The 57,671-nt window shown below is 43.8% G+C and carries 53 protein-coding genes, 1 tRNA gene and 2 pseudogenes (1 of these 56 running past the window's edge); 22 read left to right on the forward strand and 34 right to left on the reverse strand.

The annotated features are described in order from the left end of the window. The 7 genes and pseudogenes from ABIO93_RS19215 to ABIO93_RS19245 all read right to left on the reverse strand — a co-directional run. Window positions 1–194 (reverse strand): annotated as a pseudogene (locus tag ABIO93_RS19215) (Uma2 family endonuclease); the annotation flags it as partial. 178 nt (window positions 195–372) lie between these two features. Then, on the reverse strand, window positions 373–1,812 hold the full coding sequence (gene pyk, locus ABIO93_RS19220; RefSeq protein WP_348070585.1) for a pyruvate kinase: 1,440 nt from the start codon (window positions 1,810–1,812) through the stop codon (window positions 373–375). Between the two features lie 29 nt (window positions 1,813–1,841). Further along, window positions 1,842–4,337 carry a primosomal protein N' gene (gene priA, locus ABIO93_RS19225; RefSeq protein WP_348070587.1) on the reverse strand — a complete coding sequence of 832 codons (2,496 nt, stop codon included), beginning with the start codon at window positions 4,335–4,337 and terminating at the stop codon, window positions 1,842–1,844. Between the two features lie 14 nt (window positions 4,338–4,351). Then, a complete protein-coding gene (locus tag ABIO93_RS19230) occupies window positions 4,352–4,816 on the reverse strand; it encodes a type II toxin-antitoxin system VapC family toxin (protein WP_348070589.1) in 465 nt (154 codons plus the stop codon). Further along, on the reverse strand, window positions 4,816–5,037 hold the full coding sequence (locus tag ABIO93_RS19235; RefSeq protein WP_348070591.1) for a hypothetical protein: 222 nt from the start codon (window positions 5,035–5,037) through the stop codon (window positions 4,816–4,818). Before ABIO93_RS19235 ends, ABIO93_RS19230 begins: the two co-directional genes overlap by 1 nt. A 60-nt stretch (window positions 5,038–5,097) precedes the next feature. Continuing rightward, on the reverse strand, window positions 5,098–5,700 hold the full coding sequence (locus ABIO93_RS19240; protein WP_348070593.1) for an aminotransferase class IV: 603 nt from the start codon (window positions 5,698–5,700) through the stop codon (window positions 5,098–5,100). After that, window positions 5,678–6,682, reverse strand: coding sequence for an aminodeoxychorismate synthase component I (locus ABIO93_RS19245; protein WP_348070595.1), 1,005 nt, complete (start codon window positions 6,680–6,682; stop codon window positions 5,678–5,680). Before ABIO93_RS19245 ends, ABIO93_RS19240 begins: the two co-directional genes overlap by 23 nt. 140 nt (window positions 6,683–6,822) lie before the next feature. Between ABIO93_RS19245 and ABIO93_RS19250 the strand changes: the two genes are divergently transcribed. Then, window positions 6,823–7,830 carry a YpdA family putative bacillithiol disulfide reductase gene (locus ABIO93_RS19250; protein ID WP_348070597.1) on the forward strand — a complete coding sequence of 336 codons (1,008 nt, stop codon included), beginning with the start codon at window positions 6,823–6,825 and terminating at the stop codon, window positions 7,828–7,830. 19 nt (window positions 7,831–7,849) lie between these two features. Here ABIO93_RS19250 and ABIO93_RS19255 read toward each other — a convergent pair whose 3' ends face one another. After that, window positions 7,850–9,001: a YCF48-related protein gene (locus ABIO93_RS19255; RefSeq protein WP_348070599.1), complete on the reverse strand. Its 1,152-nt coding sequence runs from the start codon at window positions 8,999–9,001 to the stop codon at window positions 7,850–7,852. Between the two features lie 57 nt (window positions 9,002–9,058). Between ABIO93_RS19255 and ABIO93_RS19260 the strand changes: the two genes are divergently transcribed. Further along, complete coding sequence (locus tag ABIO93_RS19260; protein ID WP_348070601.1) at window positions 9,059–9,361, forward strand: YtxH domain-containing protein; 303 nt, start codon at window positions 9,059–9,061, stop codon at window positions 9,359–9,361. A gap of 68 nt (window positions 9,362–9,429) precedes the next feature. Here ABIO93_RS19260 and ABIO93_RS19265 read toward each other — a convergent pair whose 3' ends face one another. The 13 genes from ABIO93_RS19265 to tgt form a co-directional block, all read right to left on the reverse strand. Then, the gene (locus ABIO93_RS19265) at window positions 9,430–9,978 is read right to left on the reverse strand and encodes a DUF4136 domain-containing protein (RefSeq protein ID WP_348070603.1); all 549 of its coding nucleotides are present in this window, start codon (window positions 9,976–9,978) and stop codon (window positions 9,430–9,432) included. 23 nt (window positions 9,979–10,001) lie between these two features. After that, window positions 10,002–12,020, reverse strand: a complete 2,019-nt coding sequence (gene dnaG, locus ABIO93_RS19270; RefSeq protein ID WP_348070604.1) for a DNA primase — start codon at window positions 12,018–12,020, stop codon at window positions 10,002–10,004. 18 nt (window positions 12,021–12,038) lie between these two features. Then, entirely contained in the window at window positions 12,039–12,791 is a 753-nt protein-coding gene (locus tag ABIO93_RS19275; RefSeq protein ID WP_348070606.1) for a TerC family protein, read from the reverse strand. 347 nt (window positions 12,792–13,138) lie between these two features. After that, the gene (locus ABIO93_RS19280) at window positions 13,139–14,113 is read right to left on the reverse strand and encodes a hypothetical protein (protein ID WP_348070608.1); all 975 of its coding nucleotides are present in this window, start codon (window positions 14,111–14,113) and stop codon (window positions 13,139–13,141) included. Continuing rightward, the gene (locus ABIO93_RS19285; RefSeq protein WP_348070610.1) at window positions 14,106–15,515 is read right to left on the reverse strand and encodes an O-antigen polymerase; all 1,410 of its coding nucleotides are present in this window, start codon (window positions 15,513–15,515) and stop codon (window positions 14,106–14,108) included. The genes ABIO93_RS19280 and ABIO93_RS19285 overlap by 8 nt, the downstream gene beginning before the upstream one ends. Next, window positions 15,503–16,888 (reverse strand): CDP-glycerol glycerophosphotransferase family protein, encoded by a 1,386-nt coding sequence (locus tag ABIO93_RS19290; protein ID WP_348070612.1) that lies wholly within the window; start codon window positions 16,886–16,888, stop codon window positions 15,503–15,505. Before ABIO93_RS19290 ends, ABIO93_RS19285 begins: the two co-directional genes overlap by 13 nt. Continuing rightward, complete coding sequence (locus ABIO93_RS19295; protein WP_348070614.1) at window positions 16,872–17,585, reverse strand: acylneuraminate cytidylyltransferase family protein; 714 nt, start codon at window positions 17,583–17,585, stop codon at window positions 16,872–16,874. Before ABIO93_RS19295 ends, ABIO93_RS19290 begins: the two co-directional genes overlap by 17 nt. Further along, complete coding sequence (gene neuC, locus ABIO93_RS19300) at window positions 17,585–18,739, reverse strand: UDP-N-acetylglucosamine 2-epimerase (protein ID WP_348070616.1); 1,155 nt, start codon at window positions 18,737–18,739, stop codon at window positions 17,585–17,587. Before neuC ends, ABIO93_RS19295 begins: the two co-directional genes overlap by 1 nt. Next, complete coding sequence (locus ABIO93_RS19305; RefSeq protein WP_348070618.1) at window positions 18,736–19,743, reverse strand: N-acetylneuraminate synthase family protein; 1,008 nt, start codon at window positions 19,741–19,743, stop codon at window positions 18,736–18,738. Before ABIO93_RS19305 ends, neuC begins: the two co-directional genes overlap by 4 nt. 11 nt (window positions 19,744–19,754) lie before the next feature. After that, window positions 19,755–22,082 carry a polysaccharide biosynthesis tyrosine autokinase gene (locus tag ABIO93_RS19310; RefSeq protein WP_348070620.1) on the reverse strand — a complete coding sequence of 776 codons (2,328 nt, stop codon included), beginning with the start codon at window positions 22,080–22,082 and terminating at the stop codon, window positions 19,755–19,757. A gap of 147 nt (window positions 22,083–22,229) precedes the next feature. Then, a complete protein-coding gene (gene glf / locus ABIO93_RS19315) occupies window positions 22,230–23,333 on the reverse strand; it encodes a UDP-galactopyranose mutase (RefSeq protein ID WP_348070622.1) in 1,104 nt (367 codons plus the stop codon). Between the two features lie 117 nt (window positions 23,334–23,450). Then, window positions 23,451–24,908 (reverse strand): OmpA family protein, encoded by a 1,458-nt coding sequence (locus tag ABIO93_RS19320; protein ID WP_348070624.1) that lies wholly within the window; start codon window positions 24,906–24,908, stop codon window positions 23,451–23,453. Between the two features lie 223 nt (window positions 24,909–25,131). Beyond that, complete coding sequence (gene tgt / locus ABIO93_RS19325) at window positions 25,132–26,265, reverse strand: tRNA guanosine(34) transglycosylase Tgt (protein ID WP_348070626.1); 1,134 nt, start codon at window positions 26,263–26,265, stop codon at window positions 25,132–25,134. A 76-nt stretch (window positions 26,266–26,341) separates the two neighbouring features. On the opposite strand from tgt, the gene ABIO93_RS19330 reads away from it, so the two are divergent. The 4 genes from ABIO93_RS19330 to ABIO93_RS19345 all read left to right on the forward strand — a co-directional run bounded on the left by ABIO93_RS19330 (window position 26,342) and on the right by ABIO93_RS19345 (window position 28,590). After that, a complete protein-coding gene (locus tag ABIO93_RS19330; RefSeq protein WP_348070628.1) occupies window positions 26,342–27,508 on the forward strand; it encodes a glycosyltransferase in 1,167 nt (388 codons plus the stop codon). After that, window positions 27,499–28,119 (forward strand): 16S rRNA (guanine(527)-N(7))-methyltransferase RsmG, encoded by a 621-nt coding sequence (gene rsmG, locus ABIO93_RS19335; protein WP_348070630.1) that lies wholly within the window; start codon window positions 27,499–27,501, stop codon window positions 28,117–28,119. Before ABIO93_RS19330 ends, rsmG begins: the two co-directional genes overlap by 10 nt. A gap of 30 nt (window positions 28,120–28,149) precedes the next feature. Further along, window positions 28,150–28,431, forward strand: coding sequence for a hypothetical protein (locus ABIO93_RS19340; RefSeq protein WP_348070632.1), 282 nt, complete (start codon window positions 28,150–28,152; stop codon window positions 28,429–28,431). Between the two features lie 85 nt (window positions 28,432–28,516). Next, window positions 28,517–28,590: transfer RNA gene (locus ABIO93_RS19345), tRNA-Asn, on the forward strand. 237 nt (window positions 28,591–28,827) lie between these two features. Here ABIO93_RS19345 and ABIO93_RS19350 read toward each other — a convergent pair. From ABIO93_RS19350 to ABIO93_RS19360, 3 genes are all read right to left on the reverse strand, one after another. Further along, entirely contained in the window at window positions 28,828–29,082 is a 255-nt protein-coding gene (locus ABIO93_RS19350) for a hypothetical protein (protein WP_348070634.1), read from the reverse strand. Between the two features lie 482 nt (window positions 29,083–29,564). After that, a complete protein-coding gene (locus ABIO93_RS19355) occupies window positions 29,565–29,882 on the reverse strand; it encodes an ATP-binding protein (protein ID WP_348070636.1) in 318 nt (105 codons plus the stop codon). A gap of 73 nt (window positions 29,883–29,955) precedes the next feature. Beyond that, complete coding sequence (locus ABIO93_RS19360) at window positions 29,956–30,744, reverse strand: hypothetical protein (protein ID WP_348070638.1); 789 nt, start codon at window positions 30,742–30,744, stop codon at window positions 29,956–29,958. A gap of 667 nt (window positions 30,745–31,411) precedes the next feature. On the opposite strand from ABIO93_RS19360, the gene ABIO93_RS19365 reads away from it, so the two are divergent. Beyond that, window positions 31,412–31,930 (forward strand): hypothetical protein, encoded by a 519-nt coding sequence (locus ABIO93_RS19365; protein ID WP_348070640.1) that lies wholly within the window; start codon window positions 31,412–31,414, stop codon window positions 31,928–31,930. Further along, window positions 31,927–32,169: a hypothetical protein gene (locus ABIO93_RS19370; protein WP_348070642.1), complete on the forward strand. Its 243-nt coding sequence runs from the start codon at window positions 31,927–31,929 to the stop codon at window positions 32,167–32,169. The genes ABIO93_RS19365 and ABIO93_RS19370 overlap by 4 nt, the downstream gene beginning before the upstream one ends. A gap of 1,128 nt (window positions 32,170–33,297) precedes the next feature. Here ABIO93_RS19370 and ABIO93_RS19375 read toward each other — a convergent pair. Continuing rightward, on the reverse strand, window positions 33,298–34,158 hold the full coding sequence (locus ABIO93_RS19375) for a TraB/GumN family protein (protein ID WP_348070644.1): 861 nt from the start codon (window positions 34,156–34,158) through the stop codon (window positions 33,298–33,300). Between the two features lie 22 nt (window positions 34,159–34,180). Beyond that, complete coding sequence (locus ABIO93_RS19380) at window positions 34,181–35,773, reverse strand: M28 family peptidase (protein ID WP_348070646.1); 1,593 nt, start codon at window positions 35,771–35,773, stop codon at window positions 34,181–34,183. Between the two features lie 148 nt (window positions 35,774–35,921). On the opposite strand from ABIO93_RS19380, the pseudogene ABIO93_RS19385 reads away from it, so the two are divergent. The 13 genes and pseudogenes from ABIO93_RS19385 to ABIO93_RS19445 all read left to right on the forward strand — a co-directional run. After that, window positions 35,922–36,027 (forward strand): annotated as a pseudogene (locus ABIO93_RS19385) (DUF4160 domain-containing protein); the annotation flags it as partial. Between the two features lie 96 nt (window positions 36,028–36,123). Beyond that, window positions 36,124–36,396: a DUF2442 domain-containing protein gene (locus ABIO93_RS19390; protein ID WP_348070648.1), complete on the forward strand. Its 273-nt coding sequence runs from the start codon at window positions 36,124–36,126 to the stop codon at window positions 36,394–36,396. Window positions 36,397–36,604: 208 nt separating this feature from the next. Further along, window positions 36,605–38,419, forward strand: coding sequence for a translational GTPase TypA (typA, locus tag ABIO93_RS19395; protein WP_348070650.1), 1,815 nt, complete (start codon window positions 36,605–36,607; stop codon window positions 38,417–38,419). 291 nt (window positions 38,420–38,710) lie between these two features. Next, window positions 38,711–39,985 (forward strand): Glu/Leu/Phe/Val dehydrogenase, encoded by a 1,275-nt coding sequence (locus tag ABIO93_RS19400; protein ID WP_348070652.1) that lies wholly within the window; start codon window positions 38,711–38,713, stop codon window positions 39,983–39,985. Window positions 39,986–40,223: 238 nt separating this feature from the next. Continuing rightward, window positions 40,224–41,315, forward strand: a complete 1,092-nt coding sequence (locus ABIO93_RS19405; RefSeq protein ID WP_348070654.1) for an ATP-binding protein — start codon at window positions 40,224–40,226, stop codon at window positions 41,313–41,315. A gap of 29 nt (window positions 41,316–41,344) precedes the next feature. Continuing rightward, on the forward strand, window positions 41,345–41,644 hold the full coding sequence (locus ABIO93_RS19410) for a Dabb family protein (protein ID WP_348070656.1): 300 nt from the start codon (window positions 41,345–41,347) through the stop codon (window positions 41,642–41,644). A 223-nt stretch (window positions 41,645–41,867) separates the two neighbouring features. Then, the gene (locus tag ABIO93_RS19415; RefSeq protein WP_348070658.1) at window positions 41,868–42,179 is read left to right on the forward strand and encodes a hypothetical protein; all 312 of its coding nucleotides are present in this window, start codon (window positions 41,868–41,870) and stop codon (window positions 42,177–42,179) included. Between the two features lie 82 nt (window positions 42,180–42,261). Next, the gene (locus tag ABIO93_RS19420) at window positions 42,262–43,905 is read left to right on the forward strand and encodes a fatty acyl-AMP ligase (protein WP_348070660.1); all 1,644 of its coding nucleotides are present in this window, start codon (window positions 42,262–42,264) and stop codon (window positions 43,903–43,905) included. Between the two features lie 110 nt (window positions 43,906–44,015). Next, complete coding sequence (locus tag ABIO93_RS19425) at window positions 44,016–44,264, forward strand: acyl carrier protein (RefSeq protein ID WP_348070662.1); 249 nt, start codon at window positions 44,016–44,018, stop codon at window positions 44,262–44,264. 50 nt (window positions 44,265–44,314) lie between these two features. After that, window positions 44,315–45,508, forward strand: a complete 1,194-nt coding sequence (locus ABIO93_RS19430; protein ID WP_348070664.1) for a cytochrome P450 — start codon at window positions 44,315–44,317, stop codon at window positions 45,506–45,508. Window positions 45,509–45,511: 3 nt separating this feature from the next. Beyond that, entirely contained in the window at window positions 45,512–46,924 is a 1,413-nt protein-coding gene (locus ABIO93_RS19435) for an MBOAT family O-acyltransferase (RefSeq protein ID WP_348070666.1), read from the forward strand. An 11-nt stretch (window positions 46,925–46,935) separates the two neighbouring features. Then, complete coding sequence (locus ABIO93_RS19440) at window positions 46,936–47,907, forward strand: hypothetical protein (RefSeq protein ID WP_348070668.1); 972 nt, start codon at window positions 46,936–46,938, stop codon at window positions 47,905–47,907. Between the two features lie 12 nt (window positions 47,908–47,919). Continuing rightward, window positions 47,920–49,302: a sodium:solute symporter family protein gene (locus ABIO93_RS19445; protein WP_348070670.1), complete on the forward strand. Its 1,383-nt coding sequence runs from the start codon at window positions 47,920–47,922 to the stop codon at window positions 49,300–49,302. Here ABIO93_RS19445 and ABIO93_RS19450 read toward each other — a convergent pair. The 5 genes from ABIO93_RS19450 to ABIO93_RS19470 all read right to left on the reverse strand — a co-directional run bounded on the left by ABIO93_RS19450 (window position 49,243) and on the right by ABIO93_RS19470 (window position 54,294). After that, complete coding sequence (locus tag ABIO93_RS19450; RefSeq protein ID WP_348070672.1) at window positions 49,243–51,093, reverse strand: monovalent cation:proton antiporter-2 (CPA2) family protein; 1,851 nt, start codon at window positions 51,091–51,093, stop codon at window positions 49,243–49,245. The genes ABIO93_RS19445 and ABIO93_RS19450 overlap by 60 nt on opposite strands. A 42-nt stretch (window positions 51,094–51,135) precedes the next feature. Continuing rightward, complete coding sequence (locus ABIO93_RS19455) at window positions 51,136–51,723, reverse strand: NAD(P)H-dependent oxidoreductase (RefSeq protein WP_348070674.1); 588 nt, start codon at window positions 51,721–51,723, stop codon at window positions 51,136–51,138. Window positions 51,724–51,750: 27 nt separating this feature from the next. Beyond that, on the reverse strand, window positions 51,751–52,752 hold the full coding sequence (locus tag ABIO93_RS19460; RefSeq protein WP_348070676.1) for a quinone oxidoreductase: 1,002 nt from the start codon (window positions 52,750–52,752) through the stop codon (window positions 51,751–51,753). A gap of 51 nt (window positions 52,753–52,803) precedes the next feature. Continuing rightward, window positions 52,804–53,382 (reverse strand): TetR/AcrR family transcriptional regulator, encoded by a 579-nt coding sequence (locus ABIO93_RS19465; RefSeq protein WP_348070678.1) that lies wholly within the window; start codon window positions 53,380–53,382, stop codon window positions 52,804–52,806. 117 nt (window positions 53,383–53,499) lie between these two features. Continuing rightward, on the reverse strand, window positions 53,500–54,294 hold the full coding sequence (locus ABIO93_RS19470) for an SDR family oxidoreductase (protein ID WP_348070680.1): 795 nt from the start codon (window positions 54,292–54,294) through the stop codon (window positions 53,500–53,502). A 114-nt stretch (window positions 54,295–54,408) separates the two neighbouring features. Between ABIO93_RS19470 and ABIO93_RS19475 the strand changes: the two genes are divergently transcribed. Then, complete coding sequence (locus tag ABIO93_RS19475) at window positions 54,409–55,287, forward strand: PIG-L family deacetylase (RefSeq protein WP_348070682.1); 879 nt, start codon at window positions 54,409–54,411, stop codon at window positions 55,285–55,287. 22 nt (window positions 55,288–55,309) lie between these two features. Here the strand turns inward: ABIO93_RS19475 and ABIO93_RS19480 are convergent, their stop codons facing one another. The 3 genes in view from ABIO93_RS19480 to ABIO93_RS19490 are tightly spaced (each overlapping or abutting the next) and all read right to left on the reverse strand, a layout consistent with a single transcriptional unit that may run on beyond the window. Beyond that, window positions 55,310–56,077: a class I SAM-dependent methyltransferase gene (locus tag ABIO93_RS19480; RefSeq protein WP_348070684.1), complete on the reverse strand. Its 768-nt coding sequence runs from the start codon at window positions 56,075–56,077 to the stop codon at window positions 55,310–55,312. Next, window positions 56,074–56,994: a glycosyltransferase family 2 protein gene (locus tag ABIO93_RS19485; RefSeq protein ID WP_348070686.1), complete on the reverse strand. Its 921-nt coding sequence runs from the start codon at window positions 56,992–56,994 to the stop codon at window positions 56,074–56,076. Before ABIO93_RS19485 ends, ABIO93_RS19480 begins: the two co-directional genes overlap by 4 nt. Continuing rightward, window positions 56,991–57,671 carry the 3' portion of a DegT/DnrJ/EryC1/StrS family aminotransferase gene (locus ABIO93_RS19490; RefSeq protein ID WP_348070688.1) on the reverse strand. Its footprint extends 417 nt past the window's final position, so 681 of the gene's 1,098 nt are visible here — the last part of the coding sequence; its start codon lies beyond the right edge, outside the window — the gene reads right to left on this strand; the stop codon is at window positions 56,991–56,993. The genes ABIO93_RS19485 and ABIO93_RS19490 overlap by 4 nt, the downstream gene beginning before the upstream one ends.

Below are 57,671 nucleotides of genomic sequence, written 5' to 3' on the forward strand. Positions count from 1 at the left end.
ATATAGTCAATGATAAAAAACTGCAAGGAACTACAACCCATAATATCTTCGATCTTTTTCGTTTTGGCCAAAACCTCACGGTAACCTTTTCTATACAAAGGTTTGCCGTCAATTATTTCATGGATCAAAACGCTGGGTATTTCATTGGTAGAAATCTCTGTCGAAATTCTACCCGGACCTGGTGAAGCTATCATAGTCATTCGATTTGCTATATTCAAATATAAAAATATGCTTTGACAATTCCTTGATTTGCTTAGTAATAAGCGAATTATGATTACGGGCTTTTAAATTCAAATAATTTATTTTTTCGATGTGAAAACAAAAAAGCAGTGGAATCAAATTCCACTGCTTCATATTATGTCAAATTAAAGCTTATTCTACCACGCTCAATTTAACAGCATTTGTTTTGCGGGATTTTGAAACCGGCATACTCAATGTGTTAATGAATACGTCACCTTTCTTCAATTCACCTTTTTCGATAAGGAAAAGTTTGATGTCTTCAATCAAATCATCCGTTGATACATCCTGATCTTTATCGTAGAAATATACCTTAGTTCCCCAATAAAGCGCCAATGTGTTCATCAGAGCTCTATCCGAAGTAAATATTAGCAAACTAGCTTTTGGACGGTGATGCGAAAGACGGAAAGAAGTATATCCTGAACGCGTCACACCGATAATTGCAGCAGCATTTGTATCACGAGCCAAACGGCAGGCGCTCATTACTACGTTGTCATTCAGTTTGTTTTCGCTTGGTTTTTCGTTTACAAACGCATGGTGTTTGAAATAAACATCAATAGAGTTTTCCTCAACCTTTTCAATCGTACGGCTCATCGTTTCAACAGCAAGCAATGGATATTTTCCAGAAGCTGTTTCTGCGCTAAGCATTACTGCATCCGCACCGTCAAGTACAGAGTTAGCCACATCACTAAGTTCTGCACGTGTTCCGCGAGGACTTTCGATCATACTTTCAAGCATTTGCGTAGCAACGATAACCGGCTTACCAGCTTTGTTACATTTGTCAACGATCATTTTCTGAATCATCGGAACTTCTTCTGCCGGTAATTCAACACCCAAATCTCCACGGGCAACCATGATTGCGTCCGCAGCTTCGATGATTTCGTCAATATTTGCTACTGCTTCAGGTTTTTCGATTTTTGCGATCAAACGCGCAAATTTGCCTTTGTTAGCGATGTATTCTTTTACTTTAATGATTTCAGAAGCAGTACGCACAAACGAAAGTGCTACCCATTCCACATTATGTTCCAGTCCGAAATCAAGATCTTCGTAATCTTTTGTCGTTACAGAAGGCATTGAAACGCGGGTGTTTGGAAGGTTTACACCTTTTTTAGATTTCAACAATCCACCATAAACAACCTGAGTTACAACATCGCTTCCTTCAATTCCTGTTACCAGCACTTCAAGTTTACCGTCGTCCATCAAAATACGGTCACCTATTTTCACGTCATTGTACATGCCGTCGTAAGGAGTGCTCACTTTTTCAGCAGTACCTAAAACTTCTGTATTGGAAAGAATCAGTTTATTTCCAGCCTCGATCAATACACCATCTTTTTCAGCTACAAGTCCGATACGGATTTTTGGTCCCTGCAAATCCTGTAAAATGGCAAGGTTCAATCCGAATTCTTCGTTTATTTCGCGAATGGTATTAAGCCTGGCCAGGTGGTCTGCATGCGTACCATGAGAAAAGTTTAGACGAAAAACATTTACGCCGGCAACTGCCAAAGCATGAAGCATTTCTTTTGTTTCTGATGTTGGGCCTACGGTAGCAACAATTTTGGTTTTCTTGGAAGACATAGATTTAATTGCAGTATTATATGAATTTACTAAACACAATCCACATCAATCACGACGTGGACGCCTTTTATGGTTTTATCGGTTAGAATATCAATGACTTTTTCTTGTATAAACGACTTTGCCGCCTTAAAATTAATCTTTTCTCGTTCAAGTTTAATGAGAATATCGAACAAAAACTGATTTCTTACTCTTTCCACCAGCGGCGGCTGCGGACCAAGAACCCGGCTCGCCCCCAAATTGGCTGTCAGTTTTTCAGCAAGAATTTTAGCGGCGCGGTTCGAAACAGCCCCGTCTATGTGCTTCACCGTCACTTTTATGAGTCTGGTAAATGGGGGATAATTGAATTTTTCACGTTCAATGATCTCTGATTCGTACATTCCGTGGTAATCATTGGTAACGACCCTTTCCAAAAGTTTTTGTGAAGGATTAGCAGTCTGGATCAGGACTTTGCCTGGCTTATCCGCCCGCCGGCCTGCGCGTCCGCTCACCTGTGTGAGCATTTGGAATGCGCGTTCCGAGGCTCTGAATTCAGGAAAATGAATGATCCGGTCTGCATCAAATATGCCGACCATGCTGACATTGTCGAAATCCAGCCCTTTACTCACCATTTGGGTACCTACCAGAATGTCGATCCCGCCATCTTCGAATTCCTGAATGATCTGCTGATAAGCATTTTTCGCCCGGGTCGTATCCAGGTCCATTCTTTGCACCCTTGCCTCGGGAAACATCAAATTGATTTCATCTTCTATTTTTTCGGTTCCATAACCCATTGTCTTCACTTTCGGCGAGCCGCAATTGGGGCAAGTTCTGGGAACTTCTTCTTTATGTCCGCAATAATGACAGCGCAATTCGCTGACCTTCATGTGGTAAGTGAGGCTGACATCGCAATTGGCACATTCCGAAATCCAGTTACATTCCTCACATTGAAGATAGGGCGAGTAGCCGCGCCGGTTCTGAAACAGAATGGTCTGCTCCTTATTTTTAAGATTGAGCTGCAAATGGTCAATGAGGACGGAAGAGAACTCATTTTTCATCTGTTTCTGTTTTTTCTCCTTTTTCGTATCAATTAATTGAAAAGTAGGCAAAGCAGCATTTCCGAAGCGTTGCGTCATTTCGACCAGCCCATAGCGACCGCTTTTGGCATGGTAATAACTTTCTAATGAAGGCGTCGCGGAGCCCAGAAGTGTCTTACCCTTATGCATATAGGACATGATCACCGCTACGTCGCGGGCGTTGTACCGCGGCGCAGGATCGTGTTGTTTGTACGAAGTTTCGTGTTCCTCATCAACAATGATCAGCCCAAGATTATCAAATGGAAGGAAAATGGCTGAGCGTACGCCGACAACAAACTGGAATTTGCCATCCAAAATACCTTTCCACACCTCAACGCGCTCATTATCGGAGAATTTGGAATGATAAATACCCATCACATCCCCAAAAACCTTCCTTAGTCTCACCACAATCTGAGTGGTCAGGGCGATTTCCGGCAGCAGGAACAGAACCTGTGAACCGCTTTCCAAAACCTGTTTGATCAGCTCAATGTAAACCTCTGTTTTGCCGCTTCCGGTTATTCCATGCAGCAGCACTACTTCCTTATCTTGGAAATGATCATGGATTTCGCGGGAAGCCTGGGTTTGTGAGTCGGTCAACGTAATGGATCCCATATTACCGACCGGGATATCATCAAAGCGGGATATGAAAATCTCGAACTGTTCGAAAATGCCTTTCTTGATCAAGGTATTCAGCGAAGCGTCAGAGATTCCGTCATCCTGTGTGAAAATGGATTTGTCCAATCCTTTCTGATTCAGATCAGGATTGTTGTAAACCGGGATATAGCTCAGGTATTTGAGCAGGATTTCCTGCTGTTTGGGCGTTTTATCAAGCGACGTTGCGAGTTTGCCGAGTGAGTCATTGGTCAGGTAAGCGGCGGTCAGGCGTATTTTGCGCGCAACTTTCGGCTTATATCTTTCTTTCACTTCTTCGTACAAAATCACCGCACGCTTCCCTACCAGTGACTTGATGATAGAAGTGATGTTTGATTTTTGAAGCAGCCGCTCCACTTCTTCGTAGCTCAGGGTCTGATGTTTTTTGATTTCCTCGACTACAAGAATCTCCTGCTCTGTCAACAGATCCTCATACTGAAATTCGGGATTGAGCTGTATGCGTGACTGGCTTGTAATTTTGAGACCGGCGGGAAGGGCGACATTGAGCACTTCACCAATGTTGCACAAGTAATATTCAGCAATCCAGTTGAACAATTCCAGTTGACGGGTCGTGACAATGGGTTGCTCATCCAGCAGTTCGAGAATATATTTAGCCTGATATTTAACGGGAGGATTTGAATGCAGCCTGGCAACGACCGCCGTAATCACTCTTTTCTGCCCAAATTGTACGATGACCCTCGCACCAACCTTAATAAGCCCGCTCATTTCCCTGGGCACTCTGTATGTAAATAGCGAGGGAATCGGAACCGGCAGTATTAAATCGGCAAATAAGGTAGTTTCTTCCTCAAAAAAAGAGGCCATTGGTTATTATGAGTTTACTTCTTAAAAAAAGCGAGAAAATCTTGATGATCAATTTTTCTCACATCGAAAAATGTGTCGTTAAGATGGTCGAAATCAGAGTCTGTTGTAATAAGTTGAAGACCCAAAAGTGCCGCTAGTGATGCAATCCAAAGATCATTTTTGCCCATATTTCTTGGCGAATCGAACGGATAAGTCAGGAAATCAGGATTTTTCTTTTGAGAATAGGCATCTATGGCGGTGTAAATGTTTACATTCAAATTGTTGATGTCAATAATGTTTACCTGATCCAGAAAGTGATTTAAAATATTCAGTCTGTTTGCACCCCATTTATTTTGTAGAGCGACCGATTTTATTTCCGCGACAGAAACAATCGAAGTGTAAACAGGAGCATTAAGTGGATTAAGGAATCGAATGATATCAGTAGTATCTACAGCCCTAACAACGTGGATGATGATATTTGTGTCAAAAAGAAGGTTCATTACTTATCAGACTCAAGTTGAGTCATCAAGCCGTCCCATTCTTCTTGTGAGAAAGGCTCTGCTGGGGCCAGGTTTTGAAGAGCAAGGATAAGTGTTTCGTTACTTTTACCAGTTTTTCTGCCAAAAGCAGTTGCTCCTCCCGCCGCCAATATTTCTTCCGGAGAATGTGATTCATGGGTTTTAAATAAACCGGCATTCATTGAAGTTATATTGACTTTCATAGTTTACATCATTTTTTATTGAATCAAATATACAAACAATAATCCTTTGTAGAAAGATCGTCAACCTATCAGCTCAACTTCCAGCACCGGCGCATTCTCCCAACTCACCATTGCATTAAAAAGCTTAATCCAGCGATATTTCGAGAGGTTTTTTTCAAAAATATCTGCTTCCTGAATAAGACCTTTATCCAGCAAAAATGCGCGCTGCGTACCTGGTAGCAATGGCGTAGATGGAGTATACCATTGCCCTCCCTCCGAAAAAGCGACATTGCAGTACAGAGAATCAGTAACCAGTCCTTTTTTAATGATCAGGATTTCGTCTGCATCGTTGCGTTGCGCAAAGAGTGTGTTCAGCTCGGCCCGGTCTTCATATTTGAAAGAATAGTCAATGGTTTCATGATACACCCGCTGGATTTTGCGGATCGTCCTTCTGGTGTAAGGTTCCCATTTAATGTTATCGATCTTCTCATTGTAAGCCAACCGACATTTATAACTATCGTTTTCGACACTATCCGGGATCTCGATCAGTTCTGACAAATTCCAATGATCCGGGTAGCCCCAAAGTTCCTGTCGCGTCTTATTGAGCCTTGCTTCGTGATATGAGAGGTTTTTCAGTTGACGATTTTCAACGCAAATCGTTTCAAAACATAATGTGTGGGACATGACTGAATGGAAGGTAAACTTTATCAATTAATTCCTGATACTCATTTTGTGCATTGCTGAGTGCGGTAATCCCGCCACCACTTTTGAAAATATAGTCCCCATTCTGATTTTCAATAAATCGGATCATCACAGCACTTTCGAAATTTTGTCCATCAAAATAACCCATTACTCCGGTGTAATAACCTCTGTCGTAACCCTCTGCATCCTTGATGATCTGCAAAGTGCTAGGCTTGGGAGCACCGGTAATGGAGCCGGCCGGAAGTAGTTTCAATAATAAGTCGCCATACTTACCGTCAAAATTGTCCGGAAGTAATCCTGCAATCTCGGAGCTAACCTGTAACAATGTCTTGTCATTGGTTTGCAGTCTGTCAATGTAACGATACCGCTCTACCCAGACTTTTTCAGCGACCATACTCACGTCGTTTCTAATGAGGTCAACAATGGTAGCATGCTCGGCAGCCTCTTTGTGATCGCCAAGTATCACATTTTCGGCATCCGGTATGGAAGCGTCAATGGTACCTTTCATTGGAAAAGAAGAAATGTGGTTTCCGCTGATCGTGATAAATATTTCAGGTGAAAAACAGACGAATTCATTTTTATACCAAAATCGATAAGGCGCCTCGCTGTTCCTGAAAATCTCAAAGAGACTCAAATTGGTTTCAACTCTGGTAGGCACTGAAAGATTGACCAAAAATGAATTCCCGGCCTTCAAATTATCGACTACATAATCGAAACGAGCCTGATAGTCCACGAATGGAACGGGGAATTTATGAAAATACAGATCAGCAGGAAGTTCCTCTTTCTCGGATGTCAGCTGATTTGAAAACCCATTGAAATCAAAAAGCACCTCCATCGGGTCAACATCTGCCAGTTTCCAGGCCCTGGGCTTGCGGATCTGATAATCAACAAGGAACACAAAAGGAGTTTTGGATTTTCCCCATGCATTGAGATTTTCAGCAAAAGTCCTGATATCGTCTGTCAAACCTTGATTTGAATGGAATTAAACATTTTGAACAGTAAGGTAATTTACAAAGTTCAGAAACCAATATCTAAATTAGGGGGTTAAAAAGAGGTATAGTAAAGCTGACCGCAGACCGCTGAAAGCCGATAGCCAACATAAAAATGCATATATACGACGTAATAGTCATCGGGGGCGGGCCTTGCGGCCTCGCAATGGGTATAGAACTTGCCAAAAGCGGGCAGGATTACCTGATTCTTGAAAAAGGAAATCTGACCGAATCCATTCGCCGGTATCCAAGACGTATGAGGTTCTTTTCGACAGCCGAAAACATTGAGATAGGTGGCCTGCCATTCGCTATCTCCGAGGTGAAAGCCAATCGAAATGAAGCATTACAATATTATCGCAAAGTAGCAGGCTACTATCACTTGAATTTCAAGCTTTTTATAGATGTTGACCGCACTGTAAAGCAGCCTGATGGTACTTTTCTGACCTATTCTAATGACGGTCAGATTTTTCAGTCCAAAAATGTGGTGCTGGCAACGGGCTATTTTGATGTTCCCAGAATGCTGAATGTTCCTGGTGAAAATCTACCGCATGTTTCGCATTACTATGATGAGCCTTTCAAATATTCTTTCACAAATGTAGTGCTGGTGGGTGGTTCCAATTCTTCGGTGGAAGCTGCATTGGAATTGTACCGCCACGACGCACACGTCACGATTGTTCATAAAGAGGCAGATTTCCGTACAAAAGTGAAGTACTGGCTGGTACCCGATGTCAAAAACAGGGTGAAGGAAGGGAAAATCCATACACGGTTTAACAGCATTACCAAGACCATAGAACCCGGAAGACTTCAAATTGAAAACATCGAAACTGGCGAAACGGAATGGCTGCCTGCTGATTTTGTGTTTCTCCTGGTAGGCTACCTGCCCGATGAACATTTGCTGGCGCGCTGCGGCGTATTGTTAGACCCCACAACCAAGGTTCCTACATTTGATTCTGAGACTTTTGAAACCAATGTCCCAGGTCTTTATCTCTGCGGTACCGTGATGGCTGGGGTGTTTACGGAAAAGGTTTTCATAGAAAACGGCCGTGACCATGCCGCCGCCATTGCCGATCATTTGGCTGGCCGCGAGGTTAGGAAGGTGAAAGAATTGATTGATAGGATCTGATTTAGTGAGGTTCGGCGCGCTATTGATCCACTAATACCAGTTTCCGCTTCCGTTTTTTGGTAGGGATTTTTTCTATTTTACCGATCAACCCATTGGCTCCCACACCGTAGCCAACATTCCCGGAGAAGCTTACAGCGTGAAAACCATCGGTTCCCAGCACGCTCCACGATTTGCCGCGATCCAGCGAAAAACTGCTTCCTGACGGTCCCGTGGAAATTAATGCATAGTTGTCAGAACGGATTTGCGTGTCGCCGTTCCAGGTCGCATTGGTTTTGTGATACACATCAATGCATTCTTTTAGGCCAGCCGGCTTGGTCATGCTGGCGAGCTTCCAGGTAATCCCGCCATCTTCGGTAGTGAGTACATTTTGCGTGGAATCCGTAGTACGTTTGTAGTCGCCACCCACAGCCATTCCATTTTTCTTCGACCAAAACCTCAGTCCGAAAATACCGCTTGTAGGGCCACCAGGCAATGGGGTAGCAGATACTGCCCACGATTGGCCATAATCTTCTGATCGGAACACTCTCGCCTTTTTTCCGCCGCCTGTACCTACGTATACATCACTTTTCCCGGTTGCCAGAATAGAAGTACCGCTCGCAGCGAAAGAAGCCTCGCCGGGCTCAGTAGCGGGACGCTTTTCCATCGGAAGTTCCTGCCAGCTTTTTCCGCCGTCCTGAGTGGTCAGGATAAACAGTTTTCCCTGTACCGGATCACCCATGCAAATACCCTTAGTGCTATCCCAAAAGTCGATTCCATCCAGAAAAACCCCATTTTGTGTAGATTGGTACACAAGCACCCAGGAGGCTCCGCCGTCCTCTGTCCGGTATATTTTCGCTTTGTCGGCTTCTGCCAATCCAGCACTCGTGGCGACGGCAGTTTGCTTGTCGAATGCATGGATGTCCCGAAAGTCGAGCGAGTCCGCCCCGGGCACTTTATAGGTTGTCCAGCTTTTACCACCATTGACAGTCTTCAGCACGGTCCCGCGAGTACCGCCGATCCAGCATATAGTGGGTGAAATGGCGTGTACCGCACGCATATTGATTTTGGAATTAAGGTCGAGTATCTTCCATTGGGCTGACGCTAGTTCAGGAAGTGACAGCAAAACGGAGAGCAGAATAATCCAAAGCTTGCCGTTAGATCGAAAGGGACTGACAAATGAGTAAGGTGGCACAGTATTTTTATTAATTTACAGTTCTAATGTTTTACCAACACAAAATAGGAAATTCGTATGAACAAGAACCAAAAATTTTTAATCGGCTCAATTGGTGCATTGCTGACAGGTATCGCTATCGGCCTTTTGGTTGCTCCTAAAAATGGGAAAGATACCCGCAAACTGATTAAGCACAAAGCGACTGACCTTAGTGGAAGCGCAAAAGATAAGTACGAGAAAAGTCTTGAAGAACTATCTGTTTTGGCTGATAAATTGAAAGACGGCTTTTTGAAAAATGTAAATACTGTTAAAGACAAAGCGGGTTCAGTTGCTGAAAATGTGAATGAAAAAGTACGCAGCGTAGTTAACAACAATGCATAAACTCCAATATCTAAGAAATTGAAAGGACTGTTTCCTCCGGGAAGCAGCCCTTTTTGATTTAAATGGGCCTACTTAGGAATGCCAACGATGATTTCCTGAATAATCTGGTTCATTTCCTCCCGAAAGTTTTTACTTTTTTCAGGAATAATCCCGCTGCTTCCTCCCTGCCATACCATCTTGTTGTTCACAGCGTCAACCAGATCAATCATCAATGTACCTTCCCGGTACTTCCCTACTATTACTTCTTCACTTTTCCAGGAATAACGCCGCTGGCCCATATACCTCGGTAAGCCTTCTGTTCTGAAATCAGTTTGCCTGGTTTGCGGCTTTTCTTTTACGGATAATGCGATGTTGATTTTCAAATTGGCATCCCTGGCCTCATCCAAACCTCTGGCTTGCAGATTTTTGGCAATGGCTTCTTTGATAATGGCCGTGTTTTTTTCGAAATTTTCAGGAATAGTGTCGCCAGTTGCCTCAATGTCATAAAATCCAAACGTAGCATAGTCTGAAAGCTTGAAATTATCCTCCTGCTTCGGTTTGAGGATTTTGTAGGAAGAATTGCAGCTGCACAACAGCAGGACAAGCGCGGAGAAAAATAAAGGCAGGCGATTTTTCATATCCTGTTACAAACTAACGTGAACTATCCGATAACACTGCCTAATTCTTTCGCGGCCGCCATGCTTACACCTTTATAGAACATGAATTCGCTCATGATCTTAGTTTGTTCTTCTTCTGATTTCACATGAACCGCTTCTTGCAGGCAGCGTTTCATTTTCTCCTCTACAAAAGCCTTTTTTAGTCTCAAAATGTAGCTGATTGATGTCTTATCGAGTACGTCGGTTTCGGTCGGTACAATGATCTCATGTTTATCCTTCCATAGCTCACTTAGCTCGTATTTAACTGTAAGCCAATTGATTGTCATCTCCCTTATCTCAGATTCACGGTGATTTTTGAAATAATCGGTAGGCAGGACGTAACCCCTGTTGTAATTTTCGCGGAACAATGTCAGCAAATGATGCAAAACAGTATCATTGAAATCGATCCCCTCGATCTGGCCTAGCACATACTGACAGACCGTGATCGTTGGCTCCAATTCCCGGGTTCCGTAAGTTACCAGCAATCTGATAAATGCCTCTTCCTGATAGTACAGCTTCGTCCGCTGGGGAGTTTCGGGTTCGTCGGCATCCGGTGCAAACAGATCAGGAGGCATGTCATAACTATCCTGACGAAAGCCACTTATCGTTGCGTCCAGATCATTTCGGCCTTCGGGAGCTGACGTTTGCCTGGTATTACGTTCCTGCGGTTTTTGCGTATGCAGCTTTCGAAGGAGCTTATTGCCTTCGGTAATCAGCATTTGCTCATCTACCTTCATCATTTCTGATGTGCGATGGAAAAAAACCTGCCTTTTTATCGCATCGGGAATCTTAACAATGCTATGTACCACTTCGCCAATTACCGCAGCCAGCCGGAAAGGATCATTGCCCGCGTCCTGTAAAAGAATCTCAGTTTTGAAAGTGATAAAGTCCTTTGACGCCTTTTTCAAATGCGCCTTAAAAGCCTCAGCGCCCACCTTGCGAACGTAGCTGTCGGGATCATCGCCGTCAGGAAAAAGGACGACATTCACATTTAACCCTTCTTCCAAAACCAGGTCCAGACCTCTCAATGCTGCTTTTATACCCGCAATATCACCATCATAAAGAATCGTAATATTAGGGGTAAATCTTCCTATCAACCGTATCTGCTCGACCGTCAATGACGTTCCTGAGGACGCAACCACGTTTTCAATGCCTGCCTGATGCAATGAAATTACATCCGTGTAGCCCTCCACCAGATAGCAATGTTCTTGCTGGCGTATTGCATTTTTAGCCTGAAAAATCCCGTAAAGGACATCACTTTTATGGTAAACCTCGGTTTCAGGAGAATTGAGATACTTGGGCTGATTGGCAGCTTTTTGGTTTTGTCCGGCACCGCCTTTCTCTGATTTCAGGATACGGGCGCCAAAAGCGATCACTTTTCCCGCCACATTATGGATTGGGAAGATGACCCGACCTCTGAATCGGTCATAACCAGCAGTCTGACTGCCCTCTTTATGAATCAGCAGTCCTGCTTTTTCCAGGATTTGTGAAGAGTAACCTTTTTCCAGCGCTTCTTTGGAAAAAGAGTCCCAGGTATCAAGACTGTAGCCGAGCTCAAACTTCTTCCGGATTTCGCCGGTGAAACCCCGTTCGCGGAAGTAGCTTAGTCCGATTGCCTGTCCCTCTTCGCTATCATGCAGCTGCTGCTGATAAAAGTTTTTGGCAAAATTCAGGATGATGTATAGGCTTTCCCGTTCATTCTGGCGCACTGCCTCCTCGTCGGTAAGCTCCTCTTCTTCTATTTCAATGTTGTATTTACTGGCCAGATAGCGCAATGCTTCACCATAGCCAATGCCGTCAACGTCCATCACAAACTTGATGGAGTCGCCTGCTGCGCCGCATCCGAAGCATTTGTATATCTGCCGGGAAGGATTGACGTTAAAGGATGGCGTTTTCTCGTTGTGAAAAGGACAGCAGGCTGAGTAATTAGCCCCCTTTTTTTTCAAAGACACAAAATCCCCCACAACCTCCACAATGTCGGCTGCCTGCTTGATCCGTTCAACGGTTTCGGGATTAATGCGCATTTGTCTTAATTAAGTTGATCAGTTGATGCGTTCGTGTAGTTTAACCGACCCTTTGGGGTTCTTATCCAGTTTCATATTGAGCAATTCTACCAAGAATGAGAATGCCATTGCAAAATAGGCGTATCCCTTCGGTATTTCGTAATGGAATGCTTCGGCCACCAGTAGCGTACCGATCATTAACAAAAATGATAGCGCTAAAATTTTAATAGAGGGGTGATTATTTACAAAATCGCCGATTTTAGCCGCAAAGGCAATCATTATAAATGTTGAGGCAATCACCGCAGCAATCATAATCGGTACTTCTTTCACCAATCCGACGGCAGTCAGAACGGAGTCAAAAGAAAAAATGATGTTTAAAAGGGCGATCTGCACCAAAGCACTTCCAAATGTCAATGCGCCTCTTTTAGGAACGTTTCCGCCTGGATTTTCTTCCGTATCACCTTCCAGTTTATGGTGAATCTCTTTGGTAGTGCTATATAAAAGAAAAAGTCCGCCTCCCAAAAGGATCAAATCACGTCCGCTGAAGCCATGACCAAAAAGTGTCAAAAGATCGTGTTTCAGGCCAATTACCCACGAAATGGCGAAGAGCAATGCTATTCTTAACAACAATGCAATTAGCAATCCCTGGTTTTGAGCTTTTTTTCGTTGGTCCGCAGGAAGCTTTCCTGAAACAATAGTTATGAAAATTATGTTATCAATTCCCAGCACCACCTCCAAAAGTGTCAGGGTTAGTAAACTAATGAGTGCGTCTGTGGTAAGCAATGCTTCCATGAAGAGAAATTAAGATGAGTATTGGTTGTACGAAAGTAATCAGGTATAGTAGTTTGAACAATAATTAAGTAATAATTCCGTAATTTTGATGCCACAGTATTTTCAGGAGGTCACTTTTATAGAATTGTCCATTATTTTCTGATTAGAATTTAGAAATTCACAATCGAAAGTTTTTTTCTCATGACTTTAGTTTGTTATTTTGCGGTATTGGAACGTAATCTAAGATTTATCATATAGATATATATAAAATATTAAAAATATAGTGTGTGTATAGTGTGAAACAGGGCATGGAAATTTTTCTATGCCTTTGTTTTTTCTAGCCCACTCCCATCGCCAAGCTGACGCTATCAACCTCCCAGGCATTGACGATAAACCGCTGTTAATTCGGCCACTACGTCAGGCAGAAGTGCTTTTCTGGCATGCAAATCGAGTTTCTCCCTTCCGGCCGCCAGTTCATCCAGCCAGTCAATCCGGGAAATATCTTGGAAAACCTTACAAAATGCGGGTCGATGTACCGAGTCAGACGCCAGTATAACAACGTTGGACTCCATTGCTTCATAAATGGACAGCGAGACACCATCGGTCGTGGTGTTGCGGATAAAGGCATCGGAGAATTCAAGCACATTCCTGAAATCGTGCGGTTCTGAGATAAAGCACACATTATCAGGTATTTTTTCTAAGTTATCCTGCGCGAATCGAGCATAGTGACCAGAGGGATCTGAAACAATCAATGCCAGTCCCGATCCGTCTTGCATGCTTCGGATAATCGCGAGGATACCATAAATTTCACATTCATTTCTGTCAAATTTCAGGTTCCACGCATTCGTACTGAATATCGTTTGATAATTTTCAGTAAATCTAGCCAGCCTGAGATAAGTTCCTTTTGAGAGTGGAATGCTAGGTGACCCGCGGATGTAAGTAGAAATTTGCCGGACATGACGGTTCCATCGGCGGGCACGGCGAAAACTCTCTTCATTTTGCACGATCGGTGTAAAAGAAAGGAATGCGGACATATTCACCGCGCAGTTACCGGCGAGCCAATACCTCCCCCAGTTGCCATGATAAGTAATCAGCAATTTTTTACCTGTTAATTTACAAAAAGCGGCAAACAGAAGCTGGTAAAATGGGTTGGAGATATGAAGGTGTATTGTTTTGTATTTCAGTATTTTAACAATAATGTCATACGGTTTCTCTCTTCCCAGATCGCAAAGGGTAAATTGTTCAAATTTTCTCTGTTTCAATTGTTCAATGAGCCTGCTGACGTGAATGGTGACACCACCAATAGGCAATGGTATTTTGCCGATAATCAGCACTTTACGCATTCTTGCGAGCCACTGAGGGTGAGAGTACGCCGAAGCTTTTGACATAAAAATAGAGACACAAAAGCAGGACTGGTGCAATGCAGTTAATGGTAACACTTTTGCCAGGAATGATCACGAAAACACTACCGACCGTATGATTGAACAACAGATAAAAGGCAAAACTTACGGGCAAAATCAGGTACTTCCTTCCTCTCGCGAAAACTGAAAACATAGACATTCCAAGAGAGCCAAACAGGAGGTACATATATAGTACTCCGATCACGCCTTGTTCCGCTAAAAGCGTGTAAAGCAATGAATGTGCTTCGCGATAACCCGGGCCAAGTATTTCAAAACTCCCTGTGCCGTGCCCCACCAATGGCTTTTCGAGAAATAATTGATAAGCAATGGCATGGATTTCCGCACGACCGCTTATTTCCTGTAACCTCGCAAGGGCCGAAGAAAGCGAAATGATATTACCAAATCGGAGTTGCCAAAAATAGGTAAGATCGTCATTTTCAAGAAAGCTGAAAAGCTCGGGCGTATATAAAGCGAGTACTGCGATTGTGATCATCATCCATTTACCTTGAGACAGGTTTCGGAGCAAAATCAGGGAAATGAGCAGGTAGGGGGCAACAATAAGCACTGCGCCGCGCGAAAATGAAAAGACGACGATGCCAATAAAAATTCCGAAAATAATTAATAAGAGTAATGTTGAAAAGCGTTTTCGTTCAGAAAACAACAAAGCAAATGGCCAGAGCAATATGAAGTAGGCCATGGTCACGTTGGTGTCGGATATATTTCTGGTGGCTAGCAAGTTATCGGAGTCTTTGTAGCCCGATCCGGCAATGACCAATCCAAAGGTACCCAGCCCGAGAATGATGTAAAGCAAGCACAAATAGCTTTCCATTTCTGACCTGAAATCCACGGCTGCCATGGCGGTTTTCAAGTATAAAAAATACATTGGTAATGTGACCAGGAACAGTAGGGAGCCACCCCAGACAACTCGATCCAGATTTGGAGAAATGATCAGGAAGAATGCCTGAATAGTACCCCAAGAGGCCAGTAGCAGCTTTTCATTGTTTGTCGGGGGTAGGTATTTTGTAAGGAAATAGTGTGAAAAGTACAGATTGAGAATGATAAACGGAAGCAGACGCCAGATAGAATTAGCGCCTGCCGTGAATGTATATTTTTGAAATAAATGCAGGAATTGTGTGAATACAGGAATGCTTAAAACGTGAAACAATTTATGTCTCGAATAACTGAATAAGGATATGGCACAATAGCTATAAAATGAGAATACAACCACCGTTTGAAATGCAGTTTCTCCGATCGCGAGCAGGGCCGGACATACACACCCGAGTACCATCACAAGCAGAACCGAGATGACCATTTTCTTGCCGATCTCTGTGATCAACGCAACCATTCATGAATGTTTTGCATGACTGAATCAACTGATTTTGGCTCCAAATTATGAATGAATGGTTTTACCAGCGATCTGTAATCAGCATCACAGCCCTCGTTCAAAGTTTTATCCAGTGAGTCGAAAAGCTGCTGCTTGTTGTAAACCATCTGGTCCATTTTTACCCGATTCAATGGAAGCTGGTGCGAATAATCATAAAATCGTTTTACTGATTTCGAATATGGCAGGACTCGCGGGCCATCATAGGCAATGCTGATCACCGGTTTGTTGCACGCTGCGGCATCGAGTCGTATCGTGGAAGCAACCTGGACACATACCTCACAATTTTTCATGGTAATGGACAGCGTTTTCAGGAAATCGGGTGGAGGCATCCAGTTGTTAAAAATTTCATCTGCTGCGCCGGGCAGATTCTCGGGATGCCAGATAATGATAGATTTCTCGGAAATGAATGACCGGTAACGGTCAATTTGATCAGCCGGATGGCATCTGATCATGACTGTGATATTAACCCTTCGTCTGGTATATTCAACTAAATCGTTGATGATCAGAGCCTGGTCAGGGAAATGTTTGAATGCGCTGGTAGCAAATAATATAACTTTATTGTTCGGAGGAATCTTAAATCGCAGCCTGAAATTGCTCGCAGTCTTTTCTAATTCAGATTGAAAGTAAATGTCGAACCGTGGTATCCCTGTAATGCGAATCTGCCTGTCCTGGCTTTTAAAAATAGCATAAAACCGCCGGTACTCATCGGCCATGAACTGATTCCAGACCAAAATATACTGGTGATCTGCATTGATAATACCCTTGGATGTAAGGTTGTCCCAGCTGATAACCATCGCCATGGACGACACTTTCCGGGTCTTTAAGAAATTGACGACGTTGTTCTCCCTAATATCAAGCGGTGACGTGGAGATGACACCCGCAAAATGAAAGTGATCCAGTATTTTCAGCGAACGAGAATAACTCGTCTGGTAAATGATCATTTTTCGGATATAGATTAACATGATCCTGTTGAGGCCGGAGACATTCATCAAAAACACGAGGGGGTGTAATAGTTTTTTAAAGTTATTTCGTCGCGTAGAGGTTTTGATTTTCTGGGTCTCAATATGGAAAAAATGGAAGAACGACCATTTTTCGAGTTGTCTGAAAAACCGTAGCACGACATTTTCAGACGGGATTTCCAAGTTCACAATGTGAACACGTATGTTGAAATATTGATTGATCTGATCAATTTCTTGTTGTTTAATAAGGGTTGAAAGCAGGAATACTTCATACTTTTCAGCCATTTTTTGAATGACTCCACTATGTAGGACATTGATCGCCGCGAAGCTGTTGGTAATCAAAACCAGAATTCTTTTTTTAGATCCATTCACCATTTGCCAAGAGTTTTTCAGCAACTTCCCAGTCTGCTTGTGTGTCGATGTTGATGTCGGGAGAATTTTTATTTTCGAAGCCTACCATTCGTTCTCCCAGCAGCAGGCCCTGCTGAAGTAAACTGGTTTTGATAACATAAATGCTGCCGTCGCGGTAATACGTAACCGGCAAGTCCTGCCGCCGGGGAATGATAGCAGCGCCTTTTACCACCTGCGATAATTGCGACTCCTGATCTGCTTCAAAAGCCCAGTACGGATTGTACTGCTGTGGTGTCCGTCGCACCGTAACGAGACTATCCGCCTTCGAATCAATTACATGTTGAATGCATTGATCGATCAGCTTTTTACACCGAAAGGGAGATGTCGGTTGAAGTAGGCAGATGTAATCGAACGAAATCCCTTGTTTTGAATAGTGCTCTACTGCGTGGTGAACTACATCAAAAGCGGGTGTTTGATCAGACGATAGTGATGTTGGCCGGACAAAAGGAATTTCGATTTCCGGAAATAATCCGACGAAATTCAGTGTATCGGAATCATCGCTTGAAACCATCACCGTATCGAGCAAACAGGAAGCAAGGGCAGAAACGATGGTGTACCATATCAATGGCCTGCCCTCCAAATGCTTCATATTTTTATGTGGAACAGCTTTTGAGCCGCCACGGGCAGGGATAATGCCCAGTACTTTTGGAACTGTTGTCATTAATAAGTCAATCGCTTCTGGTAAGTCAATGGGCTGGTAGCAAGGAGATTGGCAATCCGTTTTCCGGAATTCCCATCTCCATACAGGTGATTTTGGGCATAAGGCCCATGGTCAAGCTGATCGTGGATTGCTTTTAGTATGCTCTCGGTTTCGGGCTCTGCATCCATTACATTATGTGCCCTTTCGCGACCCAGCTGCCGCGAGCCAATATTCACAACAGGAGTTCCCAGGCAACTACCTTCCCGGATCCCGGCACTGGAATTTCCGATCAGGCAGGCGGTATTTTTCAATAGTTTCAGAAAGTGAATGGGTTCTATGTTTTTGAAAAAGTGAATGGGCTGGTGTTCATGATGCTCGCGAAAAGAGCGAATTGCTCCGGATATCTCTCCTGTACCGGGATCAGCATTGGGCCAGAACCAGAGCGTAGGAATATTTAAGCTTTTGATCGCTTCCAGCGAATGCTGGATATGCTGTCGCGCATAGGCAGGCTCAGTTGTTACAGGGTGCTGCATCACCATCAGGTATGGTTTCGACAAGTCAAAAACCTCTCCTACGCCGCCATAAATACAAAATGGATCGAAATCCAACTGCGGGTCATTCAGTACTTCAAAAACAAGATCAATAGAAGGACAGCCGGTGTAATGTACTTTCTCGGACTGCTGTCCCATTTTAACAATGCGTTCTGCGGCAGCTTGGGTGGCCGCAAAATGAATGTCGGCCAGCTGAGTGACCGCGTGGCGTACTTTTTCGTCGATGTTGCCTGTAATTTCTCCCCCCTGAATGTGCGCCAGCGGAATGTTCATGAATGCTGCTGCCACGGCAGTGGCCATGGTTTCAAATCTGTCGGCAATCGTCACGACCAGGTCTGGCCGGATATTTTCAAAAACAGAAGCTAGTTCTATGGTACCTAATCCAGTAGTTTTGGCCGCGGCGGTTGAATTTTCGGCGTCCAGTGAATTGCTGACTTTCGCGGTAATTTTCAGGGCATCTTTTTCAATGCAATGTAAAAGTGACCCGTATTTGTCCAGCAAAGCACTGGCCGCAATGACCAATTGCAATTCCAGATCGTGATGCTGTGAGATCGCCTGAAGAAGTGATCTTACGCGACTGTAACTGGCTCTGGCAGTTACCACAACGCAAATTTTTCTTGTCATATCAAATCCTGGTAATTTAAAAACGCCCATTTTTCTACGTCGCGGACCAGGTGTTTCCCAATGATGTCGTTGTAACATTTGGCAGGAATGCCGTATCCGGAAGGTTTCTTTGTTTCTAGGTCATTAATTGCAATGCAATGCCCTTTTGGTAATGTTTTGTTTAAAGCGAGTGACTTTCCGAAATCGATTTTTAATGTTTCAAAACCAGCATTGTCGGCTTTGTCAACCGGGTGTTTCAATGCAATTTCTATCTCGCGCACACCTCTTACCATTCGAATCGCCCGATCGACATTCAGAGACGCGGACGCATCCGGGCCGTACATTCTCTGATCAAAAGTGATATGAAATTCAAGCATCCGCGCGCCGATACTGGCAGCGGCGAGGCAGGCATAAATGTCTCCGGAATGATCGGAGTAGCCGATAGGGATACCATAGCGCTCCGTCAACTCCCCGATCACATTAAGTCCCCATTGCGTTGGATTGGTGGGGTAGGAAGTGGCACATTGTAACAGGCTGAGATTGCAATATTTACTTTTAAGATAAGCAACAGACTGATCCAATTCGGTGACTGTGCTCAGGCCGGAAGAAATGATAATGTCCTTGTTCAGCTTCACGATTTGATTGATTATCAATAGATTATCGGCATCACCTGAGCCAATTTTTACCTTGTCTACTCCAATTTCATGTAAAATATTAATGGAGGAAATTGAAAACGGGCTGACTATAAAATCAAGATTTTTTTCTTTGCAATGTTGTTTTAGAGACATCCATTGGGCTGTGGTAAATGCTATTCGTTTCCAATAATCCATTCTTGAAGGATCGAAGAAATCAGTACCACTTCGAAATGGCTCATAAATGCTGCTCTCGGCTTCGGCCATGTGCATTTGAAATTTTACTGCATTGACACCCACCGTAGCAAGCGCGTCAATATAGGAATGTGCCATCCCTATACTTCCGTCATGGGCCTGACCAACTTCACCGATGATATAAATATCGTCTCGCATTTACGTTCGTTTTAAGTCAGAAATCGGAATTTTTTCACGTTGCCAAATAGTTGCCGTAGCGGTTGCTTTCTTTCATAGTAACCGTAGCCATACCCCGGCAGAGCTTCTATATCGTTGATAACCAGACTTAATCCAGGCAATTGCTGCCGGCCCGACAATTCCTGAATGTATTTCAATTGATGTTTATGAGTAAATCTCTGTCTGATTATGAACAGCGACAGATCTGCATGTTGGGCCAGTAACCGGGCATCGGTCACCAGACCAATGGGTGGAGTGTCCATAATAATGACATCATAGTTTGCAGTAAGCCAGGCCATCATTTCTGTGACTTTGGGAAGCGAAAGCATTTCGGCCGGGTTAGGAGGCGAGGGGCCGCAGGTCAGAACAGCGAAGGGGTAATGCGTCCCCACAGCCTGAATGTAATGTGTTAATGAACCACCGGCGATCATAAAATCGGTAAACCCTTTTGCCAGCAATTTCATACTATCGGCCAGCCGCGGCTTTCGCAGGTCGAGTTCCAGCAGTATTACTTTTTTACCTGTCATTGCAAATGAATGAGCCAGGTGTGCTGCGGTAAATGACTTTCCTTCCCCGCCTACTGCGGACGTGAGCAGGATCTTACGGCACGTTTCAGTAGGGGCTAAAAACTGGATATTAGTTCGGAGTACCCGAAATTGCTCTGTAATGATGTTGTCTTGCAGCTTACTTCTTTTATTCTGATGGCCAATTTCAGCTAGCACAGGGATATCGCAATGCTGTAATATCTCAGCTTTACCAGTAATGCGCGTATTCAAAATGTCTTTGAGATGTAACGTGACCAGCGGAAAACCCAAGCCCAGAAATCCTGAAATCAGGAGTACCAGTTGCCGGTTAGGTTTAATGGGAGCTGGGTCGGCCTTTGGCGAATCTATTACCCTTGCGTTCGCTATCGTTGCAGATTTTGAAATGGACGTTTCCACGCGCTTTTTAAGAAGAAAGAGGTATAGCTCTTGCTTGATCTGCTGCTGCCGTGAATACTCCAGTAGTACTCTTTGTCTCGATGGGATCTGGTCCAGTTGTGCTGAGTAAGCCGCGTTGTATTGATTTAATGAAGCAATGTTAACTTCGAGCTCTCTTTTTTGGGAGGCTATCATGACATTGAGATCAGCTCTCAGGCTCGTCAGCTGTACATCTAGTGTCTTGATGATCGGGTGGCTTTCTGTTGCTGCTACCAGCGCTTTTTCTTTCAGTAGTTGAATTTCATTATATTTCTCAGCCAGCGATGTGAATTGAGGATCATTTAAATACAGTGATGAAGGGACGAGGTGATCGGGATTTTCATTTATATATTTCAAAAGCGAGGCGACAATTTTTAGCCTCACTGCTTGATTTTGCCCGTCTCTGTTGTAGTGGCCAGCATCCTGCAATAACAGGCGAACATTTTCGTCCATGTCTGTGAGCCGGTGAGTCTGTCGGTAACTTTCAATGTGTTTCTCAATGTCTATCAGTTCTTTGGAAACGGCTTTTAGTGTGACATCAATGAAAACCAGTGTGCTGTCGGAAATACGATTTTTGTCAGCAATACTGGCAGCCAAATAGTCTTTAATGAGTTGCCTGACCACCAATTCACCTTTTACAGGGAGTATTTCATTCAATGTCAGATGTACTACACTGGCTAATTTATTGGGAGCAGAAATTGTTAAAGCGGAGCTGTATTTCTTTACTGACTCTTCGTGCGCGGTGATTACAATGTGGTAATTGTCGTCGAGAGCTGGACGATAGGCAGTCTTTGTCAGGATAGCCCGACCGTGCGGAAGCAAAATAGTGTCTCCAAAATAACCTGAAATGCGCTGAGCATTCACAATCAGGTGGTAGCCGTTGTTGGTCGTTTGATGGAGGTGATAGGTAAATGATCTTTCCCGGTTATACTCTGGATTTAGAAGCCTTAACCGGAGTGGTGATTTGTCGTAGAGTTCTGTCGTTTTGACCTGACCGACTGCATAATACTGTACAAATAGCTGTAAGTCATTCACGACTTTTTCTATCAGTGTGCGACTTTTGAGGACCTGAACTTCATTATCGACACTGCTTTGCCCATTGGAAAGCCCAATGCTTTCAAGCAATGCGGCGTCGCCGAAATCAGTACCACGCGAATCGTCACGGATCAGCAGTGACGCAGAAATTTTATATTCCGGAGTAGTGTAGCGAAGGAAAACGAATGCGGCGGCAAAACAGACCAGCAGCGAGGATAGAAACCAATACCAGTTACGGGCTATCTCCCTTAACAAACGAACGTTTAGCACACCCGTGTCGGTGCTGCTGCCTGTACTCGTAATTGCACTCAGATATTGTTCCTTCATACCATATTATAAAGAGTAATATGGTTTAGACGGACGTTAGTAAATTAGGTAACGCGGATATCGGAAAATTTTTGAAAAAATATTTAAATAAAAAATCCTTGTTCTTTTAAAGTAAGAACAAGGATTTTAAAATTGAACTGTAAATGGTCAGGAGAAGTGCACTTTGACTTTTTTAAGAGCAGAAGCCACCACCTGGTGCATATCATAATATCGGTATTCGGCTAATCTTCCTCCAAAAATGACATCTTCTTCCTGTGAAGCCAATGCCTTGTACTGGTTGAAAACGGCCGTGTTCCTATCATCATTAACAGGATAGTAAGGTTCCGCGCCTTTCACCCATTCTTGTGGATATTCGTGTGTAATCACCGTTTTAGGCTGGGTACCGAACTCGAAATGCTTATGTTCGATGATGCGGGTGTACGGAGTTTCACCGTCGGTATAATTCACCACAGCATTTCCCTGATAGTTTTCCTGATCCAGCAGCTGGTTATCGAAACGAAGGCTGCGGTACTCTAACTGGCCAAATTGAAAATCGAAATACTCATCAATTGGACCCGTGTAAACGACAGTCTCGCCCAAAGCAGTCAGTTCTTCGCGATTTTTAAAAAAGTCCACATCCAGCCTGATTTCAACATCTTTCAGTAGTCCCTCGGTAAGCTTATTATAACCGCCGATCGGAATTCCCTGATATTTATCATTGAAATAATTGTTGTCGAATGTAAACCGAACGGGTAGGCGCTTGATAATGAATGCAGGCAATTCCGTTGCTTTCCTCCCCCATTGTTTCTCGGTGTAAGCCTTAATGAGCTTTTCATAGATATCGGTACCAACCAGCGAAATAGCTTGCTCTTCCAGGTTCTGGGGATCGGTTATCCCTGCTTCCTCGACCTGCTCACGAATTTTTGCTTTGGCTTCCTCGGGCGTCTTCACCTTCCACAACTGGTAAAAGGTGTTCATGTTGAAGGGGAGATTGTACAGCTCTCCATTGTAATTGGCCACTGGGGAGTTGGTATACCGGTTAAACTCGACAAATGAATTGACGTAGTCCCAAACTTCTCTGTCGTTAGTGTGAAAGATATGCGCTCCATATTTATGGACGTTGATACCTTCTACATTTTCACAATATACATTGCCGCCAGTGTGTGCCCTGCGATCAATTACGAGGCATTTTTTTCCTCTTTTAGTTGCTTCATGCGCAAAAACTGATCCCCACAAACCTGCTCCTACTATGAGATAATCGTATTGTTTCATTAATTCTATGTTTCTGTGTATATGGTGATGGCCCCGGTCAGGGATTTGCAAAGTTATGTATAAAAGAGAAAGGCCCCCATTGGGAGCCTTTCTCTTTTGATTTATTCAAACCTTTCGTTATGGAAGAAGTTTAAGTTCTACGCGACGGTTTCTCTGAAGACCTTCACGTTTCGCGCTATCAGCGATTGGTTTAAACGATCCAAAGTAGTCTACGATTACTTTGCTAGGATCTGTCAGACCAGCTTCGTTGATCAGGAAGTTTTTCACTGCATCAACCCGGCGGCGTGAGAGTGCGATGTTGTAACGGTCGGTTGCACGACGATCCGTGTGACCTGCCAATTGCAAGCGGCATCCGTTCAAGTTCATCAACTTCGCAACATTTTTAAGCATTTCTTGTGCTTCTGGCTTGATCGTGTTTTTATCAGTATCGAACATTACGTTAGCAAAGATCTCTGCACAAGCTGCACCATTTTTAAGTGCATTTTTAACGTAAGAGTCGAAGTCAAGAACGCGACCACCACCGTCAACAATGCTTCCTGCGGGTGAATTAGGCTCTTTATCGAAGAAGTCAGAAACACCGTCACCATCTGTATCAAGTAACAATCTTGGATCGATATCTTTTGGACGGTTTGCTTTCGCAACGGAATCCATTTCTTCGAGCGTAAGGATTTTCGGTGGCTTGATCAACACTTTAGGATCTGTATAACGCAGGTGATAGTATCCGCCTTCGTCAGGTTTGTAATCCCATTTGCCGTCAACTTTCGCAACTTTAAGTGGTTTCTTACCCAATTTGTAAGTCACCTGAATTGAGCCATATCCGTAGCTATCCAATTCAGAATTTCCTTTATGGGAGGTTTTGTACTGGTCTTTGATTTCCATAGCGTTAGGCGTTCTGTCGTAGTCACCACCATAAGTAGCATCAAGGAAGTCAGAGTTGGTATGGTTCAAACGGAAATCAAGACCAATATCAATTCTCTTAGTCACTTCATAATTTACATTCAGCCCTGTCGGAATGATCCAGTCACTCATGCTGCCTGTTTCACGAAGTGGAACACCACCCGTCAGATCATACGCAGTTGAGTTGTAAAACACCTGTCCTATACCAACATACGCATCAACTTTCCAACGCTTCATTTTGTTAGGTCCCATCAAAAGTCCTTTCAGGTTGACGGTTCCTGCAACAGAAACATCGAAGTAGTTACCTTCAAAATAACGGTTATAGTTACGACGTTTCATACCTCTCAAATTACCCAGGGATGCATCAAGACGCGCTCCGAACAAATATGAAAGTTGTTTGTTTAAAGTCAAACCTCCTTGAATAGTCCCGGATTCTTTGTGGCTGTCAGAAGAAGTTTTCGTAACTGGCCAAAAATCATACTCTCTCAAATCTCCAAAGAACATAGAGGGACCAATGTGTGCTGAAATTGACCAAGTGTTCAATTTGTAAGGGCCATCGTAGGTTGCTTTGGGATTGTAATCCGGAGAATTCGGTTGCTCCAGCGGTTGTGCCAATGAAGGCAGCGCCATCATTGCCCCCAAGGCAAACGAACAAATCAACTGGGATACTTTTTTCATACTATTCAAGTTAGCGTTATTAAGATTAACTAGGATTGATCTATAGTCAATTATGAGTAAAATTATATATTTAATTCATGGCTAAACGTACATTAACCAACAACCTAGTGCGCACAAAAATAGGTTAACAATATCATTTAATCAACCGATGTCGATATAAATGAAAAACTTTCCTACTATTTAATTCAAATTTCACCCGAAAGAAACTTCCTTTTTTGAACTTTCAAAGCCGTTGAATTAATTTTTTTTCCATTTCTCGCTTCCAGGAGAGAAATGTACCATCAATTATCTTCTCTCTGGCGCTACTGACCAACCACAAATAAAAAGTTAGATTATGGACGCTGGCAATCTGCGCTCCAAGCATCTCACCGGATTTTACCAAATGCCTCAAATACGCTTTACTATAAAATGTACTAACGTATCCTCCCAGTCCTGCATCAATCGGTGACATATCGTCTTTCCACTTTTCATTGCGGATATTGATTATGCCTTCAGTAGTAAAAATCATGCCATTGCGTGCATTACGTGTAGGCATTACGCAATCGAACATATCAACGCCCAGCGCTATGCATTCCAGAATGTTAGCTGGGGTACCTACGCCCATCAGGTACCTCGGCTTGTTCTTGGGCAATATGTCGCACACTACCTCAGTTAGTTCGTACATGATCTCCGCAGGCTCGCCGACCGACAAACCACCGATTGCGTTTCCTTCCCGGTCGCAAGAGGCGATAAATTCTGCCGACTGCTTCCTAAGATCTTTATACACACTTCCTTGAACAATGGGGAAAAGTGTCTGGCTGTGTCCGTAAAGTGGCGTCGTGCTATCAAATCTTTCGCAGCAACGCACTAACCAGCGGTGAGTCATTTCCATTGATTTCCTGGCGTAAGTGAAATCGCAGGGATAGGGCGTACATTCATCGAAAGCCATGATGATGTCAGCCCCGATCGTACGTTGGATGTCCATGACGTTTTCTGGGGTGAATGTGTGTACCCCTCCGTCAATGTGTGACTTAAATACCACACCTTCTTCGTTGATTTTCCTCCCCGTGCCTGCTAATGAGTACACCTGATAACCGCCACTATCTGTCAGTATAGGCCTGTCCCACCCATTGAATGCATGCAGGCCTCCTGCTTTTTGCATAATGTCAAGGCCAGGACGCAGGTAAAGATGATAGGTGTTTCCTAATATGATCTGCGCTTTTACATCCTCTTTCAGTTCGCGCTGATGAACCGCTTTTACCGTTCCTGCCGTACCAACAGGCATAAAGATAGGTGTTTGAATTACCCCGTGATCGGTCTCTAAATAACCGGCCCTGGCTTTTGAATGGGGGTCCTCAACTTGTAATGTAAACTTCATTAAAAGGTTTTAAATTGCTGATGTGCAAAAATAGGGTTAAGGTCTCGAACATTGCTGACAATGACAGTATATTTGCATGGAATATGGAAAAATTTTACATCTCTCTTCTATTGTGGCCGATTATTTACTCTATGCGCTAGTCGCGTTTGTGTCTGTTCAGTTATTCTATTATCTCTTCTTTTTTACCAGACTGGCATTTTACGGGAAAGGCGCTAATTATGGCAATTCGATGCCTGGTGTGACGGTGCTTGTCTGTGCATGGAACGAAAAGGATAATCTGCATGAATTGATCCCTCTGCTGGATGCACAGGAGTACCCTGATTTTGAAGTAATATTGCTCGACGACCGTTCTGACGACGGAAGTGAGGAGTTTATTCGTGAAAATATCAATCAATGGAGGCACATCAGGTACATACGTATCAATGACCAGTTTGATCATGTCACGCCTAAGAAATACGCATTAACTGTGGGAATGAAGCAGGCAAAATATCCGATCGCATTGATGACTGATGCAGACTGCAGGCCCTCGTCTAACCATTGGATTACGGCCATGACCTCCCGGGTTAGCGAAGAGAAAGATATCGTTCTGGGGTTTTCTCCGTACATGCGGGAAAGTGGTTTGCTGAATTGGTTTATACGTTGCGAGACTTTCTATACCGCCGTTCAGTACCTTTCATTTGCATTGGCGGGGCTTACATATATGGGGGTAGGGCGAAACATTCTTTACAAGAGATCCGTGTTTTTCGCCAATAAAGGATTTTATACACACCGGCATATCTTCGGTGGGGATGATGATATTTTCTTGAATGAGGTTTCTACGAGTTATAATACAACCATATCTATAGAAGAAGATTCATTCGTTTATTCAAAACCCAAAACAACCTGGGCCGACTGGTACAGACAAAAACAGCGACACTTGTCCGTAAGCCGATACTACAAGGTTCGCAACAAGGTTTTTCTCGGACTGCTGTCAGGGGCTCATGTGGCCATATGGACACTGGGCATGGCCCTTTTAGTATTCGGACTTATTGCCAAGGACATGTTACTCCTTCAGTCGCTTGGTATTGCTTTTGGTGTAAGGTGGATCATTCAGTGGTTTCTGCTAGTGATTATCAATTTGAAGCTTGACAAAACGGTAGAATGGTTCAGCTTTTTGCTGATGGATTTTGCACTTTTTATTTATTACCTCGTTTTCGGTTTTATAACCGCGACGAAGAGAAAACCCCGAAAATCATGGAATTGATTGATAAATATTTCCCGGACCTGACCGCAACCCAGCGTGATCAATTCGGGCAGATGGAAGAGCTATATCAATTCTGGAATGCGCGTGTGAACGTGATTTCCCGTCAGGACATTGATACATTATATGAAAGGCACGTGCTGCACTCACTTGGAATTGCCAAAGTTCAGCCATTCAAATCAGGAACCAGCGTTTTGGATGTGGGTACCGGAGGAGGATTTCCGGGTATACCGCTTGCGATTATGTTCCCGGACGCGCAGTTTCATCTGGTAGACAGCATTGGAAAGAAGATCCGTGTTGTGCAGGAGATTGCAAAAGCATTGGGCCTGGACAATGTCAGGGCTGAGCAAACAAGAGCAGAGAAGCTCGACGATTCTTATGAATTTGTTGTAAGCAGGGCTGTGACCAGAATGGCGCCATTTGTAGGGTGGGTCAAAAAGAATATGAATCGAAATTCTTTTCATGACCTTAGGAACGGTATTTTATATCTTAAAGGAGGCGATCTCAAGGAAGAGCTGTCAGAATTAAAGGAAAAGGCTCGTGTTTACGAGCTTTCAAGTTTTTTTAATGAAGAATTCTTTGAAACCAAGAAGGTCGTGTATGTACCTTTGTAGTCTCCATTTTTATCAAATAACCTAAATAACATGAACGAAAGATATAGCGCCAGCGGGTTAATGAACCCATTTTTTCCTGATGAAGTAAGTTTTGGGGACAAAGGCGTGACTTTTAAAGTAAGGAAGCTTTTCAAAAGTACAGACAACTTCGTTTTTTACACTGACATATCCGGGGTCGAAATCGAAAGCGGCATATTTTTTTCGACGGTCAGAGTGATACCAAGGATGCGTCCGGAAATAATTATCAATAATTTTACAAAGGGTGATGCCAAGAAAGTCAAGGAGTTAATCCTCCGACAAGTACAGAGCTAAGAAATTTTTAGAATTTATGCTTGCGCTGTATAAGTTGTATTCGTAGATTTGCACCAGAATTCAGATAAACAATCGGATTTGAAATTCCTGAATAGCTCAGCCGGTTAGAGCATCTGACTGTTAATCAGAGGGTCGTTGGTTCGAGCCCAACTTCGGGAGCCCTGAAAGTCAAGCACTTAGCATTAATTTGCTAGGTGCTTTTTGCTTTAGTTGCTATAGTTGGTTTGGGTTCAATTTTGAGAAGAGAAGCAAATTGAGGATCAGCGAGGTACAATTCACTATTAGGATGAGGTGGAAACTTTGTTGTACGGGATAGCCGGGAGAAGACCGGTAACAATTTGGGTGGAAGCCGTGCCCACATCATAACGCTTCGAGCTGTGTAATCAGTCAAAGCAATTACGGCCAGTCCGGATCAAAGCAGTCACGAAGTAGCTGATCCATTTGATCTATTGGCGAATATGAAGCGTCCTTCTCTAAATCAGACACTAATTGATTTTCCATCTTCTCAATTGGCAGAAAAAATTCCTTTTGATCTGGCCCAAAATCAAATATATATTTTGAAAGTTTTAAAGGACTCTTTTTTCCACCAAAATACAACTGTAATTCAAGCTTATAGTTTGCATTAATCAACGAATTTTGCCAGAAATACAATGTCGTACCTTTCGAATAGGAGACTTGAAATACAATGTTGATTGTGGTTTGAATTCGACAGATTTTGCATACTTGTCCTCTACTATATAGTCTAACGAGTTTTGGAAGGTGCCTATGGACGTTTCAAGTCGCAAATAAACGTCATGTTCATTCTGAATCTCTGACAGGTTAAAAATGAACAGGCTTATTTCGATTTCATTGATGATATAATGTCTTTCTTCCTTACTACTGATTTTCTGAAGTCTAACGTATCCCTCTAAGTTTGGGTAAGTTATTTTCCGGAATAATGCTTCAATGTATTGGTGCGGAGCTGGACGAGTTTGCCCGTCCAGTCTCATGAAATACCTATCGTCAACCTGATGAGGTGAATAGGGACTTTGATCTACTTCCAGAATGTAGACAAACATCCCGTTTTTTCCAAGGATTGAAAGCGTATTTGAGCAGGTGTAGGCTTTATGCGATCACTTATGCTGCTAACGAAGCTATCCTTCTCTATCCGTTCGGTAGCCGGTGCCAATGAACCTTTGAAGACCTTTTCCTTTTTGAGAACTGCTGTTCTTGCCAATTGGGGCTCCCCAAACAATTAAGCCTCCCATTGAATTTAACATCGCACAAACTGTTCTAACAATTCTACCTACTCTTTGCCCGGGATTTTCTGGTTGTCTGGAATTCAGATCCGATCCGAAACTTTTGAATTCAAGTTTGTCAGATTCTTCCTGAGCGACCCTAAAAAAATCCTTGATGTCGTCATATGTAAGTTCATTGATCCTTTTCCGAAAAAACAGTTGCGAGTAAGTCATCGTCAATCGTATTAATGAAATTTTCCCGTTGCATCAACCGGTTTGTAAAGCCTTGATGATGAAGTTACTGTTTTTAGTGCTCGACTGTGAAATAGTATTTGTCACGCCATTCTTTCGTCGCGTGCAAAACTAATCCAGCTCTCCCTTTCCAACAAATTGTACCATCAGAACTAAACGTATTGGAATAGTCGATTCCTTTAAGTCGATAATTGATGTCATGAGAATCTACCAAGACGATTTCATCGTAACTCACAGCTTCTAATTTCAATTGGTCGTCGACCACTTTTGGAAATAGAGCCACATTGTCAAAGTTAGCAGTCAATGCAATTGTTGGGTAAACGAGTCCATCTAATCCATTAATCAAATTCTCAGCGATTGCAATAGTTAATCTGTAGGTATCTATGTTGTTTCCAATAGGTTGAGAAAATTTATCTGCCAAAAAATTGTACACCTGAATATTGTCAGGGTGGTTTTCATCCCGTTCATCGCCAATGAAAATTTGTGGTTTCCGAGTAGAGCTCAGACGTTCGAACACAGTGGGAGTAAAACCTACGTTGTTTAAATGAAGATCGTTTACCACATGCCATCTAGAAATTACCATTTTGTCACCTACTGAGGGATTCAGTTCCCAGATTGGCCCCAACGGGTTTATCGATCCATAAAACATGGATTCGCCATCGCGGCTTGCACGGTTCATTTTTGCTTTATCGGCTGGTGGATAAGATAGATAGGAAACGTTATACGGCTGGCTCGAATAAATTATACCTCGATAAATTTTAGTGCCAGCTTTAATTATTGACTCTCTCAGGGTGAAGTCTGTAGTTAGCTTCCAATAATGTACTTTAAATAAGATGGTTGGCACTTGCTTAGATCAAGCGACAAAATTTTTTAATAAGATTAGCGAGTTCTTCACTTGTCATCCTTCGTCCAGGAATGACACCATAATTATATTTAAATAGCTTATCAATGTTCAACATAGAGGGTAGTCTTGTATACGAGAAATACTTCGAATTTAACGAAGTATTGCAAATCAGTAACCCTGAAATCTACAAAACGAATCAATAAATTAGCTAAAGTCCGGATTTTTAAAAGTGAGAGCAGAGCAAAAAGACAAAAATGCATTCTTCTCTCACGCCAGGCGCCACTGCGCACTGTAAATCTTCTCAACAGAAATGGATGGTATTTTGAAGAATTCAAGCGGACCAGTTTTTACTCAGGTTTCTGCGTTCTTCATCACAGGAGTTTTTGAATCAAACCCGCATGTGGCAGACCATTGGTTGATAACACCCAGAAGCAAAAATAAAGATGGACTTAAAAGAGTTGCCCCTTTTTTATGAAAAAATTACTACAATTCTGTCATAAGATCAAAGCTAATAGCTTTGATAAACAAGCGTCAGACTAGGGAAAGGGACGCACTTATTAATCGATTCCCCGCGATGAGACTAAAATCGGAAAAGTGAATTTTAATCGGTAGTGTTCGTTCGTTGTTCGCGATTTGCAAACAACGAACGAATGTGTATCTTTACCTCATGAAAGCTCACAACGGAATGCGTCCCTTGGACGTGGTGATATTGCTGAAAATCGTTTGTTTGGAAAATAAACCATGGCAATACAGAGATTTGTCGTCACAGCTCTATATAAGCGTATCCGAAGTTTCGGAATCTTTAAGCAGGAGCCATATTGCAGGGTTAATAGATGAAAGCAAAAAAAAGGTCCGGACTAACAACCTAATGGAATTTATAGAATTCGGGCTGCCCTACGTTTTTCCCGTAGTGCCGGGGCAAATCGTTACCGGTGTTCCTACAGCATACTCAAACCCCTTTTACAAAGCACATTTTCTGGGGTCAGTAGATTACGTTTGGAAAGACGAGCAGGGAGCTATCCGGGGTCTTTCCATCGAACCGCTTCACAAGGGAGTAACAAAAGCAGTGTTAGATGATGAGGTACTTTACAAATTACTATCCGGTATCGATATTTTGCGGGTTGGGCGAGCGCGAGAAAAGAAAATGGCCTTGGAACAGATGAAGATATTAATCCTTAAAAAATGAGCCAAAGAGAAAATATTCTGCGAATCAAGGCTGTGTATGACGCGTTGGAAGAGCTGCAAGATTTGGCGATTTTTGTCGGTGGGGCAACAGTAGCCTTATATGTTCAGCGTGTTGCAGAGGAAATAAGGCCCACAGACGACGTAGATATATTAATTGAAGTAACTGGGTACAAAGCTTATGCGGATTTAACGAAAAATTACGGTCCAAAGGATTTACTAATGACATTGAATCCGGTGTAATCTGCAGATATAAAGTCCAGGGAATTATTGTCGACGTTATGCCTACCGACAAAGCGGTTCTTGGATTCAGCAATATCTGGTATCCTGAAGGTTTTAAATCTGCGGTAAAATATGATTTAGGAGACGGTTACCATGTTAATATTTTCAGACCGGAGTATCTGGTCGCAAGTAAGTTGGAGGCATTCAAGAATCGAGGTAGCAGCGATGGAAGGACAAGTACCGACTTTGAAGATTTGGTTTACATTTTGAATCACCGGACGTCGCTGTGGGGGAGATGCGTTTAGCGAAAGAGGATGTCAAACTTTATTTGCAACAAGAATTTAAGAAAATCCTTGAAAATGATTATTCCGAAGAATGGATCAGCGCCCATTTGGAACATGTTGAACAGAGGAGGGTAAACTATATCCTGGGTAATCTGACAGAGTTTTGCTTTGGGGCGGGCTAAAAAGACCCAAAAAGTGTATCATTTCGTTATCTCACCAATCAATGCGTCACTTTTAACACCGTGACTGAGTTTGTGCGACACTGTTCTTCGGCAGCTGAACTAGTATTTTCATCGCGGCATTGCTATGCTGCTTGCGGCATTTTCTCATTTATAAAAATTTCCAGGGGTAATCCTCAGTGCTTATGCAGGTTATGAATTTGCTGTAAGTTAACGTATCGCTTATGATTAAGTATTTCAAATACCCTTGACTTGGGGCCTATGAATTGCTCCAAATCTTTATTTTTCCAGCCATTTTCTTCCCTCAGGTATTTAATTGCGTCAACCGGATCCGGATAAGGTATAGGATTGTTCATTTGTTCATAAGCATGTACTAATTGCTTATGACATCTAGCTCATCGTCCAATTCAGAATAAGGGGTCGGCTCGTGCTGTGTCCGTTATGGAGTTACAACAACTTTCGGCGTCAAATAGGAAACAGTCTGGAAGCTGCAGAGTTGAGAAAACTGGCCAACCTGCCTCTCCCAACCGAACTTCATCTAAATGATTTGTCATTGACGGATTTGAGTTTTTTATCCGATCTGCCAAATTTGAAATAACCTGACGGACTGAATATCAACACTACATATTGCGGGATTTTCATCTGTGCAAACACCCTCTTAAAAACTCACAATTCATAAACCTAGGCTATTTTATAGCCCTAACCTTATACCCCTCCTTCCGCAAAAGTGCTATCACGCCCCTTTCCCCACCCAAATGCGCTGCTCCCACAGCGAAGAATGTGGGTTTTTCGGACATTGTTTTTTGAATGCGGGAGATCCATTTCTGGTTTCTTGCAAATAACATAACCTCTTCATTACCATCGAGCCCAAAGTCACTTTTCAGTGTCATACTATATAATTCGTTGATATTCTGAGATTTGTATAGCGCTATCAAATTTTTGAATTCTTTTCGCGCCTGTGGTAAGCTGTCGATCAATGCAAGCACCATTTTGATCTGATCTTTATAAGGGATCGTATCAAAAATCGCCATTTGCTCACCCAGGGTTTCGATACCAATCACCTCTGATTTTTGCTTTCCAGCCAGTTCCACCAACGCCATTTCGTAGGATTGGGGCTGGCATGCGAGAATGGAACTGAACAATGGACCCATTAGAACAAATGGCTTGGCTTTTTCAAACATGGCAATGCCGATCCCCACCGAGTCTTTGTAAAATTGACTGATTTTGGCATAATCCTGCTCCGAAACCAGTTTTTTCAGTTCGTTACCGTCCCGCATATTCATGGTCTTCATCATCTCCGCCATCATTCCCGGATCGTCCATATCCACCTCCAAAGCAATCTGCTGCGTGCGCGTCACAGCCACTTTGAGCGAATCGCTCAACGAAAAGTCTACCGGACAGATCAAATGTATTGTCCCGAAAAGGTAGGATGGTTTCGGATTGTTGGGAGCGGTGATCTCCCAAAGCAATGAGTTTTCTTTCGGTACCTGCCCCTGCGAGAGTAAACTAGCAGCGCACAGCGCTATTGATAACAAGATTTCTTTCATGGCTTTTCCGGTGAACCGGTGATTACTCTTTATGGCTGTCTACTTCAATCCGCTCGTCACGATTGACCAATTCCCAAGCCGTGTAAAACACCAGTTTCACGATTTGGGATTGCTTGTCAAACAAAATCTTCTCCACATCGTCGCCAGGCTTGTGGTAGTCTTCATGCACGCCTGTGAAGTAAAAAATAACGGGCACCCCTGTTTTGGCAAAATTGTAATGGTCCGAACGATAGTAAAAACGGTTCGGATCATTGGGATCATTGAATGTGTAATCCAGCTTGAAATTCACATACTTCTTATTCGCCTCCTCGCTGATGGTATGCAGCTTCGACGACAATTTGTCGGAACCGATCAAATACACGTATTTTGGATCGTCCTTATGCGCCTCGTCGATACGACCAATCATATCAATGTTGAGGTCAGCAATGGTGTTTTTGAGCGGCAGCAACGGATTTTCCGAATAGTACTCTGATCCGAACAGTCCTTTTTCCTCGCCAGTCACATTCAGGAACAGAATGCTTCTTCTTGGACCTTTGCCTTCTGCTTTGGCTTTGCTGAATGCCTGAGCAATTTCAAGCAAAGAAACGGTTCCCGAACCATCGTCATCGGCACCATTATTAATTTCTCCGTTTGGCGAAATACCAATGTGATCGAGGTGGGCACTAATGACCAGTACCTCGTCTTTCTTGTCCGTTCCCTCCATGAATGCAGCCACATTTTCAGTTTCAATGGTTTCACTGATTCTTTCTGCCTTCAAAGCTACTTTCCCCTCGAAAGCCTTCGATAGCGGCTTACCCGATTGATCAATGGTCGTTTTGCTTTTTGTCAACTTGGAAGAAGACGTATTTAGGATCTTCGCAGCCAGATCAGCCGATACCACAAAGGCAGCGACATTATCCGGACTTTCCTGAACCGGTTTCAATGTTGGTGCACTGAATCTCCTCGCCATTACTGCGCGCTGACGAATTTCTTTATCCAGATCCTCCCCGGTTTTATCCGTAATGATAAACACATATTTCGCGCCCTTTTCCAGCGCCAGTTTGGCTTTAACCTGCCACGAAACTGGTCCGCTCCATTTCGTTTTTTCGGTGCCGCTACTCAGCAAATACTTACCATTCGCATCCACTGGCTCTCCTTCAAAAATCACAATAGCCTTATCCTTCACATTCACATTCGCATAATCATTGTATGCCGATTCCTCAATACCATACCCTACAGAAACGACATCCGCCGTGATTTCCTGTGGAATATTTAAAACTCCGCTGACATAAAAGTCCTTGTTGAACTCATACTTTTTGCCGTCGGCTTTTAGATAAACTTCACCCCAGCCGCGCTTGTACAGGCTGTACTTTTGTAAAAAACTTTTGCCACCATCGGCAGCCGCTGCAACAGGCATTAAACCATATTCCTTGTAGTATTTCGAAACATATTCAGCTGCTTTTTTCTGGCCCGGCGAGCCGGTATCTCTTCCTTCCAGGCTATCCGAAGCGATGATCACCAAATGCTTTTTCAGGTCTTCCGGTGTAATACTATCAGCATATTTAGTCACTTCGTCCTGTGCAAAAGACAAAGTCGTAATTGACAGGAATAAACAAGTCAGCAAGTTTTTATTCATAGTGAAGTTGTAATGATATTTCAGTTCTTACAAAGAAAGCAAAGGATGCGGCTAATGCCAACTCCGTCATCTACTTGGCTTGAAACTTTGTATATTTGAATCAAATAATAACACACACTTTTATGCCATAAGTAAGCCGTTTCCTTGGAATCGTTATTAAAATGTTCTTTGATGATCACAACCCACCTCATTTCCATGCAGAATTGATTGAAGGTTGTCTACCCTCGAAGCAATTGAAACTTGTGCAAGCCTAGGCGGTGTTACATAAAGAAGAGCTACTGGAAAATTTCAAGAATCTAGGAAAGGATCTCAAATCTTGGAACAGGATCGAACCGTTGAAATAAATTATTATGCTACACTATATTAAGGAAATAATTTCTGTCGAGAATTACACCGTCTCTTGCCTCTTTAATACAGACGAGGTGAAAGTTGTGGATCTTCGAGGTATTGTTGAAAAGTATAAAAATATAAATGACGGACTGATTAGTCGTCTGGCGGATAAAGATTATTTCAAGTCTGTTCAACTCGACTCCTACGGCACATTAACCTGGAACAATGGGGTTGATTTTGACCCTGAAAACCTATACTACATCTCAAATCCTGAAATTGCAACTATCCAATAATTTTCTTCACTTTTTGCACTTCTCCTGGCTTAAAGTTCGTTTTTCGCATGTTAACAATAAATTAATTGTAAAATACTGTTATTCAGCTAAAAACTCGTACATTTGCACCCTATTTGACTAAAGTTAAGTCGAAACAAAGCACAGCGGTGATCAGTCTAGTAAAACCATTCTGCTTATTGAGATCCGTAAACAATTGATCTATAAAACAATGCAAGCCATTCGTAACATCGCAATCATTGCGCACGTTGACCACGGTAAAACTACATTGGTTGACAAAATCATTCACGCTTCAAAGTTATTTCGCGATAACCAGGAGTTTGATGACCTTATTCTTGATAACAATGACCTTGAACGGGAACGTGGTATTACCATTACCTCTAAAAACGTATCCGTTCGTTACAAAGATTATAAAATCAATGTAATCGATACTCCTGGTCACGCAGACTTTGGTGGTGAAGTGGAACGCGTACTTAAAATGGCGGATGGCGTATTATTGCTGGTCGATGCATTTGAAGGACCTATGCCTCAGACGCGCTTCGTATTGGGCAAAGCCATTGATTTGGGTTTGAAACCTATCGTTGTTGTAAATAAAGTAGATAAAGAAAACTGCCGTCCTGAAGAAGTTCAGGAAAACGTTTTTGATTTGATGTTCAACCTGGGCGCTACTGAAGATCAGCTTGACTTCACGACCGTTTATGGTTCATCAAAACAAGGCTGGATGGGGCCGGATTGGCAACACCCAACTGATAATATTACATTCCTGCTTGATACCATCATTGCTTCGATCCCTGAACCGGTTATCGAAGAAGGTACTTTACAAATGCAAATCACTTCTCTTGACTACAATGCATTCGTTGGCCGTATCGCCATCGGTCGTGTGAAAAGAGGAACAATCAAAGAAGGATCTACATTGTCTCTTTGCAAAGCTGACGGTGTGATCAAAAAGGTGAAAGTAAAAGAACTTCAGACATTTGAAGGTCTTGGAAGAGTAAAGGTTGCCGAAGTTTCTGCGGGTGATATCTGCGCAGTGACTGGTATCGAAGATTTCGAAATCGGTGATACATTGGCTGATCTTGAAAATCCAGAAGCAATTACCCGTATCGCGGTTGATGAGCCTACTATGAACATGCTCTTCACGATCAATAACTCCCCATTCTTCGGTAAAGAAGGCAAGTTTGTTACATCACGTCACCTTCGTGACCGTTTGATGAAAGAAACTGAGAAGAACCTTGCACTTCGCGTAGAAGCTACTGATACAGAAGATAAATTTCTTGTTTTCGGACGTGGTATCCTTCACTTGTCAGTATTGATCGAAACAATGCGTCGTGAAGGTTACGAATTGCAGCTAGGTCAGCCTCAGGTTCTTTTCAAAGAAGATGAAAAAGGCGAACGTCTTGAACCAATCGAAACATTGGTAGTAGACGTACCAGAATCAACTGCTGGTAAAGTAATCGAATTGGCAACGCAACGTAAAGGTGAATTGCTGGTTATGGAGCCAAAGGGAGATTTGCAACACCTTGAATTCCTGATTCCTTCAAGGGGTTTGATCGGTCTTCGTTCCAATGTATTGACTTCGACCCAAGGTGAAGCTGTAATGACGCACCGCTTTAAAGAATTCGGTACATTCCGCGGACCAATCCCTGGACGTATCAGTGGTTCTATCATTTCTAAAAATACAGGACCTGCAACAGGTTACACTATTGACAAATTGCAGGATCGCGGACGTTTCTTCGTAGAGCCAGGTGATGAAATCTACGGTGGACAAGTTATCGGAGAGCACAACCGCCCGAACGATATTGTTGTGAACTTGCAGGAAGCTAAGAAACTGACCAACATGCGTGCTTCTGGTACAGATGACGGTTTAAGAATCGCTCCGAAGATCAACTTCTCTCTGGAAGAATCAATGGAGTATATCCAGAAAGACGAATACCTTGAAGTAACGCCGCAAAGCATGCGTATGCGGAAGATATATCTGGAAGAAAACGATCGTAAACGTAATTCCGGTAAGATGGAAATGGCATAACACCCATTTAGGAATATTTGAAAGGAGGCATAAATTATGCCTCCTTTTTTTATTTTTTACCATTTCAGTTTTGCCCGGAAACCCTTTAAATAATTTGGGTTAACTCCATAAAACATTACCATAATTTTAAGTTTTATACCAACACTGAAACATTCTATGTTCCAGTGTTTTTTATACTATTTCAAGATATTTTAGTTTTTTGCTTTTATTTAAACAAATACCGTATGTTTGTATTAGAAATAAGATTATATTCATTAACTAACTTATTATCAATCGTTTAATAAATCAAGAATGTCATATATAGAGCCGGCTCCAATCAAGGATAAAGAAAATCCCCTGGAGTCAATGATGCAAAGATTTGATAAGGCAGTAGACCTCCTTGGAATTTCGGAAGAAATGTACCACATATTAAAAGTACCGCGTAAGCAAGTGATTGTCGGACTGCCAGTTACCATGGATTCGGGACAGATCAGGACTTTCGAAGGTTACCGGGTTATACATTCTACTATTCTCGGCCCCAGTAAAGGAGGTATCCGCTTCGATCCCGATGTGAACCTCGACGAAGTAAGGGCACTTGCCGCCTGGATGACCTGGAAATGCGCTGTGGTGGATATCCCCTACGGCGGCGCCAAAGGTGGTGTAGCTTGTAATCCGAGGGAAATGTCGGCAGGCGAAATGGAGAGGCTGATGCGGGCTTACACTACAGCATTACTCGATGTTTTCGGCCCCGACCAGGATATTCCAGCACCGGACATGGGTACCGGCCCCAGAGAAATGGCCTGGCTGATGGATGAATATTCCAAATCCAAAGGAATGACGATACCGGCCGTGGTAACAGGCAAACCGCTGGTGCTAGGCGGCTCTCTCGGGCGTACAGAAGCAACGGGCCGTGGTGTAATGGTATCCGCGCTGGCAGGTATGGAGAAATTACGAATCAATCCTTATCGCGCCACTGCGGTTGTGCAGGGTTTTGGCAATGTTGGTTCTTACGCAGCGCTGCTGCTACGCGAACGCGGCGTATCTATTCACGCGATCAGCGATATTTCAGGAGCATATTACAACGACAAAGGAATTGATGTCGCCGATGCGGTAGCTTATCGTGAGCGCAACAAAGGCTCGCTGGAAGGTTACGGCGGCGCCGAATTGATTCCAGGCGACGATCTGCTGACATTGCCGGTAGATGTGTTGGTTCCTGCTGCGAAAGAGGACGTGATTACCCGTAAGAATGTCTCCGGAATTCAAGCCAGAATGATCGTAGAAGGTGCCAATGGCCCTACTTCCTCCAAAGCGGACGATATCATCAATGAAAAAGGCATTATGGTCGTCCCCGATATCCTTGCCAACGCCGGCGGGGTTACCGTTTCGTATTTCGAATGGGTGCAGAACCGGATCGGGTACAAATGGACGCTGGAACGCATTAACCGACGCACCGACCGTATTATGAAGGATTCCTTCGACAAAGTGTATGAAACATCATTAAAATATAAGGTATCGCTTCGGATCGCAGCTTACATTGTCGCTATTGACAAAGTATCGAGCACTTACAAGTACCGCGGCGGTTTCTAAACACAAAACTCCTATTTACCAAAGGCAGCTTTCCGGATCGGGAGCTGCCTTTTCATTGACGCATTTTCGGGTAAGCGCTACATTAACAATTAATTAATAAATGGGGGCAGAGCGTGAAATAGGGTTTTGTTAAAATCAGAATTATTAACTTTATAGTTTTAAAGTATAGTCGTTTTTAATATTAAATTTTGCTGACTAACGGTTTGCTAATCAGCCAAAATCCTTTCGTAATGCCACCATGTCATTAAGCCCGCGTTTCATTGCCATCATACTGGCATTTCTAATATCGCTGATCACCACTTCTTTTCTGGCCTTTGTGGAAGGGGTATCCAAAGGCATGCTCTTCGTTACGGCCATTTCCTGCTTTATCACTTCGTTCTTTCTGGTACTGTACACGGTTGATATCTTGGTTTTTCGTGAGGTCAATAAAATGTACCGGACCATTCATAAGCTGAAAATGAAGGATTTCAACCTCGCTCCGCGGAAAAAGCTGATCCGGGAGTCTAACCCGTTGAAGACGATCAATGATGAGATCTTCGTGTATGTTACCAAAAAACAAAAGGAGATCGACGAACTGAAAAAACTGGAACTCTTCCGCCGCGAATTTCTGGCGGATGTTTCCCACGAATTCAAAACGCCGATTTTTGCGGCACAAGGATTTATCCACACCTTGCTCGACGGTGCGATGGATGATGAAAATGTAAGAGAACGCTTCCTTTTGAAAGCGGCCAGGAATCTGGACAGTCTGGACGTACTGGTTAAAGACTTGCTGGTACTTTCTCAGATGGAAACTGGTGATATTAAGATGAGCATTGCGCCGATCGATATCCGTCTGTTAACCATGAATATTTTCAGCCGGCTGGAAAACATTGCACTGGACAGAAACGTGAGCCTGAAAGTGAAACCCGACGACCTTCCCGAGGTGTGGGTGAAAGCGGACGCCGACCGGCTGGAACAGGTAATGCTGAACCTGATTGAAAACGCCATCAAATACGGAAACGAGGGTGGAAAAGTGATCGTCCATTTCAATGAAGGCAAAAAATATGTGGAAATCGCGGTTCGTGATAATGGGCCGGGTATACCTTATGAACATTTGAACCGTATATTCGAACGTTTTTACCGGGTCGATAAAAGCCGGAGCAAGGACATTGGCGGTACCGGACTTGGCCTTGCCATCGTGAAGCACATTCTGAATGCACACGATACCAAAATCGCGGTCATGTCGAAGCCTGAGAAAGGAACAACATTCTCATTTAAGTTAGAAAAGGCATATATCAGCCTTGTAAATGAAAATGGTCCGCAAGAGCCGGCATCTCAATTGAATCCATAATACATTTTTAACTCCATAAACCATTATTCATGTTTGTACATAACGTATTTTTTTGGCTAAAAGAAAAAGATAACGAAGAAGCAAGACAAGCGTTGCTGGCAGGAATCAAATCACTTGAAGCGATAGAATCCATTGAATCCGTTTACATCGGACCGCCCGCTGCTACACGTCGGCCGGTGATTGATGCTACGTATGATTTTGCAGAAATTCTCGTGTTTGCCGACGAAGCAGGGCACGATGTGTATCAGGTACACCCGCTTCACACGAAGTTCGTTGCAGACTGCGCGCACCTTTGGGAGCGAGTGCTGATCTACGATGTAGAGGCATAAACAAAAGCGAATATTTGTTAACAGGTTATCCACAATGCATGTGTGGATAACCTGTTAACAACCTTCTAAAACTGCATTTTCAAGCCATTAAAGAACATTTATAGGCAATTCACCCTGTGGATAACTTATTCTAAATGTTGATTGCCTCCCCTATCAAACCTGGTCACAGGCACTTTTAACCCAGTACATTCGTTTTATAATTAGTACAAAATGAACTGATACCGTGAGAACAAATAGAATTTTGCTGTCAATTATCGTTACAGTTATTGCAGCAGTAAGCATTTCTTCCTGCACATACAGATCTGCGGGCCCCGGATATGATTATGGATATAACCCCGGTTACGGATACAGCCCCGGCTACCGGTACCATCGTGTACCACCTCCAAGAGTCGTGGTCGTAAGGCCGTCGCATCCGAGGGTAATCCATGCTGATCGTTACAGACCTAGCCGATACAACGACCGGGCATACAGAAAGCAGTACAGAAGCGGAAATCACTACGGCAACAATGCACGTAGCAGAGGCCCCAGAAGATAAATAGAGCAGCATTTAAGAATAAAAAGGTGATAAGCGGAGAGATAAATCTTCGCTTGTCACCTTTTCTTTTATTTTTGCTTTTATGGATGTACTTGAAATACTGGAGTCGAATGCAAAACTATATCCGGATAAGTTAGCTTACGGATTCATCGGCAAAGAAGGCGAACTAACCGAACAACTTCATTATCAGCAACTAAATGACGAAGTATGGGCGGCTTCCTGGCAACTCAAAGCCAGGTACGGGCCGAATGCCCGGGTCATTATCTTGCTACCAACCGAAGCTTCTTTTATCCGTTTCTTTCTGGCTTCTTTACGGGCCGAACTCGTAGCGGTACCTTGCCCGATCGGCTATTCGGAATCCGGTATTACCCGTATCCTGAACATTATCAGTGATTGTGCTGCTTCGGCCATTATTACAAACAAAAAAACGCATAAAATGCTTTTTCAGAGGCAAAATGAGGCATCAAAAGCATTGCAGGATGAGCATATCGACTGGTTTTTTACGGATGACTTTTCTCCCGAAACCATTCCTATTGAAATAACAGAGAGAAAAGCAGACGATACCCAACCTGCCTATCTTCAATATACTTCCGGCTCAACAAGCCGCCCCAAAGGCGTCATGGTGAGCCATTCCAATCTGGTAGCCAACCTCAGTGCGATCAATAATTGTTTCGGGCGTACTGCGGCGGACGTATCCGTTACCTGGTTGCCACATTACCACGATATGGGGTTGGTGGACGGTCTGTTGTCGCCCATTTATACCGGCGGAACGGGCATAGCGATTTCTCCCCTTTTATTCATTACAAAGCCCTTTTTACTGCTTCAAGCGATCAGCAAGTACCAGGCCGGCTTTTGCGGTGGCCCGGGTTTCGGACTGGATCATTGCGTGGCCCGCATACCCGCAGAACAGCTGGCGACATTAGATCTCAGCAGCCTGCGCGTACTGTATGTAGGCGCAGAACCAATCCGGATCTCGACATTGGAAAGATTTGTGGACGCAATGCGAGCTACCGGTTTCAAAAGGGCCAGCCTTGTTCCGGCCTACGGATTGGCGGAAGCTACGCTGGCCGTCAGCCTGCATTTGAATGGTACACCGATGTTGTTTGCAAAAATCCCCGGTATGGATTCTAAGGAGGTAGTTGCCTGCGGCCCTCCCGTAGAACATACGGAAGTTCGCATTGTGGAGCCTGAGCAGAAAACTATTTTGGAAGACTCCCAGATCGGGGAAATATGGGTTAAAAATAAAGCCGTTGCCCTAGGTTACTGGAAAAACGAAGAGGAAACTAACCGGATTTTCAAAGCGTTCACCGATTGTGGAGAAGGTCCGTTTCTGAGGACAGGCGACCTGGGATTTATGGAAGATGGTAAGCTTTTCATCACCGGAAGGACCAAAGAGTTAATTATCATCAGGGGTGTAAACTATTATCCTCAGGACATTGAAGAAATTGTAAGTGAATGCCATGAGGACATTCAACCTAATGCGACCGCTGCATTCTCAGTGGAAACGGCGCAGGGAGAAGCATTAATGATAGTGACCGAGATACGGCGTGCAGTGCAGCAGGATGAAAACATGGAATCCATCAAAACCCGCGTGGCACATAGCGTAGGACTTGCTTTTGGGCTGATACCACACAAAGTCGTTCTGATACAGGCAGGCAAGCTTCCCAAGACTTCCAGCGGCAAAATTCAGAGATTAAAAGCGCGGGAAGTTTTTGCCGAATGGTAAATTGTAGTTGCCGCATAGTTACATAAATGTATTTTTGCTTTTAAAGCAAGAAGTTTGATACTAATTTCACGATAACTAATAAATACCTCTCCCACTGAATCAATTAATTGATGACTAAAAACTTTAATGAAATTTCCGACTGGATAGTCGAACGGATTTCCGAACATGCTGAACTCGATCCATCAGAAGTCGCTCTGGACACTGATATCGTCAATTTTCGACTCGATTCGCTGCTACTCGTCAGCATTACCTCGGAGCTGGAAGAGTGGATTGGGATGGAGCTCAATCCTTCCCTTTTCTGGGAAATGGGTACTATTGCTGCAACCACTCAATGGATTATTGAAAATCAGGAAGTATAAATAGCCGTTTTTTTTCTTGGATGAAGTAGAACTCAACCAAAATTTCCTCTATGTCTGTCACGGCCATTTGGTCTTCCGAAAAAGAGATTAGTAGCAACTATTCTAAACTGATCGGTCATATAAGAAAATCAGATCCTGTTCATTTCAATATGTTTGGCGATCTGGTCGTGATGGACTACGGCAATGTTAAAAAAATCTTTGCTGATTCCGTAAATTTCAAAAATTTCGATTTTTCTGAAAGATTCCGGATCGTATCGGCTATCGCAAAAAATGACCCTGGTTTACAGGAATTTGGTGAAAGTCTCAGTCATTGGCTGCTATTCATGAACGGTGAAAAGCATGCGGAACACAGACGTTTTGTAAACCAAAAATTCTACGCGGCCAATTATGAAAAAATTACCCTGGAAGCAGTCAGTGAAATTCTGGATACGTACAAGGATCAGCAGGAAGCTGATCTGGTAGAGATTGCGAGACGGTTCAGTTTTTTGGTCATTAGCAGAATCATTGATCTGGATCGTGCCGATTATGATTTTATTCAGAAATTCTCCTACGTTATCACATTAATATTCGAGAAAACACTCACTATCAATGATTTATTAGAGTGCGCCGACATGTCCAGACAGTTTCACAGCTACCTATCAAAGACATTGGACAGGCAGGAAAGTGAACTGACCGATACGCTCTTACTGGAAATGAGAGAAATAATGGGCAGCGAGCGAGCCCGGCAGCTCATCGGTACCTGGGAGTTTCTCATCAACGCCGCAACGGAGACAACCTCTTTACTCCTAACGAGAAGCATTGCAACATTAATTGAAAATCGCGACCATGAAATTAACTGGAATACCCATAATGATTGCGCGATTGCAGTGGAAGAATTGATACGTTACGTCAGCCCCGTCAACTGGATTCCCCGACAGATCAACGACGATATGGAATTTGAAGGACTGCAGCTAAAAAAAGGCAAAACGGTACTGGTCGGCATTGCTTCCGCCAATCGAGACCCCACTGTTTTTCAAGACCCCGAAACGTTTATACCAACCCGGAAACCCAATCCACACATCGGTTTTGGATTTGGTATCCACCATTGCCTGGGTGCCCGGCTGTCCCGTTTCGAGATGCAGAAATTCCTACCAAGCTTTATGACCGCATTCCCCAACATTCGTCTCAACCCTGAAAAGACAGGTGAATGGGATACCAAAGTCTTTTTCAGAGGCTACAAAAGCTTGCCCGTGCTTTTAAAATAAAGCATGATGATCAAGTTCACTGATTTTTCGTACTTCCTGCTACAATTCCTTATTGTTCCGGTGTATTACAAAGTCCCGGACGGTAAAAAGTGGATTTTCCTACTTGTGCTCAGTACCCTGTTCAATGCCAGCTGGAGTGGGAAATATCTACCCGTCTGGCTAATCCTCGTTGGGATCTGTTACGTCGCAGGTAAGTATCTGGGCAATCAGGCCTATTCCAAAAAACAGCGCAAAATGCTGCTCATCATTTCGATAACCATTTGCCTGCTGCCACTCCTTTTTTTTAAATACCTGGTTCCTATCAATAATTCAATGTCGCCGGTGGCACTCAACTGGCTGGCTCCCATTGGCATTTCATACTACACTTTCCTGATTATCGGATACCTTACCGATGTGCATCGGCGATACATCAAGCCTGAAAATCACCTGGGTTACCTGGCACTTTATCTCGGTTTTTTCCCAACATTACTCGCAGGTCCGCTCGAACGCACACGACAACTCGTTCCCCAACTCCGAAATCCGGTCGCCTATCAGGAGGAAAATATTAAAGCTGGTATCTACTTTATAATCTGGGGGTTATTCAAAAAAGTGGTACTTGCAGCCAGGTTCGCGGATATCACGAATCCCGTATTTGACGAGCCCGGCAAGTATACCGGCTTTTCGGTAACGCTCGCCATTCTGCTTTTTTCCGTTCAGCTTTATTGCGACTTTTCGGGCTATTGCGACATTGCGACGGGATCTGCCAGATTGCTCGGAATAAAGCTCAGCAAAAACTTTTCAAACCGCTACTATTTCACCCCGTCGCGCACCGAATCGTGGACTTCCTGGAATATTACAGTCACATCCTGGTTCCGGGATTACATATTTTTCAACATTAGCAAAGGGGTTACCAACACCAAACGCCTTGAATTTAACCGTTTGCTTACGTTCATTATCACTGGTTTGTGGCATGGGCCAAGCTGGTCGTTTGTGATCTGGGGCTCACTGCAATGGGCTTATATCAATTTTGAAATGCGGACGAAGCAATTCTGGCAGAAGTTTTACGTCTCGCTAGGCTTCACCATTGGCTCTCAGGTACATTATCTGTGGCGCGTCGTGGTGAGGCTTCTCACTGGCACATTGATCATGGGATGGTTTCGTGCCGCGGAACTGAGCAGCGGAGTAAAACTGTACAGCAGCATGTTTGGCATTACATCCGGCGCAGCATCATTGATCACGCCCAGCTTCATGTTATCCATTACGCTGTTCGTAGTCATGGATATTTTTAATTACAAAATGGGTGAAAAAGAAGATATCGCTTCCTATCTGCTCAAAAGACCTGCAATTGGGCGAAGACTTTCCATGCTGCTTCTGGTCCAGCTTGTACTGATATTTGGGAGGACGACTGTTGCCAATTTTTACTATATCCAGTTCTGACGAGCGTGAAAATGATTCTAAAAATTACGAAATGGCTCGTATTGATCATTGTCTTCAAAATGATCACGGTACTGATCATTGCGCAATTTTACACCGACCCCAGGCGGGATATCGATGCCAGAGAAAAGCTTTGTAAAGCATTCAAACCCAATACCGTATTCATCGGTACCAGCCGCACACTTTATGGAATTGATCCTACGCTTTTCGATTCGTTAAATCATCATCAAACCCGCAGTTATAACTTTGGAATATTCAGCATATCACCCCAGGTTTCGTTTAAACTTGCGGAGAACCTTATTGCGAATGACCCGGCGGTTAAAACCATTTACATCGAACTTAGCGCGCTGGATTACAGCACCGTAGCTTTAAAACCCGTCGATGTTATTCAGGATGCTGTTTTCAGGACAAATGTAATGGCGGCCAGTTCCAACATCAAAGCCAATGATAAGGCAGAAAGTTTTTTTCAGGGCCTTAACACCACATTATTTCAGATGTTTTCAATAGCTCCTGAGATCACAACCATCAAAAAAATGATAAGTCCCGTTTCCGACCCCGTTGAAGGAAAGCCTGACTTGCAGGATAATGGTCATCAGTCGGTCGCAGTGGCACTTTCTCAGTCCAATGACCGCATCATGAGCAATAAGGTCGCTACCCAACAAATGTTGGCGCAACTTCGGGTAGCAAAGCCAAATACTTATTATATTTCCAAGATTAACCGAATCATCGGACAGGCAAATCACGCCGGGAAACAGGTTATTCTCTTTTATCCGAATAGCCTGACGAAAGTTGAATATTTGGTCCTGTCGCAGGTAGCGCCATACTTACCGGAAGAAAATCTGATCCGTTTGCCGGCGGATCAACAATTGAATGAATTTTTCAAACCGGAAAATTTATTTGATCCCCATCATCTGAATCAAAAAGGAGCTGCTATCTATACCCGGTTTTTACAAAAAGAATCATTAAAGCGATTTGATAATTTATAAAGCCAATTATTGATGCTTGCATTTTCCATTCTCGTCTATTTACTGGCCAATCTTGGGGTCGGCCTCTGGGCCTCCAAAAGGATCTCAACAACTCAGGATTTTGTATTAGCTGGCCGACGGCTTCCCCTTGTCCTGGCTGCGTCCGCCACATTTGCGACCTGGTTTGGCTCCGAAACCATTATGGGAGCGCCTACCGAATTCGTTGAAAATGGCTTACTGGGCGTTATGGAAGATCCTTTCGGTGCGTCATTATGTCTGCTGTTGGTCGGACTTTTCTTCGCCCGGCGGTTTTACAAAATGAATATCATCACGTTCTGTGATTTTTTCAGGATACGCTATGGACGTTACGCCGAACTGATATCCGCGATCCTCATTATCCCTTCCTATTTCAGCTGGATCGCCGCACAATTATTGGCGATGGGGATTGTTCTCAAAGTGGTATTAGGCTGGTCTTTAACCTATTGCATTCTGTCGAGTTCGCTGGTCGTGATCCTATATACAATCTGGGGTGGTATGTGGTCCATTTCCATCACGGATTTTGTACAAACCATTATGATCATTGTCGGCCTGCTCGTGGTATCTGCGGTTTTATATGAAAAAGTAGGTGGTTTTACGCCGCTGATCGAAGCCGCGCCGAAAGGATTTTTCCGCTTTTACCCTGATTTTACATTTAAAGCATCCGTCGAGTATTTCGCAGCCTGGATCACCATAGGCCTGGGCTCCATTCCGCAGCAGGATGTTTTTCAGAGGGTAATGTCCGCCAAGTCAGCGGATGTTTCGGTGAAGGCAACATTACTTTCTTCCCTTATGTATCTGACGGTTGCGCTACTCCCACTTTTTATCGGGTTATGCGGTCATCATCTTTACCCTGAGTCGGACAAAGATGGTCAGATGATCATTCCAAACATGGTGCTGCAGCATATGAATTTGCCACTTCAGATCATATTTTTCGGAGCGCTGGTCTCCGCTATTCTGAGCACGACGAGCAGCGCGATTATGGCACCGGCGGTGGTTTTGGGAGAAAATATCTTCAAGTTTTTCAATCCGAAGTTGACTGATCAACAATTACTGAAAATCATTCGCATAGGTATCATCGCTATCACGGCCATTTGCATTACCCTGGCTGTGACCCGCGAAAGTATTTTCGACCTTGTTGCCGAATCTTCTGCATTCAGCCTTGTTTCACTTTTTGTGCCACTCGCGGCAGGTATTTACTGGAAACAGACCAATGAACAAGGTTGCATCATATCCATGGTGCTGGGCTTAGTCACGTGGATCATTTGCGTATCCATCAAAACCGAATACCCGCCACTCATTTACGGTCTCCTCGCGAGCCTAGGTGGTATGGTAATCGGAATTCTCGGATTTCCGGTCCCAGCCTCCAAGCGATCGTAAATTAACTGCCTCCTGGTCAGCGCGCATGATAATTTCCAGTTCTTCAATGTGCTGTCTCACCGCGGTAACATATTCATCGTCATTGCGTATGCTGGAAAGATGCTTGAGCGTTCGTTCGTCATGAATAAAAAACGTCTTTGCGGACCTTGTAGCCTCATGTGCCCGGTGTCCTAGCAGTTTTAAGGCATCAATGCCAAGCCGCAAACTCGTGTCGAACGTTTCCCGGTAAATGTGCATGATCCCTGCATTCATCAGATCATATGCATCATTACGATTCGTGGACCGCACGAGTATATGGAGGTTAGGGAAATGCTTTTTGACTGTTTCAATCAATTCAAGACGCTTTTCCTCATCGCTGATCGCAATAATGATCATTTGTGCCTTCCCTGCTCCGGCAATGTCCAACAGCTCGTACCGGGTAGCGTCCCCATAATAAACTTTCAACCCCATACGCCGCAGAAAGTCAACATTATCGCTGTCATTGTCGAGTACTGTCGCTTCCACATTGTTAGCCCTCAAAAACCTTCCTATCGTATTGCCGAAGTGTCCATAACCTGCAATGATGACCGGATTGTCCTGCTCCTCGATGTCACTCACTTTTTGAACCTCCATCCCCGATCCCACAGTGCATAACCTGGGAAGGATCAGTTTTTCATTGATCATCATAGCCAAAGGTGTTAGCGCCATACTGATCGCGACGACCGCCATCATGGTATCCGTAATGTCTTTGGTCAATACGCCTTGCTGCGCAGAGAAACTGAGCAGTACAAAAGCAAACTCTCCAATTTGACTAAGACCAATACTGAATATAGAATTCTGAGCATTCCTGACCTTGAATATTTTACCCAAAACAAACAGGATCACCATTTTGAAACCCATCAGCCCCACCACGAGACCAATGATCAGAAAAGGCTTTGAAACAATGAGTTGAAAATCAATGGACGACCCCACCGAGATAAAAAACAGTCCGAGCAGCAACCCTTTAAATGGATCAATAGAACTTTCCAGTTCGTGCCGGTACTCACTGTTTGCAAGCACAACTCCCGCTACGAAAGCGCCTAATGCGGGACTCAACCCCACCGAAGTCATCAGAACTGCAATGCCAACCACCAGCAGCAAAGCGGTAGCCGTAAACATTTCGCGCATTCCTGTCCGCGCCATAAGTCTGAAAACAGGCCGGAGCAGGTATTTGCCTGTAATCACGACGATAGCGACCGATAGAAGAACGATGATCGCCTGCTGCCACGCAGGAAATGCGCTTACCAATGATCCCGTTCCGTGCGTTTCCTGCACACCTTGATGATCTGCCAGCAAGGGAAACAATGCGAGCATTGGAATAATCGCAAGGTCTTGAAACAGCAGTACTGCAAATGAGCTTTGCCCTGCGACCGTTTTTAACCAACCTTTTTCATTCAATGTCTGCATGACAATGGCCGTGGAGGACATAGCAGCGATCATGCCCAATGCGAGTGATTCCCTCCAATCCAATTTGAAAGCCATAGCCAGGCCAGCAATGACCAAGCTGGTAACGCCTACCTGTAATCCGCCCAGCCCGGCAATACTTTTACGCATCCGCCATAAACGCGAAGGTTCCAGTTCCAATCCAATGACAAAGAGCATCATGACCACCCCGAACTCCGCGAAATGCATGATATCCTGTCCTTCCAGACCAATGAATTCGAGTCCGGCAGGGCCAATGGCAATTCCGGCCACAAGGTACCCCAGCACAGAACCCAACCCCAGTTTTTTGGCAATTGGAACCATGATAACGGCCGCGGCCAAGTAGATCATGGCTTGAAAAAATACAGTTTGTTGCATCAGAAAGGGGGTAAATTATTGATGGAGTTCGTTGAGATATTCGACGTGCTGGTAATCGTGCGGGGCTATTTCGTCTTTTACCAAAGCCTTTAAGATGGACGCATATTGCTGTCCGTAAAATTCAAGTTCTTCCTCACTAATGGTATAAGTCTCATGGATTACGAAAGGCGGCATGTACTGCATTTTACACAAATGCGCAGTCTGATTGAATGGGAGCAAAAACTGGTTCACCGGAAACCGGTTATAGCCTGTTTCTTTATAGGCTTCTTTTCCGCCGCCGCAGGAAAGTACATTAAAGATCTTTTTTCCTGCCAATGCATTCCCTTCCGGGCCATATGCCCAGTTATATTCCAATACCAGATCTTGCCATTGTTTGAGTATCGGCGGACTGCTATACCAGTAGAATGGATGCTGAAAAATAATAACATCATGCTGTAAAAGAAGCTGTTGCTCACGTTTTACATCAATGTAGAGGTCGGGGTAATGTTCGTACAGATCATTAAAAGTGACTCCTTTTACATTCCGGCCATGCGTTTCCAATGTTTTCTGGACATTGGATTTGCTTAATGTGGGGTGTGCAAACTGGATCAATATTTTGGACATAATGGAAAATTTGGCGCTCTGCAAATGCTAGGGTATCAAAATCACGGAACCTGTCGTTTTTCTTGCTTCCAAATCTGCCTGCGCTTCATTTGCCTTGGACAATGGGTAACGGGTGATCGCCAACTTTCCAAAAATCCCTTCCTGAATGGCGGCAAAAGTATCTTCGGCAAAAAGTTTCAGTGTTTCGTAATCCGGAATATAAGCACTTAATGCCGGAGTTACCAGATTTATCGACTTCCTTCTTAATGCAGCGTGGTCAATATTTTCGGGCTGGCCTGAGGATGAGCCATAAAGCACGATCTTCCCACCTTTACGTATGAGGTCGATGGAATGTGTGAATGTATCCCTGCCTACGCCGTCGTAAACCACATCTACACCTTTCCCGCCGGTAATGTCGTTAACCGAATTTACAAATCCGTCGCATTCGGCGAGAAATACATAATCAACACCATTGGCAAGCGCAATTGCCTTCTTTTCCTCTGAGCCCACCGTACCGATCACGGTAGCGCCCAACGCCTTCGCCCATTTGGTTACCAGCGAGCCAACGCCACCAGCCGCCGCATGCACGAGAATCGTATCTCCTTCGGAGACAGCATGAATCGATTTGACAAGCATGCGCGCCGTGAAGCCTTTTACGAGAATCGCCGCAGTCTCCTCAAATGTAACGTCGTCCGGAATGTGGATCAGCTGATTCGTCGATACGATCCGCTCCTCGGCATACGCACCCGGAATGAAATGATAGCCCACCCGGTCGCCGGTCTTAAACTCCGTAACCCAAGGCCCTACTGCTTCAATAACACCTGCCGCCTCCACGCCCGGTACATAGGGAAATGACTTGACAGGAAACCTGCCATCTCTGAAATAAGTGTCTACAAAATTGAGTCCAATGGCCTCTTGCCTTATCCTAACCTGCCCCAGACCGGGTTCACCGATCGTTTCTTTTTCATAACCGAGTACTGAGGGGCCTCCTTGCTTGTAGATTTTTACTATACCCGATTTTTTAATATTTGCTTTAATTAACCCTGACATATCTGTGATCATTGCCAATTACAGAATGACTATTCTATAACTGAATAAAACCTATTTTTTAATTGATTTAACCAGGAACTCTGCCTGCCGCTGCAACAATTCCGGGTCACCGTACACCAGGTAAGACTGCCAGAATCCCGTAAAATTGGAGACAATAAAATTCGCCAATACTGCCGGGTCACGTTTTGCACTTACCTCTCCTGCCTTTTGCGCCTTTTTCAGCAACTCTTTCAGGACGGTTACGATGTTGGTGGTATTTTCTTTTAATATGGCATGCACCTCTTCATCAACGGAAGCCAGCTCAAAGGCTGACTTAACCCCCATACACGTTCTCCCTTCCGCAATAGTCCGAAGCGCTGCCCTCTTGATAATTTTCTCAACAGCCTTGATCGGCGACTTTGCCTCTTCCACTGTTCTTTGATAATCCTCAAAAGTACTGTCAGCGTAACTCCTCAGACATTGCAGGAACAAAGTATGCTTATCGCCGTAAGTATCGTAAATACTTCCCCTGTTCAAGCCCATCGTTTCGACAAGGTCCTGCATGGAAGTAGCGTTATACCCTTTTTGCCAGAAAAGATCTTTTGCCTTCTCCAACTTTTCTTCCGGTTCAAATGCTTTATTACGTGCCATGATTATCAGACAATTATTTCAGAACGATTGTTCCAAAATCGGATTTAAATTTCAATTCTGCCAAACTTTGACCATTTCTGATTACTTAACTCATTCCGCTGGTACGCAATTCATTTACTATAAAATAAACTTCGCGACGCCTCCGTCTACTTTGAGCGCCGAACCATTGGTACCTGACGAAAGCGGGCTGGCAATGTAGGTGACCAGGTTGGCAATTTCCTCTACCGACGCAAAACGTTGCAGCAATGAAGTTGGCCTGGCGGTTTTGAAGAAATCCTTTTCCGCTGCTTCGGCGCTTACCTGATTCGATTCGCCGAGCTGACGTACAAATTCCTGCACACCCTCCGATTTCGTAGGTCCGGGCAAAACAGCATTAACTGTCACATTAGTGCCTTTGGTTAACTCCGATAATCCCCTGCTAACAGCCAATTGAGCAGTTTTGGTCGTTCCGTAATGGATCATCTCCTCCGGAATGTTCACCGCCGATTCACTCGAAATAAATATGACTCGACCCCAGTTCCTTTCAAGCATTCCCGGAAAGTAATGGCGCGACAAACGCACTCCGCTCAATACATTCACTTCAAAAAACCTGAACCAGTCTTCGTCTGTAATCTCCGTAAATGCCTTAGGCTCAAATATTCCTGCATTGTTGACCAAAATATCCACTTGTGGCAGCTTTTCCAGCAAACTGTTTACCTCTTCCACTTTTGAAAAATCGGCTGCAATTCCGGACACATGACCATCCGGAAATGTCTCACTCAATTTGGCTACTGTTTCCGCTACTTTGCTGTCCGATCTCCCGTTGACAACCGCATTGGCCCCTTCTTTCAATAAATTATAAGCGATCGCAAATCCAATTCCCTGTGTTGAACCGCTGATAAATGCTGTCTTTCCGTTAAGCTGTAAATCCATAAATATATAATTCAAATACAATTTGGTGATATTTACCTGATCGAAATTCATGCGGCTTGATTTGGCAGCAGGAATTGATAACTTTATAACACCTCACATTCAGAAATCGTCCGCATGAAAAGATTTTATCTGCTATTTTTTTCGCTGCTCACATTCGGCGCATTGGCCCAAAGCCCGCGCGTACTGATCGTTACCGCACATCCCGATGACGAAACAATGTTCCCGGTGACGATTTTTAAAATCACCCACGAATTGAAAGGATCCGCCGATCTCGCACTCATTACAGACGCCTCAGGAGGCTACAATGGACTAGTAGCTTCCAGCTATTATGGTATGAACCTGGTCGATTCTGTCGTTGGAAGAAAACATTTGCCTTTGATCCGAAAAAAGGAATTGATGGCTTCCGGGGAAGTTCTGGGAATTGGTAACTTCTTTTTCCTCGACCAGCTTGATGACTATTATAACAAGGATGAAAAACCTTATCTGCAAGGCAAAAACTGGGATATCAGCTACGTAGAGCGACGTCTTGACCAGATTCTGGCCAAAGGCAATTATGATTTTGTGTTCTGCCTCGTACCCGGGGAAGGACAGCATGCACACCACAAAACTGCATCTATCAGCGCTATACGTGCAGTTCAGCGTTTCAAAGGAGCAAAAAAACCGATCGTTTTGGGCGGACAATCACAAAGCAAAGGTTATACCTTCAAATTCACTCAGCTGGACGGTTACCCTGAAACCGCAATTCTTGCGAACGCTCCTATCTTTGAATTTGACCGTACCTATGGTTTTGGCGAAGACAAAAAACACAGTTATATGATCGTAGCCGATTGGGTAAAAGCCGCCCATAAGTCGCAAAGCGGCGATATGAACCAGGCCATGCATCGCGGTGATCTAGAAGCTTTCTGGTACTTTGCCATCAACGGCGAAAGCGGCATTGGTAAGGCAAAGGAGCTATTTGAGCAGGTTAATAGCTCCGGTTTCTCCAAAAAGTGAGATCATATTGCATTGCGGGAGTCTATGACTGTTTCATTGTCATAAACAACGAACTTCCAAAAGGGGCTTTTCGGAAGAGCCACGACTCTGCTTTGGTGATCCCTTTCAGTATTTTATTGATCGTATCGCCTGGGAATTTCACATCAGAATCTACCTCATGCACCTGCACTTTCTCATGCCGGATCTGGTATTTCTGCCATTGTCTCACTAACAATATCGGCAGGGAGAGCACGAAAGGCCAATAGGTGTTAAAACTCATTTCCAGTCCCGCCGCCCGGGAATAAACTTCAAATTGTTTCAATTCAAATCTTCTCGAACTACCGACAGCCAGGTCATGCGTGCCGGAAAAGGCTTCAAATGCGTGAATGTTAACTATCAGAATACCATTTGGATTGAGCCTTTGTCTGAAAGCATTCAGCGCTTTTATAATTTCCTCATCCGTCAGAAAATACAATGCGTCATTACAGCAAATTACGTCGAAAGTTTCTCCCGGGCGGAATGCAACAACATTTCTGAGATCGCCAAAACCAATCAACAGACCTCGTTCGGAAGAAAAATCGATGGCGTGCTGTGAATAATCAAACCCGAAAAGGTTGGTATAACCGCGTTCTCTCAAAAAGGACAAAAGCCCGCCAGTTCCACAGGCAGCGTCCAATATCCTCACTTCCCGGTTATCAGCATTGAAATGTTTCCTGATCTGCTTCAAAACCTTCCCATGCAGCACGAGGTACCACCAGAGTTTCTGCTCCGTTTCGTACATCCGCTGATATTCCAGCTTGTTTGTAATCATGACATCTTCCCGCTATTATATTTGATCACATACTGGGGCTGGCCGCTCTGGGCCATAAAACTCTTGCCAATATACTCACCAAGAACGCTCAGAAGCGTGCATTGAATTCCCCCTATAAAGATAAATGCTGCTGTCACAACCTGCCAGCCTTTGGGATCAGGACCGATAACCCATTGAAAGGTAAGGAACATTAATAATAAAAATCCCAGCCCAAATAAGCCGAGCCCTATCGGCATGAAAAGACGGATGGGCAAGGATGAATAGCAAAATAATATGTTGAGAAACAACGAAATAAGCTTTTGCCACGTATAATTTGAAATTCCCTCTTCCCTTTTGAGATGCTCCACCTGAACTGTCCCAATGTTGCGGGTAATCCGGAAAATCAAGCCATCAATGTATGGGTAAGGCCCCTGGTACTTGATGATCTCCTGCACTACTTCCTTGCGGATCAGCTTGAAGCTTGACAGGTACAGATCTTTTGGTTTGTTAAGCAGGTAGCTGGTGAGCCAGTTCACGAACCTGCTGCCCAGATTTCGCCCTACCGAATGCTGTTTTTTGGCATAGTAAGTGTAAACAACATCAAAATCACCGTTTTCAGCGGTATTTATCAATTTCAGGATTTCTTCTGGCGGATTCTGAAAGTCATCGTCGATCATAACAGAATAGTCGCCGTGGGCCCAGTTCAGCCCGCACATCACTGCATTAAACTCCCCATAATTCCTTCGCAATGAGATAAACCGTACATTCAGATACATTTGCGCTAATTGCCTGCACACCCGCTCCGAATCGTCCCGACTGCCATCATTGACCATCACAATTTCAAATTCTATCGCAGATAAAGTTGTCTGTAGTTTTTCAACCAAAGCCGTAATGGTCTTCTCACTATTGTAGACCGGGATAATGACAGATAACTTCATGTCTGATAATCGAATTGATTAATCGTTTGGATGATGTATGAAACTTCGTCATCGCTCAGCACAACATTCAATGGCAGACTGACTACTTCCCGGTGTATCTGCTCGGTAACCGGCAAGTGCAGATGACCGAACTCTTCGTACGCCTGCTGCTTATGAATGGGTAATGGGTAATGTATATTGGTTTGCACGCCATTGGATTCCAGATAATCAGCCAGTTCGCCACGTCGTGGGTGCCTGATCACGAACAGGTGCCAGGCGTCCTGGTTAATGCGGTCATGAGGAGGCAGGACTACATCTTTAACATTGATTTCTGCTAAATAGCGTCCGGCTATCTGTCTTCTCCGTCTGTTTTCAATGTCGAGAAACGGGAGCTTTACATTCAATATGGCTGCCTGCATCTCGTCCAACCTGCTATTAACACCCTGGTAGTCATTCTTGTAACGTACCAGTGAACCATAGTTTCTCAAATATCTGATTTTTTCAGCCAATTCCGCATTCCTGGTCGTTACTGCTCCTGCGTCACCTAAGGCTCCGAGATTTTTGGTAGGATAAAAGCTGAATGCAGTCGCATCGGCTATGCTACCTGTTTTTCTTCCGTTGTAAATGGCTCCGTGCGATTGTGCCGCATCAGTGACCACCCTCAGGTTGTATTTTGAAGCGAGCAACATGATCGCGTC

The sequence above is a fragment of the Dyadobacter sp. genome (assembly GCF_039919315.1).
Classification (GTDB): Bacteria; Bacteroidota; Bacteroidia; order Cytophagales; family Spirosomataceae; genus Dyadobacter.

Excerpts from the sequence above, each read along its gene's own strand:
- pyk (WP_348070585.1), bottom strand. The coding sequence starts at position 1,812 with ATGTCTTCCAAGAAAACCAAAATTGTTGCTACCGTAGGCCCAACATCA.
- ABIO93_RS19425 (WP_348070662.1), top strand. The coding sequence starts at position 44,016 with ATGACTAAAAACTTTAATGAAATTTCCGACTGGATAGTCGAACGGATT.
- ABIO93_RS19430 (WP_348070664.1), top strand. The coding sequence starts at position 44,315 with ATGTCTGTCACGGCCATTTGGTCTTCCGAAAAAGAGATTAGTAGCAAC.
- ABIO93_RS19470 (WP_348070680.1), bottom strand. The coding sequence starts at position 54,294 with ATGGATTTACAGCTTAACGGAAAGACAGCATTTATCAGCGGTTCAACA.
- ABIO93_RS19355 (WP_348070636.1), bottom strand. The coding sequence starts at position 29,882 with ATGACTTACTCGCAACTGTTTTTTCGGAAAAGGATCAATGAACTTACA.
- rsmG (WP_348070630.1), top strand. The coding sequence starts at position 27,499 with ATGGAATTGATTGATAAATATTTCCCGGACCTGACCGCAACCCAGCGT.
- tgt (WP_348070626.1), bottom strand. The coding sequence starts at position 26,265 with ATGAAGTTTACATTACAAGTTGAGGACCCCCATTCAAAAGCCAGGGCC.
- ABIO93_RS19320 (WP_348070624.1), bottom strand. The coding sequence starts at position 24,908 with ATGAAAAAAGTATCCCAGTTGATTTGTTCGTTTGCCTTGGGGGCAATG.
- dnaG (WP_348070604.1), bottom strand. The coding sequence starts at position 12,020 with ATGCGCATTAATCCCGAAACCGTTGAACGGATCAAGCAGGCAGCCGAC.
- ABIO93_RS19440 (WP_348070668.1), top strand. The coding sequence starts at position 46,936 with ATGATTCTAAAAATTACGAAATGGCTCGTATTGATCATTGTCTTCAAA.
- ABIO93_RS19240 (WP_348070593.1), bottom strand. The coding sequence starts at position 5,700 with ATGTCCCACACATTATGTTTTGAAACGATTTGCGTTGAAAATCGTCAA.
- ABIO93_RS19445 (WP_348070670.1), top strand. The coding sequence starts at position 47,920 with ATGCTTGCATTTTCCATTCTCGTCTATTTACTGGCCAATCTTGGGGTC.
- ABIO93_RS19390 (WP_348070648.1), top strand. The coding sequence starts at position 36,124 with ATGCTACACTATATTAAGGAAATAATTTCTGTCGAGAATTACACCGTC.
- ABIO93_RS19280 (WP_348070608.1), bottom strand. The coding sequence starts at position 14,113 with ATGCGTAAAGTGCTGATTATCGGCAAAATACCATTGCCTATTGGTGGT.
- ABIO93_RS19340 (WP_348070632.1), top strand. The coding sequence starts at position 28,150 with ATGAACGAAAGATATAGCGCCAGCGGGTTAATGAACCCATTTTTTCCT.
- ABIO93_RS19375 (WP_348070644.1), bottom strand. The coding sequence starts at position 34,158 with ATGAAAGAAATCTTGTTATCAATAGCGCTGTGCGCTGCTAGTTTACTC.
- ABIO93_RS19485 (WP_348070686.1), bottom strand. The coding sequence starts at position 56,994 with ATGAAGTTATCTGTCATTATCCCGGTCTACAATAGTGAGAAGACCATT.
- ABIO93_RS19330 (WP_348070628.1), top strand. The coding sequence starts at position 26,342 with ATGGAATATGGAAAAATTTTACATCTCTCTTCTATTGTGGCCGATTAT.
- ABIO93_RS19420 (WP_348070660.1), top strand. The coding sequence starts at position 42,262 with ATGGATGTACTTGAAATACTGGAGTCGAATGCAAAACTATATCCGGAT.
- neuC (WP_348070616.1), bottom strand. The coding sequence starts at position 18,739 with ATGACAAGAAAAATTTGCGTTGTGGTAACTGCCAGAGCCAGTTACAGT.
- priA (WP_348070587.1), bottom strand. The coding sequence starts at position 4,337 with ATGGCCTCTTTTTTTGAGGAAGAAACTACCTTATTTGCCGATTTAATA.
- ABIO93_RS19400 (WP_348070652.1), top strand. The coding sequence starts at position 38,711 with ATGTCATATATAGAGCCGGCTCCAATCAAGGATAAAGAAAATCCCCTG.
- ABIO93_RS19465 (WP_348070678.1), bottom strand. The coding sequence starts at position 53,382 with ATGGCACGTAATAAAGCATTTGAACCGGAAGAAAAGTTGGAGAAGGCA.
- ABIO93_RS19455 (WP_348070674.1), bottom strand. The coding sequence starts at position 51,723 with ATGTCCAAAATATTGATCCAGTTTGCACACCCCACATTAAGCAAATCC.
- ABIO93_RS19230 (WP_348070589.1), bottom strand. The coding sequence starts at position 4,816 with ATGAACCTTCTTTTTGACACAAATATCATCATCCACGTTGTTAGGGCT.
- ABIO93_RS19265 (WP_348070603.1), bottom strand. The coding sequence starts at position 9,978 with ATGAAAAATCGCCTGCCTTTATTTTTCTCCGCGCTTGTCCTGCTGTTG.
- ABIO93_RS19380 (WP_348070646.1), bottom strand. The coding sequence starts at position 35,773 with ATGAATAAAAACTTGCTGACTTGTTTATTCCTGTCAATTACGACTTTG.
- ABIO93_RS19410 (WP_348070656.1), top strand. The coding sequence starts at position 41,345 with ATGTTTGTACATAACGTATTTTTTTGGCTAAAAGAAAAAGATAACGAA.
- ABIO93_RS19405 (WP_348070654.1), top strand. The coding sequence starts at position 40,224 with ATGTCATTAAGCCCGCGTTTCATTGCCATCATACTGGCATTTCTAATA.
- ABIO93_RS19460 (WP_348070676.1), bottom strand. The coding sequence starts at position 52,752 with ATGTCAGGGTTAATTAAAGCAAATATTAAAAAATCGGGTATAGTAAAA.
- ABIO93_RS19275 (WP_348070606.1), bottom strand. The coding sequence starts at position 12,791 with ATGGAAGCATTGCTTACCACAGACGCACTCATTAGTTTACTAACCCTG.
- ABIO93_RS19260 (WP_348070601.1), top strand. The coding sequence starts at position 9,059 with ATGAACAAGAACCAAAAATTTTTAATCGGCTCAATTGGTGCATTGCTG.
- glf (WP_348070622.1), bottom strand. The coding sequence starts at position 23,333 with ATGAAACAATACGATTATCTCATAGTAGGAGCAGGTTTGTGGGGATCA.
- typA (WP_348070650.1), top strand. The coding sequence starts at position 36,605 with ATGCAAGCCATTCGTAACATCGCAATCATTGCGCACGTTGACCACGGT.
- ABIO93_RS19285 (WP_348070610.1), bottom strand. The coding sequence starts at position 15,515 with ATGGTTGCGTTGATCACAGAGATCGGCAAGAAAATGGTCATCTCGGTT.
- ABIO93_RS19310 (WP_348070620.1), bottom strand. The coding sequence starts at position 22,082 with ATGAAGGAACAATATCTGAGTGCAATTACGAGTACAGGCAGCAGCACC.
- ABIO93_RS19305 (WP_348070618.1), bottom strand. The coding sequence starts at position 19,743 with ATGCGAGACGATATTTATATCATCGGTGAAGTTGGTCAGGCCCATGAC.
- ABIO93_RS19250 (WP_348070597.1), top strand. The coding sequence starts at position 6,823 with ATGCATATATACGACGTAATAGTCATCGGGGGCGGGCCTTGCGGCCTC.
- ABIO93_RS19290 (WP_348070612.1), bottom strand. The coding sequence starts at position 16,888 with ATGGTGAATGGATCTAAAAAAAGAATTCTGGTTTTGATTACCAACAGC.
- ABIO93_RS19450 (WP_348070672.1), bottom strand. The coding sequence starts at position 51,093 with ATGATCTACTTGGCCGCGGCCGTTATCATGGTTCCAATTGCCAAAAAA.
- ABIO93_RS19235 (WP_348070591.1), bottom strand. The coding sequence starts at position 5,037 with ATGAAAGTCAATATAACTTCAATGAATGCCGGTTTATTTAAAACCCAT.
- ABIO93_RS19370 (WP_348070642.1), top strand. The coding sequence starts at position 31,927 with ATGAGCCAAAGAGAAAATATTCTGCGAATCAAGGCTGTGTATGACGCG.
- ABIO93_RS19435 (WP_348070666.1), top strand. The coding sequence starts at position 45,512 with ATGATGATCAAGTTCACTGATTTTTCGTACTTCCTGCTACAATTCCTT.
- ABIO93_RS19480 (WP_348070684.1), bottom strand. The coding sequence starts at position 56,077 with ATGATTACAAACAAGCTGGAATATCAGCGGATGTACGAAACGGAGCAG.
- ABIO93_RS19365 (WP_348070640.1), top strand. The coding sequence starts at position 31,412 with ATGAAAGCTCACAACGGAATGCGTCCCTTGGACGTGGTGATATTGCTG.
- ABIO93_RS19475 (WP_348070682.1), top strand. The coding sequence starts at position 54,409 with ATGAAAAGATTTTATCTGCTATTTTTTTCGCTGCTCACATTCGGCGCA.
- ABIO93_RS19295 (WP_348070614.1), bottom strand. The coding sequence starts at position 17,585 with ATGACAACAGTTCCAAAAGTACTGGGCATTATCCCTGCCCGTGGCGGC.